A 52,585-nucleotide genomic window follows, 5' to 3' on the forward strand; every position below is an offset into this window, starting at 1 on the left:
GGTGTGCGCGCGCGCGAAGCGCAGCGCCTCGGGGCTGCGGTACTCGGCGGTGCACGGCGGCAGTGTGCCATGCGTGAGCGGGGGCTCTTCCGCCAGCCAGCCGATTCCGAAGTCCACCAGCACCGGCGCCCCGTCCGAGGTGCGCAGCAGGATGTTCTCCAGCTTGAGGTCACGGTGCAGCACGCCCCGGGTGTGGATGTGCGCCAGCGCCCGCGCCAGCTCCAGAAGCACGCGCGCCACGCAGCGCGCGCACGGGTTGTCCTCCAGCGCCCACTGCTCCAGCGTCCGGCCCTCGACGAAGTCCATGACGAAGTAGAGCGGACCGTGCACCGGGTGCGGCCACCTGCCACATGCGTGGAAGCCCACCACGTTGGGGTGCTGGATGCGCCGCAGGATGCTGATTTCCCGCTGCCCCCGGGCCTCCAGGCTCCGGCCGCGCAGCAGCTTGAGGGCGAAGGGCAGCCCCGCGCGCCGCACCTTGAAGACGAGGCCGTGGCCCCCGGCGCCCAGCGGGGCCTCCACCTCGTACTCCCCCACCTTGTCTCCACGGGCGAGAGGCTGGAAGCACACCGTCTCCGTGAGTCGTGCCGGCTTCATGACCTCGGAGGTTAGCACAGCCGCTCATGGCCGCGGCCCTGACAGCCCCCGTCCCGCTCACGCGTCCTCGGGCGCGTTCTCAATGGCCCTCAGGATGCGGTTGAGCCACTTCACCCTCGCGGGGGACCAGCCGCGCAGCATGCGCACCGTCCGCCGCAGCTCCGGGGACAGGTTGTCCTCGGGAGGAGGCGCCTCCAACGAGGGCGCCACGTCCGCGCGGCCCAGGGCCAGCAGCACGTCGGCGGACAGGCCGAGCACCAGGGCCAGCCTGCGCAGCGTGGGGACGGCGGGCATCATGTGGCCCCGCTCGATGCGGCCGTACACATTGGGGACGATTCCCAGCTGCCGCGCGACCTGGGCCTGGGTGAGTCCCAGCCTCTCGCGGGCAGCCCGGGCCACGTCTCCCAGGGACTTGGAGAGCTGTCCGGTTTCCACCGAGCCCTCAACCCGTGGGGTGTCCGGGGTCGCGTCCCTGCCCTTCCTCCAGAGAGGGCAACATGGCGTTGGCCACGGTGCCCAGCGCGCGGAGCTGCCTCGGCTGCAGTTGCCGTGCCGTGCGGACCAGACGCCGGATCGCGGGCGGCTCGCTCTCCAGGACAACGGGCTTCACCAGCCATTCGGGGGCCCGCTTGCCGGAAAGGCCCAGCAACCCGTTGGCATCCACCATGAGCACACCGCAGAGCCGCAGCAGCATCGGCAGGCTCGGAAGCAACAGGCCCCGCTCCATGCGGCCGTATACCTCGGTCGCAATCCCCATGCGCTCGGCGACCTCCCACTGGGTCAGCCCCGCCTCGCCGCGTGCCTCCCGCACCTGCTTCGAGAACTCGCGGGCGATTGCATCCCGTGTCTTGTGTCGCTCCCTCATGGCGGGTCTCACTCCTCGAGGTTCATGTCCGGAGGCGCGGGCAGGGCGCCCATCTCGACGACGGAATAGGCCGGAAGCTCGGAGGGGGCCGGGGCCTGCGCGAAGAGCTGCTTCACTTCCGCCCGCGCCTGCTTCGCACCGTAGGGGGCTTGTCCGTCTGCCTGGAGGAAATCGCGCAGCTCGTCGCGCATCTGGCCCGCCGTCCGATAGCGCTCGGCGGGCTCGGGACGCAGGGCCCTGGTGACGATGCGCCGCAGCGGCTCGGGCAACTCCCGGGCCGCCTGTCGCACCTCCTCCGGACCGAAGTGCAGGAGGCGGTTGGCCAATGTCTCCAGGGGCAGGAGGGAGGAAGACCGCTCACAGCGCACCTCGGGCGGGAAGCGCTGCTCGAGGCCGAGCCACAGGGTGTCGGGCGGGTCGAGCGGATAGCGGGCCAGCAGCATCTCCAGCAGCACCAGCCCCAGGGAGAAGATGTCGGCCCGTCCGTCCAGGGCCAGGGGGGTGAGCGGGTCGCGCTGGCCCGTCTCGGGTTTTTCGAAACCCCGTAGGATTTCCGGAGCGGTATAGGCCGGGTCTCCCCGGAGCACCCCGGGCGGCGTGCGGATGCGGCCCATCAACTCCGACCAGGCCGCGCCGAAGTTGGTGAGCTGGACCCGGCCGGTGTCGCCCAGGCGGATGCGCATGGGCCCCACGGCGCGGTGGACGAGGTGGAGCGGTCTGCCCTCGTCATCCACGGCGCGGTGGGCATGGTCGAGCGCATCCGCCACCTCGGCGGCCACGTAGGCCGCGAAGCCGTGGGACAGCTTGCGCCGCACGCAAATGGCCGTGTCCATGATGGAAAGCAGGAAACGGCCGGGGTCCATGTCCATGACCACATAGGCCCGCTCGTCGTCGAGCGCGGGGCCGAGCACGCGGGCGATGTTGGGGTGGCGCAGGCAACGGGAGAGGTGCACCTCTTCCATGGCCCGGGTGCGCCACGCACGCTCATCCCCCAGCACGATGGGCTTGAGGATGACCCGCTCGAGCGCGCCGCCCTCAAGGGACTGGCGGGAGGCGATCAGCAGGGTGTCGTAATCCGGATGGGAGACCAGGGGGCGTTGAATCGAGTAGCGGTACTCGTTTGCCTCGAAGTCGAGTGGGGACAAGGGCCTGTCGGAATCCGTCGGCTCGGACATTCGTGACTCCAGGGAGGAGATGGCAGTGGAAAAGACGGGCCCTCTTCCGAAGCGAATGGCTTTCGCTCGGCATGACGGCACCCCGGTGACTCCATGGGTTTCCCACGGAGAACGGCCAGACGGGTAGCACGGCGCGCAATTCATGGCAAGCCCTGTCCAACCGCGCAGGTCATGGAGACAAAATGACCTACGAGAATGGAGTGTCACCCCTGGACCCTACGACCCCGAGCGCCGCGCCCTCCCCTCCCGCCGTCCCGTCCTCGACGCCCTCGGCCAGCCCCTCCACTGAGTCGACATCGCTCGACGCCAGGGCCGTCCCGCGAGGGGGACCAGCGCAAGACGCGGCTCGCGGCCTGGCGCGCGCTGCTGGTGGCGCAGCTGGCCGTGGTGGCGCGGCTGGGCTTCTCGCTGGCCACCACGGCCTTCACCGTGGACGTCTACCGCGCCATGGCTCCGGTGCCCGTCCGCGCCCCGGTGTCCGACCTCCGCGGGCGAGCTCACCTCATCCGCGGGGCAGGCTTTGACAGCCATTGCGTTCCTCCTGTCGAAACCGAATCAGTGAGCAGGCGCCGGTTCGCTCGCACCTGGGAGGACCTGGCGCAACCCATCGACCTCCACCGACAGGACGACCGCGTCACCCACGGAGTGGATCATCCGGATCGGAATCTCCAGTGCTCCCGCGTGGAACACGCTGCGCTCCGCGCCAAGCCGGTCGGCTATCTCCTTGCGCAACCTGACCTGGAGCGATTCCACGCGCCAGGCTTCGCTGTCAAGAAACAGTGTGGAGATCTCCCCGATCGCCAGCCCGTCCGATGAAATGACGGTTCGCCCGCGCAGATTGTCGTCAGAAAGCCGCATCACCCATCCTCCATCACAAAGCCAGGCAGGACCTGGCTTCCTGCAACGGTTGAGCCGCGCGGCCGACCTCGCAAGGGCAGACCCGGCGCCTGGCAGGAAGGAGTCAGTCCAGGAGCTGGCGCCGGACCGCTCGGCTGCTCCCCACCCGGTGAGGCACTGGGGCGGTGTGGGCATTACCGGCCACAATCGCCATCTTCCTTCGAGGCATGGTGTCCATGGGAGCGCGAGGAATGGCCTCACTCGGAGAGCTGCTCTGCAGTCATACCGACGAGCTCGTGCACCGGTGGTACGAGCGGTGGCAGCAGGAGGGGCCCGCGATCCCCGGAATGACGGAGGCCGCGATCAAGGACCACCTGGCCGTCCAACTCCGGGTCATCGGCGAATCCCTGCGAGAGAGAGGAACCTCTGAATCTCCCCGGAAGCTGTGGGAGCAGCCCGGACGGTTGGACCCCGAGCAGCGTGTGCGCGATGAGGAGCCCATCGAGGAAGTGGTGCGCGAGTACGCCTACGTCATCGAGGCCGTCCGGCTCTGGCTCGACGAGCGGGACGAGCAGGTGTCCGTCCAGGATTACTCGTTCTTCTCCATCGCCATCTTCGAGCTCGCAGCCGAGTCGGCGCGCCGGTTCGCAAGGTGCCAGGCGGAACAGGTGGCCCGTGAGCGCGCGGAGTACGTGGCGGGCATCGCGCACCAATTGCGCACGCCTGTCTCCACGCTGGGCTTGTATGTCCAGCAGCTGGAAGGTGGGAAGGCCGCGCCGGACCCCCAGGCCGTGGAGCGGCTACGCCGCACGGTGGACCGGCTGAGCCGGCTGGTCGACGGCATCCTCCGGCTGGAGCGATTCAAACCCGACGAGCTGCCTGTCCATCCGGAGACCCTCGCCCCAGCCCAGGTCATCGACCAGCTCGTCGCGGACTACGAGCACGATGCCAGCCGCAAGGGCTTGCGGCTCGACATCTCCGCCAACCGGTCCGCGCGCATGCAGGTGGACCGGGACCTGTTGGTGGACGCGCTCGGAAACCTCATCCAGAACGCCATCAAGTATACCGAAAAGGGTTTCGTGCGCGTCACGCTGGAGGAGCGGGAGAACGAGGTGGTCTTCAAGGTGGAGGACTCCGGCCCCGGCATCAGCCCCGAGCGCCAGCGGCAGCTTTTCCGGCCCGTGCGGCCAGAACAACCCGGTGGCGCTGGGTTGGGCTTGAGCATTGCCTTCCGTTCCGCGGTGGCACAGGGCGGGACGCTGGAACTCGAGAGCGAGCCGGGCCGGGGCAGCACCTTCCGTCTGTGCCTGCCCCGGGCCGTGCGTGCGCGGGAGGGGCACACCGAGGGACGCGTGGAGCGCTCCCTCGAGAATGACGCCTCACGTACGGTGCATTAGCCGACATCGCTCGACGCCAGGGCCCTCTCGCGGGCAAGCTGCCCCTCCGCCCGAACCCCTGGAGAGAAGCTCATGGCCATCGATGATGTGCAGGGCCCATCCGCGCAGGAGTTGCTGTCCCTCCCCCGCCTCGCCCCCCTCGTCCCCATGCTCTACGTCGCATGGACCGACGGCGAGCTGACCCCCGAGGAGATTCGCACCCTGGGCGCCGCGGCCCGCTCGCAGCACTGGTTGGACTTGCGCTCCACCGCCGTGCTGGCGAACTGGTTGGATCCCCTCAACCCGCCCAGCCCCAGCGCACTCGCCCAGGTGGGCGAGCACATCCGCCGCACCGCCGAGCGCCTCTCCCGCAGTGACCAGAAGAGCCTCGTGGAGCTCGGGGCCCAGCTCGCCGAGGCCATGGGCGGCCAGGACGCCCTGCCCGCGCCCATGCCCGAGCTGGCCCGAAGCCTCGCCCCCGTGGAGACGGCGCTCGGCGTGTCCGGTGCCGAGGCCGTGCGCACGCTCGTCGCCGTCCCCAGGCTCCACGCCGTCCAGCCGCCCGAGCCCCACTCCTTCAGCGTGGACGCGCTGCGCGCCGTGCTGGAGCGCACCTACTCCGCCGAGCGCGCCAGCGTCCGCGAGTGGCTCGCCGACCCGGGCTTCCGCTACGTGGACGAGCGCGACACCGCCGGCTACCGCGCCCGGGTGCTCGCCTGGCTCAAGCAGCTGGCCGCACGCGGGCTGGGCCAGCTCGCGTACCCGGACAACCTCGAGAAGGTGGACCTCGGCCGCTTCATCGCCGCCTTCGAGACGCTCGCCTTCTTCGACCTGAGCCTCGTGGTGAAGGCGGGCGTGCACTTCGGGCTGTTCGGCGGAAGCATCTACTTCCTCGGCACCGAGCGGCACCACCGCGAGTACCTGCATCGCGTGGCCTCGGTGGAGCTGCCCGGCTGCTTCGCCATGAGCGAGCTGGGCCACGGCTCCAACGTCCGCGACGTGGAGACACTGGCCCGCTACGACGCGGAGCGCGGCGAGTTCGTGGTGCACACGCCCTCGGAGTCGGCGCGCAAGGAGTGGATCGGCAACGCGGCCCTGCACGCGCGCATGGCCACGGTGTTCGCGCAGCTCGAGGTGAAGGGCGAGCGCCACGGCGTCCACGCGCTGCTCGTCCCCCTCCGGGACGAGGAGGGCCAGCTGCTGCCCGGGGTGCGCGTGGAGGACTGCGGCCTGAAGATGGGGCTGAACGGCGTGGACAACGGGCGGCTGTGGTTCGACGGCGTGCGCGTGCCCCGCGAGAACCTGTTGGATCGCTTCTCCCAGGTGAGCCCCGAGGGCGAGTACAGCAGCGCCATCACCGGTGTCTCCAAGCGCTTCTTCACCATGCTGGGCACGCTGGTGGCGGGCCGGGTGAGCGTGGCGTGCGCGGCGCTGAGCGCGGCCAAGAGCGGGCTGAGCATCGCCATCTCCTACGGGGACGAGCGCCGGCAGTTCGGCCCGGCCGGTGCGCAGGAGGTGCGGCTGCTGGACTACCAGGCGCACCAGCTCCGGCTGCTGCGTCCGCTGGCCACCACGTACGCCCTGGACTTCGCGCTCAAGTACCTGGTGAAGCGCTACGTGGGACGCACCGAGGAGGACGCGCTGGAGGTAGAGGCGCTGGCGGCGGGCCTCAAGGCGTATGCCTCGCGGCACACCACGCGCACGCTCCAGGTGGCGCGCGAGGCATGCGGAGGCCAGGGCTACCTCGTGGCCAACCGGCTGCCCTCGCTCAAGGCGGACACGGACGTCTTCGCCACCTTCGAGGGCGACAACACGGTGCTGCTGCAACTGGTGGCCAAGAGCCTGCTCACCGGCTACCGGCAGCAGTTCGAGGATGACCGCGTCTTCACGGTGATGCGGCTCATCGTGGATCGGGCGGCGGGGGCGCTCGGGGACCGCAACCCCTTCTCGGTGCGGCGCACGGGCAGCGAGCACCTGCGCGACGGCGACTTCCAACTGCGCGCGCTGCGCTTCCGGGAGTCGGACCTGCTGGCCTCGGCGGCGCGGCGGCTGCGCGAGCGACTGAGCTCCGGAGTGGACTCGTTCGAGGCCTTCAACCAATGCCAGGACCACCTGCTGGCGCTCGCGCACGCGCACGTGGAGCGCGTGGTGCTGGAGCAGTTCCTCCTGGGCGTCGCCGAGGTGGAAGATCCAGCGCTCAAGGCGGTGCTCGGCCGGCTGTGTGACGTGTACGGCCTGGGCTGCCTGCAGGACGCGAGCGGCTGGTTCCTGGAGAACGATCACCTCGAGGGCGCCAAGGCCAAGGCCATCCGCAAGGAGGTGACGCGGCTGTGCGCCGAGCTCCGCCCCGACGCGGTGGCGCTCACGAAGGCCTTCGGCATCCCCGACACGTGCCTGGCGGCCCCCATCGCCCTGGGCAAGCCGTCGCCCTGAGCCCGAGAGCGCGGGCCGCTCCGGGCCTCACGGTCCCAGGGCGGCCGGCGGCTTGCGAGGCAGCCGCACGCCGAACAGGGTGCCATCCGTGTCCGTGGAGCGCACGTGGATGCTGCCCCCGTGTGCCCGGACGATGTGGTCCACGATGAAGAGCCCCAGGCCGATGCTGCGCGCCGACCGGTCGGCCCGGGTCTGGGCCACGCCGCGCCGCATGGGCTCGAAGAGGTGGGCGAGCACGGCGGGCGGAATCGGCGGCCCCTGGTTGTGGACCTCCAGCTGCACACTCCCGGGCCCGCCGAACGTCCGCACCAGCACGGGCGTCTCCGCCGGGCTGTACTTCAAGGCGTTGGTGATGAGGTTGGTGAGCACCTGCGCCATCCTGTCCCCGTCCCATTCGCCCTCGCCGTTTCCGTCCGAGACGACCTGGACCTCGCGCTCGGGGAACGACATCTGGACCTCGTCCACGACGAGCCGGGTGAGGTGGTGCAGGTCCATGGGCATCCGTAGCAAGTCGATTCCTCCACCCAGGCGGGCCTTCGTGAAGTCCAGCAGGTCGCGGATCATCCGCGTCACCCGCTCCGCCGAGGACTGTATTCGCACCAGCGTCTTGAGGGCACGCTCATCCAGGTCCTCGCGGCGCAGCAGGCTCGCCGCCCCCAGGGAGATGGCGGTGATGGGGTTGCGCAGATCGTGGCTGACGATGCCGATGAGTTGCTGCTCGAACTCGGCGCGCCGCCGCTCCTCCGCCCGGACCAGCTCCTCGGCCCGCTTCTTGTCGGAGATGTCCCGGTAGAGGATGGCGATGCCCCCATCCTGCGTGGGGTAGACGCCCACGTCCGTCCACCGGTTCAGGGGCGGGTAGTACTCCTCGAAGTGCACCGCTACCCGCTCGCGCATGACGCGGTGGTATTCGATCCAATACTTGCGGCTCGGGTCCGCGGCGTCGGGCCAGAGCTCCCAGAAGTTGCGGTCCAGGGTCTCGCGGATCGGCTTGCCCGCGAGGCGCTCCTGGCTCTTGTTGGCGAAGACGACGCGGAAGTCCTTGTCGAGCACGAGCATCGCATCGCCGTGCTCCAGCACCTCCAGGGCGAGCCGGAGCCGATCCTCCGCGCGCCCCGCCCGCGTGCGCTGCTCGGTGAAGCGCCGGCGGATGTCCTCCTTCTCCACCGCGTTGCGCAAGGCCCGGTAGAGGCTGCCGGGCGTCACCTCCGCCTTCACCAGGTAGTCGGACGCTCCGCTCTTGAGCGCCTGGACGGCGATGCGCTCGTTCCCCCGGCCGGTCACCATCACCACGGGGGGCCTGAGGTACCCCTCCTCGTCCTCCAGCCGGCGGAGGAACTGCAGGCCGTTCATGCCGGGGAGGTCGTAATCCAGCAGGACGCAGTCCACGTGCTCGCTCGCACACACTTGGAGCGCCACCTCCGCGTCCTCCTCCTCCAGGAAGCGGAAGTCGTACTCCCCCGTCTCGCGCAGGTACGTCTGGAAGACATCGCGGTCCTCCGGACTGTCCTCGACGAGGAGCACCGTCAGGGCCCGCCGGCTCATCTCCGGGCACCCTCGCGGGCCTCACCCGCCGGGAGCACGATGTGCTCCAGCCAGAAATCCTTGAAGAGCTGAATCATTCTCTCGAACCTGGGCAGGTCCACCGGCTTGAGGAGGTAGCCACTCGCTCCATGCGCGTAGGCGCTCTGCACGTCCTTCGGGTTGTCAGAGGTAGAGAACACGAGGACGGGGATGCTTTTGAGCTGGGGCTCGTTCTTCAAGTGCTCGAGCACCTGCCTGCCGTCCAGGCCGGCGAGGTTCAAGTCCAGCAGGATGAGGCCCGGCCGCGGGGCCTGCTCCGGGTCCGCGTAGCGGCCGGTCTGGTGGAGGAACTCCAGGGCCTCCTCCCCCTCGGTGCAGCGGTACAGGGGGTTGGGAATGGACACGCCCTGGAAGGTCATCTGGAGCATGTCGAAGTCCTCGTCGTTGTCCTCCACGACGAGGATGGGCAGGCCGCGGTTCACTTCGCCTCCACCTCGGTGACGGGCTCCGCCTTCTCGCTGCCCAGGGTGAAGAAGAAGGTGGTGCCCGCGCCCGGCTGGGACTCCAGCCACAGGCGCCCGTTGTGCCGCTCGATGAGCCGCTTCACGATGGTCAGCCCCGTCCCGGTGCCACCGCCGTACTTGTCGCGTCCGTGCAGGCGCTTGAAGATGCGGAAGATGGTGTCGTGGTACTCGGGCTTGATGCCAATCCCATTGTCGCGCACGTAGTACGTGGTACCGCCGTCAGGCGTGCCCATGGCGCCAATCTCCACCCACTTCTTCTCCTTGTCGTTGTACTTGATGGCGTTGGTGAGGAGGTTGGTGAAGACCTCGGCCATGCGCACCCGGTCACATAGCGCGGGAGGCAGGGGCCGGGGGACGCGGACCTCCACCAGGAACTCGTCCATGCGCGGCTTGAGCACCTCCAGCACCGAGGAGAGCACCTCGTTGAGGTCCGTCTCCCGCAGGGACAGCTCGGTGCGGCCCACCTGCGCGTAGTGCAGCAGCGAGTTGATGAGGCTCTCCATCCGCTGGGTGAGCCGCACCACCGTGTCCATGCGCTTGAGGTTGGTGGGCGAGAGGCTGTCGGCCTGCTCGCGCACCACCAGGCTGGTGTAGTTGTGGATGCCGCGCAGCGGCTCCTTGAGATCATGGCTGGCGGCGTAGGCGAAGGAGTCCAGCTCCACGTTGCTGCGCTCCAGCTCCATGTTGAGCTTGAGCAGCTCCTCGCTGCGCTGCAGGACGATGTCGATGACACTGCGCCGCAGCTCCCGTGCCGCCTCCACCTCGTAGTCCTTCCAGGGCAGGGACTTGCCGCGCACCGTCTCCCTCCAGAGCGCGAAGGACTTGCGCGGGTGCAGCCGCGGCTGGTCACCGTCGATGTCCACCGGCTTGTTCGGATTGCCGCCCCACGCCACCGTCTGCACCACCTCGGGGCGGAACCACAGCACGTAGTTGTGGCGGCCGCGCGACATGGAGGCCGCGATGAGGCCCGCCGCGACGTCCTTGAACTCCGCCGCCTCGGGGTAGTGGTTGGACAGGCACGCGGTGCAGAACAGCTCCCGCGGATCCGGCTTGGCGGCGAGCCAGTCGATGAGGCCCTGGAGCTGCTCGTCGCTGGGGGCCTGGCCGATGATGGTGGTCCTGCCGTTGAAGTAGACGGCCGCGCCCGTGGCCCCGGTCAGCTCCAGCAGCTCCGGCGGAGGCTGGGTGAGCCCCACGGCGAAGTCGGGGTGGCGCGTCATCCGCTCCAGCAGCCGCACCTGGATGGACTGGGCCCGGATGCGCTGATCATAGTGCTCGTGGCCCTCCTTGGTGACGAGGAGCGAGGACATGAACTCGCCGACGAACTCGCACGCCTTGCGCACCTCGTAGGGGACGTACCTGGCGCCCGACACGTGGGTGCAGGAGATGAGGCCCCAGAGACGGCCCTCCTTGAGGAGCGAGATGCTCATGGACGCGGGCGCGCCCATGTTGCGCAGGTACTCCAGGTGGATGGGCGAGACGCTGCGCAGCACGCAGAAGGACATGTCGAGCGGGCCCTGCCCGGCGTCCTCCGGCAGCGAGAGGATGCGCGCGGGCACGTAGTCGACGGCCGGGATGATGCGCAGCCAGTTGAGGGTGTAGAGCTCGCGCGCCTGGCGGGGGATGTCCGAGGCGGGGAACCACAGGCCCAGGTACGAGTCGATCGTCTCCAGCCGATCCTCGGCGAGCACCGCGCCATTCCACTCCTCGTCGAAGCGGTAGGCGATGACGCGGTCGAAGCCGGTGAGCCGCCGCACCTCACGCACGGCCTCCAGGCACAGGGCGCTCAGGTCCTTCGCGTTGCGCAGGCGGGACATGGAGCGGCGCGCCTGGTGGTAGAAGCCGAAGAAGGGCAGCGCCTCCTGCCCGGACGTGGGCTCCAGCTCGAGGATGAGCCGCCCCTGGTGCCGGTGCGCGATGCCATTGAAGAAGCGCTCCCGGCCGCCCGCGCGCGTGGTGAGCTCGAGGGGATTGTTCTCCTCGAGCCGCTCCGAGAGGAGACATGCGCGGATGCTCGCGGACTGGGGCTCCGTCAGCAGGGACTCGAGCGGCGTCCCCAGCAGGGAGGGCGCGGACACGCCCAGCAGGGCCTCGGCGTTCTCACTGACCTGGCGGATCGTCAGGGCCGGCTCCTGGAGCACCAGCAGCACGCCATGCGGCTGGATGCCCCCGGGGATGTGGATGGGCTCCTTGTCACAGTTGGTCAGGTCCACCACCTGCCCGGGCCTGGCCCCGTCGGTCTGCATTTCACGTCCTCCACCACGGCCCACAGCCGGTAGCCACAGGCCTTCCAACCGGCCACGGCGGCGCAACGTATCGATCCGCCGTCCAAGCTGCCCACCCGCCTTTCGCTCCGGCACCCGCTCGCCAGCGGAGTGTTCATCTCCCGTCACCTGTCTGCTCACCTGCCAGGAGACCTGCCCCTGGAGGAATCTCGCGCCTGAAATCCCCCCGTCAGGAACCTCGGGAAGCGTCGTCCTTCGGGGCAGAACGAGAACATCGCGCCCGGCCGACCCGGCCCCACACGCCCCATTGACCTGAAACGTCAATTTGACCATCCAAGTCAAATCCATGGCCGGGTCACTCGGGCGCGACCTTTCCTGGAGGGGCAGCACATGACGACGCACAACCCGGCCAACCCCACGCTTCCCGAGGCCCAGCGCGGCCCGGCGGAGAAGCTCCTGGACCTGGTCCTCGGGGGCTCCGCCCACCTGTGGCACAACCGCCCGGGACTGGACGTGAACGGCGTCTGGCATGCGGCCCAGGGCGCCAGCGCGGAGCTCGCGCGCCGCTCCACCCCGGTGAAGCCCGGCCTCTTCGTGCCCGCCGCGGTGAAGCTCTACCGCCAGCTGCTCGACATCTACCGGCTCAACACGGACCTGATGGCGCACTTCGCGTCCTACGCGCTCACGCAGACGGACTGGCGTGACCTGAAGGTGGCCACGTGCGCGCTGATGCTCGTGCAGAGCCACTCCGGCCAGCCCGTGCGCGAGGACGACGGCTCCATCGCGTTCCTCGACGACGACTTCCGCTCCATCGGTGAGGCGATGATCCTCCACTACGAGCGCAAGTCCACGCGCATGCTCACGCCCAAGGCGGTGCTGCGGGTGGCCGAGCTGCTCGAGACGCCGGAGATCGCCCGCCTCAACCGCGAGGCCGGTTTCGGGGACCCCGCGTCCCGCAAGGCGCCCATGGGCCGGTGGAAGACCGTCGCCACGAAGTGGCTGCGGCTGCGTGAGCAGAACGTGCCCATGCTCCAGGGCCTGGTGAAGGCCGGCTACAAGGAGACGCTGAAGAAGATCGCCCGCAAGGCCGGTTACAAGCCGGTGACGCAGGCCTTCTTCGAGGTGCTCGGCTGGAAGCAGAAGCAGGCGGCCGCGGGCCACCGCTCGGTGGGCCTGGAGGGTCTCCACCTCGTGAAGCGGGAGCGCTTCGATGGGCTCTCGGAGGCGGAGATCTGCGAGTGGATCGAGCTGGAGCGCCTCTCCTACAAGGAGGTGGTGGGCCGGCTGCCCAAGGACCTGGGCCTGACGCCGGCCATCATGGCGGCGCTGCTGCCCTCGCTGTCCGACCGGGACCTGCGCATCCTGACGCCCACGCTCGAGGAGCTGGGGTTGATGTCCGACGCGGCCATCCGCGCGCGGTGGGAGAAGGCGGTGCGGACGGCGACGGACCAGCGGGCGCTCCACATCGTGAAGAACGTGCGCAGCCAGGAGCTGAAGACGAAGCTGGAGGAGGCGAGCGACAACGCGGCGAAGGCGGCGGTGGCGGAGGCGACGGCGGAGACGGACGTGCGGGTGATGTTCCTCATCGACAAGTCCGGTTCCATGGAGGGTGCCATCGAGCAGTCCAAGGAGGCGCTGTCGCGCATCCTCGCGGGCTTCCCGCTGGAGAAGCTGCACATCGCGACGTTCGACACGATGGGGACGGTGCTCAAGCCGAAGGCGGCGAGCCGTGCGGCGGTGCAGCACATGCTGCAGGGCATCAAGGCGTCGGGCGGCACGGCGCACGCGGCCGGTGTGCATGCGCTGCACCGGGCGGGGATGCGGGTGCCGGAGGAGGCGAAGCTCATCTGCATCGTCGTGGGTGACGAGGCGGGTGAGGCGGGTGACCAGTTCGCCCGGGCCTTCCGCGAGTGCGGCTACACCGTGGCCGCCATGGCGATGCTGGTGAGTGTGGCCAGCGCCGCCAACCGGGGCAACACCGTGCGCACGTGCGCGGGGCAGATGAAGGTGCCGTTCAGTGAGGTGTCGGTGGATCAGTTCGATGACCCGTACCAGGTCCCCCGCGTGCTGAAGGCGCTGATGGACGCGCCGACGGCGGCCGGGGCCAGCCAGTCCGGCTGGGTCGAGCGGGTGATGCGTACGCCGCTGCTGAAGGTGGCGTGAGAAAGGAGTGGGTGTCGTGGACTACCGGAAGTTCCTCGGGAAGGTGGAGTCGGCGGTGTTGCCCTACTTCGGTGGGGCGTCCGTCGATGCGCCCTCGCGGCGGCTCCGCGTGTCCACGCCGCCCGCTCCGGGCTGGTGGCGCTTCGAGGTGCAGGGGCGCACCGCCACCGCGCGGGAGCCGGCCGGGCCGGAAGGGCTCGACGGGCTCCCGCTCGTTCGTGGACATCTGTGGGGCACGCGCCTGGTGCGCGAGGGCGCGGTGGCCGAGCCGGTGCACCTCCTCCCCGAGGAGGAGCCGCCGCGCTTCTCGCCGGTGCGCGCCCGGCGCTGGCATGACGGCTCGCTCGTTTTCGAGGAGGTTGAATTCGAGGGCGAGGCCGAGGGCACGGCGCGGCTCATGCTGGAAGAGGGCCGGACGCTCGCGGAGGTGAAGGCCGTGCCGGCCTCGCTGCGGGCGGCCTTTGGCTATGCGGTGCTGGAGGGTGCCTCGCGCGCGCTCGGCATCCGCTTCTCTCCCGTTGAGGTACGTGGGCAGGTGCTCTCCGTGTCCGAGGGAGGCCGTCCCGCGGCCGAGGCCCGGTTGCGGGCGCTGGCGTCCGAGCGCGAGGTACACGTGCGGGCGGTGGAGACGCGGCTGCTGGCGCTGGAGGCACAGCGGCGGCGGGTGGAGGAGGCCGCGCGGCTGGACGCGAGGCATTCGCGGCAGGCGCACGGGGCGACGCGGGTGGAACGGGTGCTGGAGTCGGCGGGAGCGCGGCTGCTCGACACGCGGCGGCTGGGGAGCGAGCGGCTCGAGGTGACGTTCGGCTTCATGGGCGAGCGCTTCATCAGCATCGTGGAGGCGGACACCTTGCAGGTGGTGGACGCGGGCATCTGCCTCGCGGGGTCGGACCGGCAGGTGAACCTGGAGAGCCTGCCATCGGTCATCCGCGAGGCCATTGAGGACGACGTGCTGGTCATCACCCGGCACGCTTGAGACGAGACGCCCCTCTCCCCCCTGGGAGAGGGGCGGGGGTGAGGGTCTTCCCATGAAGCCGCGTGAGGTCTGCCTGCTCATTGGCCGGGACGGGACGGTGCTGTGGAGCGATGCCTCGGACAGCCCGGTGTGGCTGCCGGACTCGCGAGCGCGCTGGGAGGCCATCTGGCGGCTGCGCGGGGAGCTGGAGGAGATCTCGCACAGCCACCCCGTGGGTCCGCTGGGCTTCAGCGCCGAGGACGAGACGACGATGGCCGCGCTCACCGAGGCGCTCGGGCGGCCGGTGCGCTTCTCGGTGGTGGCGCCGGACGGCATGGTCGTGCGCGAGGGCGGCCGGGACGTGCGCGTCACCGAGGAGCCCACGTGGACCAGGAGCCTCCGCGCGGACTCCGGCATGCGCCGACGGTCAGACAACCTTGTGCTGTGACGCGAACTCAGCGGCGAGCTCGAGGAACTTCTGGATGGCACGGAGGTGGTCTCCGCCACAATCCTCAAGGCATTTCCTGGCCCATCCGCCTTCCTGCGGAAACTCCTGCTTCACGTCGCGAAGCCAAGCGAGAAACTCCTGGTAGGAGTCATTGGGTACACGGTTGTAATACAGGGTGAGCTCGCTACCTTGGACGAAGGCGTTGAAGCGATGGATGTCCACGGCCCCGATGAACATCTCGAGCATGGTGCCATCGCGAAGCTCATCCCGAATGAACAGCAGGATGTCGAGAGTGCTGACATGACGGCCTCTCCAATCCATGGGTGGACGCATGTGACTCAAGGAGACACCACCGTCTTGATGATGGGCTCACCAGCCATGATGATGCTTTGGAGGTAATCCTTTTCGAGCATTCCTCCGGACCCCGTGAATGCATCGTAAATCCTCCCCCCATACCGGACTGCAATATGAAAATTGTTGTCGGACATGATGGCGCGATTCTGCCACGAGAGATATTGGCCTTGGCTGCTCGAGATGCGGACATACTCAGGCATTCCACCAAAGTTTTTGAAGCGAATCGAATCTGGCAGAGCCGCGGCCAGAACCATCGTGGCCGGCGAGAGGGAGGGTTGTCCCGCACTCCCTGCATGACCAAGGCGTGCCACCAAGAGGAGTCCACAAATGAGCAACCTGCAGAGCACGCGCATGCCCGCAGTGTATCCAATCGAGATAGCACCTTGAAAGCGGTGGGGCTCAGAGCCGCACTTCCAGCCGCTGCCACCTGGCGTCCACCGTGAGCTCGAGCACCCCGTCCCGCATGCGGTGCTCCCGCGCGCCCACCACCTCACGCGGCACTGGCACCCCGTAGAGCCGCAGCGTCTCCGTGTCACGCGCCAGCGGCAGCGAGCCCTCCGTCCTCCGCTCCAGTACGAAGCGCTCCCCTCCCCGCTCTCCACTCAACCGCGTGAGCCGCGACTCGCCGTAGCCCTCGCCCGCGTCCTCGTACAACCGCGCCTCCACCCGCTCCGCCACGTGCACATGCCACGTCAGCTGAGACCAGTTGGCCGAGGTGGTGTGCAGCGCGGGCTCGGTGAGGGCCAGCGCGCCTCCCGCCCGCAGCCACATCGGCACCGTGCCCAGCGGCGCCTCGGCGATGACGTGCTGATTCCCCTCCATGGCCTCCTCTGGAACCCCCAGGTTGAAGAGCGGAATCCACCGGCCCTCGGGCAGATACACGAGCCTCCGTCTCTGGCCCTGGCGCACCACCGGAGCCACGAGCAGGTCCTTCCCGAAGAGAAACGCGTCATCCGTGCGCAGTGCCTCCTCGTCTCCCGGCGCGTACATGACGAGCGGGCGCATCACCGGCAGCCCTTCCACGGAGGCCTCGTGTGACAACGTGTAGAGCGTGGGCAGCAGCCGGTAGCGCCGCTCCAGGCACTCGCGCGCGAGGGACAGGTACGGCTCGCCGAAGCGCCAGGGCTCCTGCGGAGGCGTCCCCTTCCCGGAGTGGTTGCGCATCAACGGGTAGAACGTCCCCATCTGCATCCAGCGCACGAGCAACTCCCCATTCGCGCGGCCAAGGAACCCAGGCACGTCCACGCCCACGAAGGACACACCGGACAGGCCCAGCCCCAGCAGCATGGTGAGCGAGAGCTCCAGGTGTGCCCAATAGCTGGAGTTGTCCCCCGTCCACACCGCCGCGTAACGCTGAATCCCGGCCGAGCCCGCGCGCGTCAGGATGAAGGGCCTCCGCTCGGGAGCCAGCTCGCGCATGCCCTCGTACGCCGCCCGGGCCATGCCGAGCGCATAGACGTTGTGCACCTCCAGGTGGCGCCTGTGGCCATGCCGTGCGTCGTGCGGCAGCGTGGGTCCCTCCACCTTGCCCAGATGCACCGCCGGGGCCGTCTTGATGTCGAAGGTCTCCCGGCCATTCAGCAGCGAGAAGCACGCCGGCTCGTTCATGTCGTTCCAGACGCCGGCGATGCCCGCCTCCAGGAGGCCCTGGTGCCACCGGCCCCACCACGTGCGCACCTCCTCGCGGGTGAAGTCCGGGAAGGTGGCGGGCTTGGGCCACACCTCGCCGAGCAGCACGCTGCCCCGGTCGTTGCGCACGAGGAAGTCCCGAGCGAGCGCCTCGTCATAGACGCGGTAGCCCGGCTCGGCCTTCACCGCCGGATCGATGATGGGGACCAGCTTCACACCCTGCGCGGCCGCCTCGCGCGCCAGGCCCGCGGGGTCCGGGTAGCGCGTCCGGTCCCACGTCCAGACCTTGTAGCCCTCCATGTAGTCGATATCGAGGGACACGCAGTCCAGCGGAAGCGGTCCACGGGATAGTCCGGCATGACCTCGCCGGAGACGTCCTCGCACCGGGCGAGCTCCCGGCCGGCGGCGTCGAGCAGGCGCCAGGTGCCCCGGGCCAGCGTCACCTCCAACGAGAGCGCCTCCGTCACCACCACCGCCACCCCGCCCTGCTCCTCGCGGCGGACCGAGAGCGGCAGCTCCCGCTGCTCCACCACGGCCCAGGACTGTTTGACCGGCAGCTCGCGAGGCCCCAGCGCGGTGTGCTTGAACACCGGGAGGTGTCGTAACCGCAACACTCCGGGCAGGGGACAACTCACCTGCAGTGCGGCACGCGGGCCCCAGAAGGTGACACGGGTGGGCTCTACGGACAGGTCTTCGAGGCGCATGGTCTAAGATGGGGCCCGTGAGCACGGACAACCCTGAAGACAGAGGACGGACGGATCGCTGGCAGAGCCTCGTGGCGGGCGCCTTCCATCTCGACGAGACCCTGGACTCCAAGGAGGTCCCCGTCGATGGCCCGGGAGCGGCCGCGCACGCCCTGCGCTACCTGGAGAGCCTGCTCGAGACCTTCCCCTCGAGCGTGGATCCCGTGGAGGACTTCGAGGGCTACGCCGTGCGGCGCATGCTCCTCTCCCTGCGGCGCGCCCTGGTGCACCAGGGCGGCCGCTGAGCGCCCCGGGCAGCGGCACTACACCGGACGGAACTCGGGACGGGACTCCCCGGACTCCACCGCGGGCTGCTGCTCCAGCTTCTGTTCGACGGCCGTCACGCCGAACGCGCTGGGGTCGAGCTGCTCGCGGCCGGAGAAGACCTGGCGGGCGCGGCCCAGCAGCCACCCGAGGCCCTTCACCGCATCCCGCAGCAACCGGGCGGGCGCCTGGCGCGAGGCCAGCGAGGGGCTGAGCAGATCCAGGTCCTCGCCCTTCATGGTCAGCTCCTTCACGCCCACGCCGTGCGTGTATACCATCTCGCCGCCCAGCCAGCCGGTGTAGGCCGCCATGGCGAACGCGCCCAGCCCCACGAGGCTGGAGAACAGCGACGAGCGGTGCCCGGTGCGCCACGCGGCCACGCCGAACGCCCCGAGCACGAGGCCCACGTTGCCCAGGCCGTGCAGGAACATCATGTCGCGCGAGTGCCGGTCCGCCTTCACCTCCTGCGACGCGGCCATCCCGGCGAACCCGGCCAGCAGCCCACTCGCCGCCGTGGTCCACCACAGCGTCCGTGCCGCGCTGTCCAGCTTCTCGTTCCCGGTGAGCGCCGCCGTCAGGTCCACCACCACCGTGGACGGCAACAACGCCAACGGCGCGTGGATCAACGTCGGGTGCAGCTCGTGTACGCGCATGTCCATGACAGTCCTCCTCGTCCTGGAAAGCTTGGGGCGCACCGCCCGGCGGACAACCCGCCCCACCGGACTCCACGAGGCCCTCCGGGGAGGGACGGACGAGGTGGCGAGCCTCTTGCCAACCCGTCTGGCCATGGGCAGACCACCGGCCGCCGCCAACCCCGCGAGCACTCCCCGCGCGCCTCCTCGCTTCCCCGCCTCGCGGGTGGTGGACGGGCCCCGAAGGTCTTGTCATGGTCGGGCCATGCGCATTGCACGTCTGCTCACCTTGTCGACGCTGGCGTTCGCGACCCCCTCGGTCGCCGCGCCCCCGTCCCGACCCGCCATGAAGAAGCCCGCCACCACGAAGCCCGCCGAAGCCAGGCCCACCGAAGAGAAGCCGTTCGACCTCGAGGCCGAGACGCGCGCCTGGCACCAGAAGCGCATCGCCAACCTCACGTCCGAGGACGGCTGGCTCAGCCTCGTGGGCCTGCACTGGCTGAAGGAGGGAGACAACCGCGTGGGCTCCGCCGAGGACAACGAGGTCGTCTTCCCCCAGGGGACGCCCGCGCACCTGGGCACCCTCACGCGCAAGGGTGGCACGGTGACGATGACCGTGCAGCCCGGGGTCTCCCTCACCCGCGCGGGCCAGCCCTTCAAGGGCGGGGAGCTGGGCGCCACCGAGTCCGACGCGGACGTGCTCGCGTTGGGCTCGCTGCGCTTCTACGTCATCCGCCGGGGAGAGAAGCTGGGCCTCCGGGTGAAGGACGCGGAGGCCCCCGCTCGCAAGCAGTTCCACGGCATTCCCACCTGGCCGGTGAGCGCCACCTGGCGCGTGGAGGGCCGCTTCGAGCCGGCGGCCAACCCGCGCAAGGTGCCGGTGCCCAACGTGCTCGGCACGGTGGAGGAGATGACGTCGCCGGGCACCCTCTTCTTCAAGGTGAATGGCGAGGAGTACCGGTTGGATCCGGTCCAGGAGAGCCCCACGGAGCCGCTCTTCATCATCTTCGGGGACCTGACCAACCGGACGGACTCCTACGGCGCGGGGCGCTTCCTCTACGCGGACCCGCCCAAGGACGGGAGGGTGGTGCTGGATTTCAACCGGGCCTACAACCCCCCGTGCGCCTTCTCGCCCTATGCCACGTGCCCGCTGCCTCCGCCGCAGAACCGGCTGAAGCTGCGCGTGGAGGCCGGCGAGAAGCGCTACGGCGACCATTGAGGGTCAGGAAGAGCGTCAGGAAGAGCGTCAGGAAGACCCGCCCTCCCGCGTCCCCAGGGCCATGAGCCCGGTCCGCGAGCCTCCCCACGAGGCCCGGACCGGGCCGCCCCCAAAGGAGGCGTGACATGGCGACGCTGAACATCACCTACAACGGCCTGTCCTCGGACCTGCCCCTGGAGCTGGACGGCCACGTGTCCGACGTGGACGTGCGGCGCATCGCCGTGGAGGTGGTGCGCTCGGGTGGAGCGCCGGGGCTGCACATCGCCCACCTGCGCGAGGACGCCTTCGTCCACTACGTGGTGGACCGGTTCCGCGGCCCCCGCGGGGACGAGCGCATCTACCTGCGTCCCAAGGTGCCCTTCGGGGCCTGAGGAGGGCCGGCCATGCGCATCCTCTTCTGTGGTGTGGGGGCCATCGGCTCCACGGCGGCGGTGCTGTGCCGCAACCTGGAGGCCTCGCTCGTCTTCGTCGACTTCGACCGGGTGGAGTCCAAGAACCTGCTCGCGCAGGCCTTCGTGAAGCCCTCGGTGGGGAAGAACAAGGCCGAGGCGCTGAAGCTCCAGCTGCTCAACCTGCACGGGGTGAAGGCGGAGGCCTTCGGCGTGCGGGTGACGCGCGACAACGTGGCGGCGCTGTGCACAAGCGCGGACCTGCTCGTCGACTGCTTCGACAACCAGGCGAGCCGGGTGCTGCTGAGCGACTTCGCGCGCACGGCGGGCAAGCCGCTGGTGCACGGGGCGCTGGCGGCGGACGGCACCTTCGGGCTGGTGCGCTGGGACGAGCGCTTCGTCCCGGACGCCGAGGACACCGCGGGTCAGGCCACCTGCGAGGGCGGGGCCCACCTGCCCCTCATCGGCCAGCTCGGCGCCACGCTCGCGCGGGTGGTGCAGGACTTCGTGAAGCACGGCACCCGCCGCGACGCGATGGTGAGCCTCGTGGCGGTGACGCCCACGGCGTCGTGAGTCACTCCCGGGCGGCTTCCTTCGAGCCCACCACCGTCATGTTCATGCCGATCTGCACCGACACCGGCTTGCCATCGACGGTGATGGTCATCTTGCCGTTGATGTTCCAGCCGAACGAGCCCGTCGAGAAGGCCTTCACCTCGGCGAGCATCTCCTGGCCGTTGATGACCACCTTCAACGGCTCGGCCTTCTCCTGGAACTGCTTCAGCGTCACGGGGCACGGGGACTTTGCCATGGGGCCGGCACCGTACCACCGGGGGCTCGGGCCGGACCACTGGATCCTCACCGGCGGGCCGCGCGTCCGGAGAGCACGTCCGCCAGCGCCTCGTCGATGGGCAACCCCGGGTGGCGCATCAACCACATGAACTCGCCCGCCGGATTCACCTCGAGGAAGACGTGCCGGCCCTCGGGCGTGACGATGAAGTCGAACGCGCCGTAGTTGAGCCCCAGCGCATCCATCAGCCGCACCACCTGCTTCTCCAACCGCTCGGGCAGCGTATAGGCCTTCCACGCGTCGATGAGCGCCACGCCCTCCCGGCGCCAGTCCTCCCGGGCCTTCGGCAGCGCCTGCGAGTCGATGGCCGCCGCCATCACCCGCTCCCCCACCACCGTCACCCGCAGCTCCACCTGCTTCGCCAGCCGCTCCTGGAAGGTCATCGGACACAGGTCCAGCCCCTCCAGGTCCTCCAGCTCGCGCGCCTCCAGCGGCGTGGTGAAGACCACCTGCTCCCGCCCCCGCTCGTCGTAGACGGCGAAGGAGGACATCATCTTCGTCACCACCCCGCCGGGGCAGCTCGCGGCGAAGGCACGCACCGCCTCGGGATCATTGGTCATCAGCGTGCGCGGCACCTCCATGCCCAGCGCCCGCGCCAGCTTGAGCTGCAGCGGCTTGTGCTCCGCGCGCCGGACCACGTCGAGCGCATCCAGCTGGAACACCTCGAGCGCCGTCATCATCCCGAACACCAGGCGCCGGCTCTCCTCCACCGAGGGCTTGCGCAGCTGCTCATCCATGTCCTTGGGAATGCCCGCGCCCGTGGCGTTGCGGCGGTACCAGATGGCGGAGATGTCCGAGAGCGAGATCTCCCCATCGGGCCCCGACAGCCGCCCCGCCCCCGCCTCGTCGAGCGAGAGCTGGAGCCGGGTGGGGAACAGATCCGAGTCGAAGCGGTAGACGCGCTCGCCGCGCGCCTCGAGGGCCCGCCGCACGGCGTGAGGCGCCTCGTTGTCCTGGGAGTGGGTGACGATGAGGATGGCCATGACGTTCCCGCGTGTGCCGTCAGGGGGGAGGGCCCGCGGACGCGAGCGCGTCGGCCAGGGCCGCGGCGATGGGCAGGCCGAGCTCCTTCTCGAGCATGCCCCACTCGCCCCCGGGGTTGACCTCGAGGAAGACGTGACGTCCCTCGGGTGTGACGATGAAGTCCGCGGCGCCGTACACCAGCCCCAGCTCCGCGACCAGACGCACCAGGCGCCCGGCCACCTCGGGGGGCAGCTCGCCCTTCTCCCAGTGGACCTCGCCCGGCCGCGCGCGCCGCCAGTCCACCTGCCCCTCCACCGAGCGCGACGCGTCGATGGCTCCCACGAAGCACCGCTCGCCCACCACGGCCACCCGCAGCTCGTGCGCCTTGTCGAGCCGCTCCTGGAACATCATGGGACTGTGACGCAGCGCCTCCAGCTCCGCGAGGTGCTCGGGGCCGATCGCGCACGTGTAGACGAAGGGTTGCCCGCCCGCCATGGACTGCGTCAGGGGCGTCTGCATCTTGGCCACCATGCGGCCCCGCACGCGCGCGAAGAAGGACCGGACGCGCTCGGCGTCATTGGTCACCAGCGTGAGCGGCACCTCCAGCCCCTGGGCCATGGCCAGCCGCAACTGGCGCAGCTTGTTGCCCGCCTGCTCCACGCCGAGCGGGTTGATGAAGGGGCAGCCCGCGGCACGCAGCCCGTCGAGGAACCCCTCGAGCGCGGCCCTCGACTCGCGCACGCAGCTCTCCCGCCAGCCGGGGTCCAGCGACTCATCGAGCCAGGGGGACACCAGCCGGCGCAGCCACACCGACCGCACGTCCTCGCCGCGCAGCTCGCCCGCCGCCGTCCGCAGCACCACCTCGTCCGCACCGGGCCCCAGGCTCGACGTCAGCTCCAGCCGCGCCGGAAAGCCGTCCGTGTCGATCCGCACGGAACGAACCCCCCGCCGCGACAGTTCCTCCGCCACCCGGTCGACTGTGTAGAAGTCGGCACTGTGGGTGAAGAGCAGGACGATGTCGCGGGCGGGGGGCATGGCGGAACCAGACGCTCAACAGGCCGCCAGGGGCCTCCTACAGGTCACGCTCGTCGGTGTCCGAGGGGTACTTCAACGTCCCCTCGCTGTTGGACTCCTGGAGGGTGGCGGAGCCGTCCGAGGGGTACTGCAGGGTGTTGTCCGTGCCACCGGACACCAGCTCCAGCTCTTGCTCCTCGAGCAGACGTGCGAAGAACGGCTTCCGGGTCATGTCCTTCTTCATTTGCCGCCTCCTTGTGGGGGGGAGATCTGGCCTGACGACGAGGGGGGGACCCGAGCGGTCAGGCGCATGACACGACCCTGGGTTACCACGTTCGAGACTACCTGGCGAATTTCATTCTGCCTTCACCGGAGCGGGAGCCCGGCCGTACTTGCGCAGCGCCTGGACGAGCCTGTCGTGAGGGAGGGAGAAGAGGCGGATGCCATCGGCGCCCGTCATGGTGTCGGCGGCGAGCAGGGCGTTGAGGATGGCCTCCTGGGTGGCCTGCACCGTGGCCTCGAAGAGCGGGGTGATGTGCTCGTTGTCCAGCGAGGAGACCCGGGCCACCGGGCTGTCGGCCGGCGGCTTCGTGGGCTGGGTGGAGAAGGCCAGGAAGATGTCCCCCGAGGAGTCCTCGCCCAGTCCGCCCATCTTGCCGATGGCGAGCGGGACGCGCCGGGCGATGCGATCCAACTGGTGGGGCAGCAGCGGCGCGTCGGTGGCCACCAGCACGATGATGGAGCCCATGCCCTCGGAGAGGGGGGGCGCGGCCAGGCTGGCGCTCTGGGCGCACGGACGGATGTTGCGGGCGAACGGTGACGCGGGGGCCTCGCTGCCCACGTAGCAGCCCTTGAGGTCGCGGATCTCCTCGCCCACCGGGACGCCCTCCACCGTGAAGAGGCGCCGGCTGCCGTAGTTGCACTGCACCAGCACCCCCAGGGTGTAGCCACCCTGGTCCTCGGGCAGCTTGCGCGACGCCGTGCCGATGCCGCCCTTGAAACCGTGGCACATCATCCCCGTCCCGCCGCCCACGTTCCCCTCGGCCACCGGACCCGTGCGCGCACCGTCGATGGTCCGCAGGGCGTGCTCCGGCTTGACGTGGAAGCCGTAGATGTCGTTGAGGAAGCCGTCATAGGTCTCCGCGACCACCGGCAGGCCGAGCTCCCACCCGAGGCCATGCCGGGCGCCCCAGTCCACCACCGCGTCACGCACCACGCCCACGCTGGAGGTGTTGGTCAGCATGACGGGACCGTTGAGCAGGCCCGACTCCTTCACCCAGGTGGTGCCGGTCATCTCCCCGTTGCCATTGAGGGCGAAGGAGGCCGCGAAGACGGGCTCGGCCATGCGCTCGCGCCCGCGAGGCAGCACCGCGGTGACGCCCGTGCGCACCGGCCCCTTGCCCACCACGAGCTTGCCCTCTCCGGAGATGAGCGTCGTGTGGCCCACCTCCACCCCGGGCACGTCGGTGATGGCGTTGAGGGAGCCGGCCGTCCCTCCAAAGGTGATGCCCAGGTCGCGGGCACGGGGCTTCGCCGGACCCGGCGACACCGGAGTGGACGCCACTGGAGCGGACGCCGCGGGGGCGGGCTTCGCGGGAGCGGGGGCGCGGGTGGCGGCGGCCTGGGAGGACGCGGCGCAGCCCATCCCGGGAACACAGAGGAGAAGCGCGGAGAGGAAGCGGGCAGGAAGGAAGGGGCTCATGGAGGGCGGAAGTACACGGGTCCGGCGGGGGAAAGGAAATCCACCGGAAAATACCCCGTCAGGAAACCCGGGGCGTGGCGTCTCTTCATCATGAAAGGAGCGGTGACGATGCGGACCACGACGATGAAGCCGGGAACGATGAATCCGAAGCAGCACAACAGCCATGCCGGTTTCCGCGACGTGCGCGTCAGCAACTTGCCGGCCTCCTTCTCGCAGCCGCGGTATCGCCAGTACCCCGTGCCATACCCGAGCCTCTTCTGATGCTCCGCCTCCAGACGTGAGGCGGTGCGACGGAGGCCGGGCTCCCGAAAGGGTTCCCGGCCTCTCGCATTTCCAGCCTCACCCACCTGGGGACGTAGAGCGTTACGGAGACGCGCCGGCCTGTAGAGCCGGAGCCTTGGCCCGCTGGGTTCGACTCCCAGCGTCCCCACTCGCAGTTCGCAGCTCTCTGACAACTGAATCGCAGTGGTGAAGCGCCGCCTGCCCTCACGCGAGGCGGCACACGCCTCCGTAGCTCATCGGTAGAGCACCCGCCTCTTAAGCGGGTGGCGAGGGTTCGAATCCCTCCGGAGGTACTCACGCGGGTGTCGTCCAGTGGCAGGACGCCGGTCTCCCATACCGGAAACACGGGTTCGAATCCCGTCACCCGCTCCACTTCACTCCGGGATCGTCCAATCGGCAGGACGGCGGGCTCTGACCCCGCAAATGCAGGTTCGAACCCTGCTCCCGGAAACACATTCCACAGTAGCTCAAGGGAAGAGCGGGCGCCTGTTAAGCGTCAGGTTGGGGGTTCGAATCCCTCCTGTGGAGCATCATCGGGATGTAGCTCAGCCTGGACGAGAGCGCGTGCTTGGGGTGCACGAGGCCGTCGGTTCGAATCCGGCCATCCCGACTCTCTTATCGCAGTCGTTTTTCCTGGGTGTGGCTCAATTTGGTAGAGCGCGCGGTTCGGGTCCGCGAGGTTGCAGGTTCAAATCCTGTCACCCAGATGTCTTTGGCTCCATAGCTCGGAGCCGCCATTTTCGCCCCCGTAGCTCAGTTGGAGCAGAGCGCTCGGTTCCGAACCGGGAGGCCGCAGGTTCGAGTCCTGCCGGGGGCATCTGTCTCGATGCGGAGTGGGACCGGACGTCCCACCGGGCCTCATAAGCCTGGGCCGCAGGGTTCGACTCCCTGCTCCGCAACTGTCTCAAGCCGTCCTGGCGTAGGTGGTCCGCGCGCCCGTCTGAAGAACGGGAGGACTGGGTTCGATTCCCGGGGTCGGCACTCGCAGCACCGTTTTGCCCCTGTAGCTCAGCTGGCAGCAGCACCGGTTTCGTAAACCGGGGGTCGTCGGTTCGATCCCGACCGGGGGCACTCCTCACCTTCTTCCCACTTCTCCTGCACGCCGAGCCAGCTGGAGACGGCACTGGTCCCACACACCAGGTCTGCTGGGTTCGATCCCCAGGGCGTGTACTGCAACAGGCTCCCCAACCCGTCCGCGTGGCCCAAACGGGAGAGGCGGCTGGCTCAAACCCAGCTCAGGTGCGAGTTCGACTCTCGCCGCGGACATATCCCCCAAGAAGGACACCCGAGTCATGGAGACGCTGGTCCTCAACCAGTCGTATGAGCCCGTGGCACGGATCTCCTGGCAGCGCGCGATGATGCTGCTGTGGCAGGGGAAGGTCGAGGTGGTCGAGGAGTACGATGACCGCCTCGTCCGCTCCGTCACCCTGGAGATCCGCATGCCCTCCGTCATCCGCTTCCTGCGCGGCGAGCGGCGCAAGGGGCGTGGCATCAAGTTCAGCCGCGACAACGTGTACATGCGCGATGGCTGCAAGTGCCAGTACTGCGGCCGGAAGGTGTCGCGCCCCGAGGCCACGTACGACCACGTGGTGCCCCGGGCCCAGGGTGGCCGCACGACCTGGGAGAACATCGTGATCGCGTGTGTCCCCTGCAACCAGAAGAAGGGGGGCCGCACGCCGGTGCAGGCGGGGCTCAAGCTGCTCTCCACGCCGGAGAAGCCGCGCAAGCTCCCCGGCTCGGTGCAGCTGACGTTCGCCTACGAGAAGGGCATGCCCATCTCCTGGCGCAAGTTCCTCCGTGACGTCGCGTACTGGCACACGGAGCTCGAGGAGTGAGCGGCGGGTAGACGGGGGCCTCCAGAGGGGGCTCCCGGGCCCCGCTCCGTGACGGGAGCGGGAAGATCGACTGACCGCTTCCCAACGGTGCCGCGGGACCGTGGGACGGGAGAGGACTTCCCGCTCCGCCCCTAGTGTCCCGCGCCCCGGTGTTCCCTTGCCGGGAGAGGAGTGGACACGCATGCGTGACTCGAAGCCCGGACGTTGGGTGGTGCTCGGCCTCAGCCTGCTCGCCTCGCCCTTGGGGGGCTGCGGGAATGACGATGACGGCAACGACACGGAGAAGGAGCGTATCGAGAAGGGGCTGACGCTCTCTCCCGTGCCCCTCAACCTGAACGGCAAGGACCGGGACCTGGTGGGCCTGGGCAGCTACATCGTCAACGCGCAGGCCGCCTGCAACGACTGCCACACCCACCCGCCCTTCTCCCCGGGCGGCGACCCGTTCAAGGGAGAGCCGGAGCGGATCAACTCGGAGCACTTCCTGGCGGGCGGCATGGCCTTCGGGCCCATCGTCTCGCCCAACATCACCCCGGATGCCTCGGGCAGGCCGGCGGGAGCGGACTTCGAGGAGTTCGAGCGCTACATGCGCACCGGCCGCGAGGAGAACGGTGGCCTCCTCCAGGTGATGCCCTGGCCCATCTACCGGAACATGAGCGACCGCGAGCTGCGCGCCATCTACGAGTACCTGCGCGCCATCCCCTCCGCCCAGCCCGGGCCCTGAGGGCAGGAAAGCGTCGGGTAAAGGGGCCGTAAACCGGGAAAAGTTGGGAACCCGTCATTGCGGCCCTCCGCTGACGCGGGGCGTAGTGAACCCACACGGGCGGAGGGCGCATGGATGCGCGCTCACACCATCCCCACAGGGAGGAAACCCATGGAGTGGCTCGAGTTCGATCGTTTGTCTCCGGAGGTGGAGCAGCTCCTGGCGGACCAGGCCGCGCGCCTGAGCGCCACGGTGCGGCCGCCCCCCTCCCCGAAGCAGGAGAGCGCCAGCGCCCGGGCCCGGCGGCTCGAGGCCCTGCTGCGTCAGTGCCCAGCCTCCAACCCCTGGGGGCACCCGGTCGCGGAGTGCTGAAACCCGCACGGGCGGCCAGGAACGGAAGGCCGGGGTCCACCACTGCGGTTCAGCACGTTAGAGTGCGGCCGCGCCCCCCGAGGCGTTCCAGACCATGGCCACCAGGAAGAGCGAGGACAACGAGAGGCTCATCGACCGGGACCTGACCGCGCTGGCGCGGGAGGGGAAGCTCCCTGCCGCGCACGGCGTGGACGGTCCGGTGATGGAGGTGCTGGGCCTCCTGTCGCGAGGGGGCAAGCACCCGTTGCTCTCCGGCGAACCGGGCGTGGGCAAGTCCGCCCTGGTGCAGGAGGTGGCTCGACGCATCATCGAGGGCCGCGTGGACGCGGAGCTCGCCAACGCGCGGATGGTGGAGGTGTCCGTCGCCAACATCCTGGCGCGCAGCACCCAGCGTCAGGCGGCGGAGACGTTCGAGGAGCTGCTGGCCTGGCTCAGCCGTCACCCCTGCCCCATCGTCTACATCCGGGATCTGCCCGCGGTCATCGGCGGGCCACTGGCGCCGGTGGCCTTCCGCGCCCTGCGCACGGGAGGCATCCGCTTCATCTTCGAGACCGAGCCCAAGCGCGTGCAGGAGCTGCTGCGCGCGGACGAGGCCTTCTCCGAGCGGCTCCACCTGGTGCCCCTCAACGAGCCGCCCGCCGAGCGGGCCCGGTGGATACTGGGCCGTGTGGCCGAGGAGCTGGAGCGCGAGCTGCACCTGCCCATTGATCCAGCGGCGTGCGACCTGACGCTGCGGCTGGCCTCCAAGTTCCTGCTGGCCCAGCGGCTGCCGCGCAAGGCGATTGAATTGCTCAAGGAGACGGCCGCGGAGGCCTCCGGAGGCGCCAAGGACCGCGTGGGTCCCGAGGACGTCCTCACCCGCTTCTGCGCCACCACCCGGCTGCCGCGCTTCGTCGTGGACGACGCGATGCCGCTGGACCTGGAGGAGACGGAGCGCTTCTTCGGCGAGCGGCTGCTCGGGCAGACGGACGCGGTGCAGGCGGTGCTGCGCTCGGTGGCGCTGCTCAAGGCGGGGTTGAACGATCCGCGCCGGCCGCTGGGCGTGTTCCTCTTCGCCGGCCCCACGGGCGTGGGCAAGACGCAGCTCGCGAAGCTGCTGGCCGAGTACCTCTTCGGCTCGCAGGACAGGCTCGTCCGGCTCAACATGGCGGACTTCCCCAACGACGGCGACGAGAGCGTGCCCTTTGGCGCCTCGTGGGCCCCGGCGGTGGAGACGAAGCGCGGCGAGCTGACGGCGCTGCTGGAGGGGAAGGTGTTCACCGTGCTGCTGCTCGACGAGTTCGAGAAGGCCGCGCGCAGTGTGCACGACCGCTTCCTGCAGCTCTTCGACGAGGGCACCTTCGTGAACGGGGCGGGGGAGACCATCTCCTGCAACAACACCGTCATCGTGGCCACGTCCAACGTGGGCGCCGAGGTGTACCGGGAGCCGTCCATCGGCTTCATGGGCTCGCGGCGTCCGGAGGAGCTCATCACCGAGGTGGACCGGCGCATCGCCGAGGCCTTCCGCCCCGAGTTCCTCAACCGTTTCGACGCCATCTGCCACTTCCAGCCGCTGTCGAAGGTGGAGATCCGCAAGATTGCCCAGCGCGAGGTGGGCCGGGTGCTGGAGCGCGAGGGTATCCGCGCGCGCGGGCTGGATGTGGAGGTGACACCGGCGGTGGTGGACCTGCTGGTGGACCGGGGCTACTCGCCGCAGTTCGGCGCGCGCTACCTGCAGCGGGAGATCGAGAAGACGCTGACGGCGGCGCTGGCGGTGGAGATCGCCCGCCGGCCGCTGCCGCCGGGAGCACCGGTGCGGGTGGAGACGCGGCCGGGTGGCAAGGTGGTGGCGGTGGCCGAGCTCTCGCCGCGTCCGCGGGAGGAGACGGCGCAGCTCGCGCTGCCCACGGAGAAGTCGGTGTCGGCGGTGAAGCGGCGGCTGGACAAGAAGTCGCTGCTCAACGAGATGGACCGGCTGGTGGGACGGGCGCGGGCGCTGGCGGTGTCGGCGAACCGGCCGAGGCTGGAGGAGCGGCGCGCGGAGCTGCTGGCGGAGACCCAGGCGCCCAACCTGTGGGACGACCCGCAGCGCGCGGCGTCGACGCTGAGGGCGTTCCGCTCGGTGGAGGCGCAGCTGAACGAGCTGGACCGGATGGAGGAGCGGACCACGTTCGCGCGGCGGCTGGTGCGCGAGGCGAAGGGCGAGGCGCAGCTGGCGTCGGCGGCGAAGCAGGTGGAGGAGGTCGCGCGCGAGGTGCAGATGGCCGAGGTGCTCGGGACGGCGGGGACGTCGGACCACGGCGACGAGGCGCTGATTGACATCTGCGCGAGCGAGACGGGCGAGGGACAGGACGCCTGGGTGCAGGAGCTGGCGACCATGTACCTGGGCTGGGCGGAGCGCCGCGGCTACGAGGCGATGGCGGTGGCGGAGGCGGAAGAGCCCTTCCGGGTGGTGGTGCGGATCGCCGGGCCCGGGGCGTACGGCTACCTGGCGGGCGAGGCGGGACTGCACCGGCGCATCGACGAGGAGAAGCGCCAGCGCGCGTACGTGCGGGTGCACCGGGGCGGACCGGTGGAGGAAGAGGAGAGCCTGGACGTGGAGGGCCGCGAGGTGAGGCGGCACGAGGGCACGTACCTGGCGCGGGTGAAGACGGAAGTGACGGTGAAGGACGAGACCACGGGCCGGATGATGACGCTGGCGGGCGCGGGCGAGCTGGGCGAGATGAAGGACATCGCCTCGCGGGTGGTGAAGGGCCAGGGCGGCAGCAACACGGCGGACGAGGCCCGGCGCTACCACCTGGGCCGTGGCGCCCGGGTGGAGGACCCGCGCACGGGTGCGGGCACGCCGCGCGTGAAGGACGTGCTGCGCGGCGAGCTGGACGTCTTCATCGCCGCGTGGATTTCCCGTCCGCCCACCTCGGGCCCCACGAGCGCCGCGAGCTGATTCAGGCTCGACGGATATCGACCTAGCGCTTCTTCACGCGTGGCGCCCATACCGGAACGAATAGCGCCGACACCTCGAGAACGGGAATGACACGCTTCTTGTCATCATCCTCGTACTCGATTTCGTAGGTATCAAGTGCTGGAGCGAGAACAGGCTGCTTGCGCTTCTGCAGCAGCCCCGTCGTTTCACCCGCGGTCTGCTCGAACAGCTTTCCGGGCTTACCAACCTTCCAGCAGACGACGGCATCGATGGCTTTGAAGAAGTGGTCGAGCGAGTTGCCTGCCGACACCTCGAACTTGAACTCGACTCGCGCGAGCGCTGTTTTCGGAACGAACAAACGCTGGGCATCGTGTGCCACGCTCGCGATCGCATCCACGCCGAGCCGTGCATTGTACTCGAGTACGTGCAGGGGCATCCGGTAACGCCCCGACAACAGTCCATACAAATAGAAGAGTTCCTGCTCGGAGCGGGGCGCCTTCATGGGGATTGACTCATCCGGGTCGAGCGCTGTCAGCCCCGCGACATCGGATGGGTCGAGCACGTCCCCCTTCTTCGGCTTGTCAAGCCAACTCCGTACATCTTCGCGGCGACGGTCCATCTGTTGGACCTCCCGGTCACGAAGCCCCGCATGGCGGGCAGAGCGCAACCGATCAATCCAATCCCCGAATGACTCCTCCTTCAATTTTTCGCGCAGCCACTCTGACAGATGCATGAGCAACTTCGGCTCATGCTCGGCGAAATTCGAGATGTCACCACGGTTGGCTGTCGGCAAGAATCGCTGATGATTCACGAAAACCTGCCAGTTCCGAAGGTTTCCGAGGTCATATCCAAGCCCATCTGGAGAGGCTTGCATCAATGCCTTTTCAAGAAGCTCGTTCTTCCGGACCACCGGAATGTAATCGCGGCACAACCAGAGCCCGAATCGCTCCTCGAAACCATACAGGCCCTGGTGGTTCTGCCAGCGCGCTTCGATGTAGACTTCGCGCTGGCGACGATTTCCTTCGACTCGCGCGATGATGCCGTAACCATCCTCGAGCATCCAATTGTTCGGGGTGGTCAGACGCAAGGCGGTCAGGTCATCCCTCGCACCGCGCTTGTTTGCGCCGGAGCTCTCATTGACATCGGCGAACCGATGTCCGAACACCCGGAGTTCCGGTCGCTGAGCAAACTGCTGCACGTCCTTTCCCCAAGCGGCGAGCAGTTCCTTATCGCGCTCGTACAGGTGCGAGTAGCTCGTTTCACCATTCACTCGCAGATCAACCCGAAGCGGCCGCAGGCTCACCTCTTGAGTACCAAGTCCTTCAACATGGCCCTGAGCAACGGCTTCGTGGAAGGAGAGGCGCGTTTCGAACAACCCGCTCCGCAGATCCCCAATGACAGTGAACCAATCAATGTACGACTCGAGACGACGGCGACGCAGGAGCATCTCCGCATCACCGAAAAGCACCTGCTCCACCCAGATCGCGGTTCCACTCTCCAGCTTCAAAAGGCCAAGCTCTCCAAGCTCTTTTGATTTCGGATCCGTCTGCTCCAGTGGGTGGACAGGAATTTCCGCGTCCGCTTCCAATTCTGAAGGGCGAGGAACAGAGCAGATGCGCCAGGCCGGCTCACCTTTACACCTCGTCACCACGGTCAGCCGCTCGCTCGCGAAAAAGAGCTTCGTGCCATGGCCTTTGTAGCCAATGGCCTGATTGGCCGTCGCCTTCCTGGACGCCCCGACGCCCCAGAAGGCGCCGAGCCGCTCATCGTTCATGCCCTCGCCATCGTCGATGAAGAGGATGCTCGGCTTCTCAGGGGTTGACTGGCGCCACGTCCGGATCCAAACCCGCCGCGCGCCGTGGTCCTTCGCATTCGAGAGTGCTTCACGGACGATCTCGAGCGCGTCGACTTTATTCTCGCGAAGCTCGCGAACGAGATTCCGATGGTCATGAATGCGCTTCACTTTCATAATCGACCCCTGAACGATGGGCTCCTTTCACCACATTCGGGACAGCGCGTCACGCATCCCCTACATCCCGAGGAAGGGTGCTTGCTTGGAGGGCTTACGGACCGGAAGAACACCTTCTCTACCCGGCCAATGAGCACGCCCTGGAGTCTGGTGGGCGTGGTGGTTGCCCTGGCCGTCCTCAGTGGCTGCCGCACCGTTCCCGTCCAGGTGTCTCCCCAGGCCCCCGAGCTGCGCTTCGGTGGCCGTGTGGACCATGGAGACCCGGGTGGCCCCCGTCTCTCCTGGGGTGGCACGTCCCTGACCGTGCGTTTCACCGGCACCTCCCTCGGGCTGCGCCTGCTCGATCTGCCCAAGGTCGAGGAGCTCGCCCCCAACCGCTTCCGCTTCAGCGTGGACGGTGCGCCCTTCCGTGACCTCTACGTCGGCGAGGGCCGCATGCTCTACCGCGTCGCCGAGGGTCTCCCCGCGGGCGAGCACCTGCTGCGCCTGGAGAAGGAGACCGAGCCCGTCGTCGGAGAGACCCAGCTCCTCGGGCTCGAGCTCGACCCGGGTGCCCGGCTGCTGCCCGCGCCTCCCGCCCCCACGCGCCGCATCGAGTTCGTCGGCGACTCGGGGCTCACCGGCTTCGGCATCGAGGGCAAGAACGAGTCGTGCAGCTTCAACGTGGAGACCCAGCGCAGCTCCCTCACCTGGCCCGCCCTCACCGCGCAGGCCCTCGGCGCCGAGGCCTCCATCGTCGCATTCTCCGGCAAGGGCGTGGCCGTCAACTACGCCAACGACCCCACTCCCACCCTGCCCCAGCTCTACCCGCGCACCCTCCCCCATCGCGAGGACAGCCGCTGGGACTTCTCCTCCTGGGTGCCCGACGCCGTGGTCATCCAGCTCGGCGCCAATGACTTCTGGAAGGAGCACCCCGGTGAGGAGCTCTTCCGCGATGCCTACCGTGCCCTCGTGGACGGCATCCGCGCCCGCTACCCCGGCGCCCACATCGTCTGCGTCCTGGGCTCCGGCATCACCGACACCCATCCCAAGGACGTCAAGGCGCGCAGACACGCCCGCGCCCTCATCTCCGGCGTCGTGGAGACCCTCCGTCAGTCCGGAGACTCCCGCGTCCACTTCGTCGAGGTGCCTCCCAATCCCGGGGACGAGGGGCTCGGCTGTCTCTGGCACCCCAGCCGGAAGACCCACCAGCGCACCGCCGAGCAGATGACGCCCTTCCTGCGCGATCTGCTTGGCTGGAAGTAGCCCCGGCCCTCACGGAGCCGGCGGCGCGGGCGGCACGGCCGGCGAGGAGCCCGGAGTCATCAGCGAGTCACACGTGGCGCCCGCCATCCACTGGCGCCTGCAGGCCTCGCGAATGAGCGGCTCGCGGAACTGCCAGAGCACCACGAAGACGATGACGAGACCGATGAGCAGCCACGTGCCCATCGAGCGAGGCTCCTCCTCGTCGTCCTCGCGCGCCGTCGCCAGGACCGATTGCAGCACGTCCGTCCGGTCCACCTTCGCGTTCTTCGGCAGCCTCGGCCGGCGGGTGATGAGCACCGCCAGGTCCCTCGTGAGCTTCAACCGGTCGTTCAGCGCCCAGCCCGAGCCCTCCAGCAGCAACGCCAGGTTGCGCTTGCGCAGCTTGAGCCACCCCAGCAACCCCGAGGGCAGCATCACCACGGCCGCCACGATCATCGCCGCCGAGAGGACATCGAACACCGTGAGCGACCGCACCTGCGTCACGATGAACGCCAGGGACGAGCCCACCGCCGCGAAGGCAATGCCCGTCGCCGCGATGAAGCCCCCCGGTCCCGCCGTGGGCGTCCCAGCGGCTGGAGCCGGTGCTCCCGGCGCCGCCAGCGTCCCCTGCGCGTAGCTCTTCTCCAACGACTCATCGAGCGACTTCTCCCCGGCCGCCGCCATCCCCTCGATCTTCTTGGAGATGAACTGGCCGATCCGCCCGAAGGGCATCGTCATCGCCTCCCACAGCGACACGGGCTGACGGATGACCTGTGTCACCACGGCGTCGAACTCGCGGCCCTCCACGTCGTAGAACACGCCGCGCTTGCCCACCGGCAGGCCATCGCTCCGCCCCCGCGTGACGGGCACCGCCACCTCGTAGCTCTCCCCGCCCTCCTTCGCCACCACCTGCACGTAGAGCGTACACGTGGTGCCCTGGCTCGTCAGCGCCGCGTGCGCCGCCCGGTTCGTCACCAGCACCGACAGCCTGTACCTCCGCCCTCCGAGGATGAGCGTCCCCCTCTCCATCAGCGCCCGCCGCTTCGTCTGGTACAGGTCCGGCATGCTGATGAAGTTGTTGGCGAACGTCAGCAGCCAGCGCTGGTAGAGGATCAACCGCTCCAGCTCGTCCACCGCGTCCAGCTTGTCCTTCAGCGCCAGGTCCGCCCGGCACGCCGCCTCCAGCGCCTCGAGCTGGGACTCGGCAATGGCCGCCAACCCGTCCACCAGTCCGCGCAACGGGCTCGTCTCCAGCCGGGCCTGCCACGCCAGGATGGCATCGGCTTTCGCGCACATGTCCCGCCACGCCACGTCCCCCAGCGTCGCCAGGTCCCCCGTGATCGGCACCGACACGTCCTTGCGGAACGCCTCGAGCCGCTCGAATGCCTGGCCCCGGTACAGCCGAGACCACCGCAGCGCCCCTCCAGGCTCCGGAGGCGCCACCGGCAGCTCCGACACCACCCGCGCCAGGGCCTGCGTGTCCCCCAGCGCGCCCTGCACCCGCCCGGGCTCCAGCTTGAGGCCCGCGACGGCCTCCGGCTGCGCCGCCACCAGCCGGCACTGCAGGTAGTACGTGTCCAGCAGCGGCCGGATCTCCTGGATGCGCCGCGCGTGCTCCACGCTCCGCTCGCCCCACGCCAGCACCGGCCCCTTCTGCGCCAGGTGCACCAGCAGCGCGCTCCGCTCCTCGCGGAAGCGCTGGAGCATGGCCGGGTCCACCCCCGCCTGCCCCGCCCGGTTCTTCACCTCCGGGAAGCAGGCCATGAGCTTCACCGCCAGCGAGCGCAACGGCTCGGGCAGGAAGGCCGGGGCGACGATCCCATCCCCGTTCTGCCCCGCCTCCCGCAGCGCCTTCTCGCTGGTGCGCACCTGCTCCAACGTGATGCGCGTCCGGTCCCCCGCCTTCAGCGTCTCCAGCAGGATGCCCGCCACGTCCCGCAGCTTCGTGCCCGCCTCGGAGAGCGCGTCCAGCGCGAGCACGTCACTCGCCGCGTCCGCCCCCTGGTAGGACTCGAGCATCTTCGCCGCGTACTCCACGGCGGCGCGCAGCTCGTACACGCGGATGCGCTTGTTCCCATCCGTGTCGACGAAGGTGAGGAAGCGCGGATCGCAGTGGAGTCCCTCGAGGGGGCAGGCCGTGGCCAGCCACTGGGTCTCCGGAATCTTCACGGCATCCACCAGCACTTCGAAGGACGGGATGGAGACCTGCAGCGAGCCGCCATACCGGCGGTACACGAGGGGGCGCGTCATGGCTGTCCACCAGAGCACAGCTGCCCGCCTGGTGGGGAAGCGGTTTCACTCCGGGGAGTGACTGTTCGCTCCCCTGCCTCCTCGCCCTCCCACCATGCCTCGACCTTCTTGCATCTCTCCCCCGCACGGGGCATGTCTCGGGGTGTGAGCCAAGAGCACCAGCAGACCGGGGCGGAAGGGGCGGGCGCGGCCCAGGGCGAGGGCTTCTTCAGCGCCTATTCGAACCAACAGCCTCGCCGCTCCAAGCGCATGCTGTTGCTGTACCCCGCCGCGGCGCTGTTCCTCTTCCTCGTCGGCAAGTGGTTCGTGGCCCTGCAGCCCGAGGCCACTCCCTACCGCGTGGAGACGGCCTGGGGCCTGCGGCAGGTGAACAAGGGCATGTCGCCGCAGGAGGTCTCCGGCATCCTCGGCCAGCCCACCAGCAAGGAGCGCCGCGGCACCCAGGAGTGCTACCAGTACGGGCGCCCCACCATCAAGGAGCCCTCCTTCGTCCTGCACGTCGTCTGCTACGAGGACGGCAAGCTCATGGAGGTCTCCCAGAAGCGCTACAACTCCTGGGTCGTCACGCAGGACATGGCCATCTCCCCCGCCCCGCTCGAGTACGAGCTCCAGGCCGAGGAGGAGACGCCCGCCACGCCGTCCCTCCCCAGCACGCCCGCCGTCGCCGGCCAGAAGCCGATGTAGCCGCTCGCGCGGCCCGCGTGCGGAGAGTCCTCCATTCTTCACCGGCCGTGCGATGATGGGGGGACATGCGCTGGCTCCCCTCGCTGCTCTTCTGGTCGTTCTTCGTGGCGAGCTCCGCCGTCCTCTTCTGCGTGGCGCTCGTCCTCTTCCTGGTGACGTGGCCCTTCGACCGCGACGGCCGCGTCCTGCACCTGTTCTCCTGCGGCTGGGCGCAGCTCTACTTCTGGGTGAACCCCGGCTGGCGGCTGCGCATCCAGGGCCGCGAGCGCCTGCCGTGGCACGGGCCCGCGGTGCTGGTGTCCAACCACCAGTCCGTGGGCGACATCCTCGTGCTCTTCGGCCTCTACCGGCCCTTCAAGTGGGTCTCCAAGGCCAGCAACTTCAAGCTGCCGTTCCTCGGCTGGAACATGTACCTCAACCGCTACGTGGGGCTGGTGCGCGGGGACAAGGACAGCATCGCGAGGATGATGGCCGCGTGCGAGCGCTGGCTGGAGCGGGGCGTGCCGGTGCTCATCTTCCCCGAGGGCACGCGCTCACCGGACAACCAGATGAAGCCCTTCAAGGACGGCGCCTTCCGGCTGGCCCACGCCAAGGGCTGCCCGCTCATCCCCATGGTGCTCACCGGCACGGGCGACACCCTGCCCAAGCACGGCTGGCTCATCCGCTTCCGCGCGGACTGCAAGGTGCGCGTCCTCGAGCCCGTGGACCCGCGCGCCTTCCCGGATGCCGCCGCGCTGCGCGACCACGTGTTCGGCCTCATGCAACAGGAGAAGGCCCGCCTCGAGTCCGGGGCCGCCGCACCGTGAAGGGCTAGAGCTCCCTGGGGAGCCGGCGCGCCACCTCGAGCAGCAGCACGCGCTGGCGCTCGTGGTCCACGTCGTAGACCGCGATCGCGTCATCCACCACCACCGAGGGCGCGGAGACCGGGTGCCCGGCCACCTTCACCGCCTCGGAGCGGCCTGGGTGCAGCCCCTCGGCGAGCGCCACGGCGACAGCATCCAGCTCCTCCCGGATGCGCCGGTACGTCTCCAGCGACAGGTGGGCGAGCTGATTCCACGCGGGTGGACTGATTTCGACGGTGTACACGGTGCGAGCGCCTGTGGATTTGCTCCTTCTATATTATTTGAGCACAAACAAGGCCAGTCCACTTCCCCAGAAGTCCAGCCCCCTGAAGGGCGGGTTCAGTGGTGAACGGTTCTCGCACCAGACGGTGGACAGAAGAAATTTCCACTCTCCTCCACGTGCGCGAGCACCCACACCCGGGGTGCCTCCCCCCCGGAGACGCCGTGACACCCACCGCCCCGAAGAGGGGGGGACCTGCCGGGTGAAGCGCACTCGCCTCCCGCATCATCTGGCAGCGGACGGACGAGGAACCGCTGCCCCCGTGTCCTGCTGAGCAGAAGGGAAGTAGCCGCCACAGCTTCGCGCCGCACTTCAAGGGAGGCGACGGACCTCCCGGACTGGAGCGTGCGCCATGCGTCTCGAGGCTCTTCGGGCACTCGCCTGCCTTCTCCTGCTGTGGGGCTGTACGGAGGTGGAGCAGCCCCCCACGAGCCCACCGCCGCGGCAAACGGAGGCAGCCGCGGTGCCCACCCGCTTCACGGACACGCTCGTCACCGACGGGCTCGACGCGGCGACCTCCATGGCCATCGCACCGGATGGGCGCCTCTTCGTCTGCGAGCAGGAGGGCCGGCTGCGGCTCATCCAGGACGGAAGGCTGCTGAGCGCGCCCTTCCTCACGGTGGACACGGACGACAGCGGGGAGCGGGGCCTGCTCGGCGTGGCGTTGGATCCAGACTTCCCCCGCCAGCCGTACGTGTATGTCTATTACACGGCCCTCACGCCCCAGGTGCACAACCGCGTCAGCCGCTTCACCGCGAATGGCAACCAGGCCGTGCCCGGCAGTGAGGCCATCCTGTTCGAGCTCCCGCCGCTGGGGGCCAACAACCACAACGGAGGCGCCCTCCACTTCGGGCCGGGCGGCAAGCTCTACGTGGCCGTGGGCGACAACACGCGCTCGGAGCAGGCGCCGAGGCTCGACTCGCTGCTGGGCAAGGTGCTGCGGCTGGAGAAGGACGGCACCCTCCCCACGGACAACCCCTTCTATTCGCGCACCCCGGGCAGCTTCCGGGCCATCTGGGCGCTCGGCCTGCGCAACCCCTACAGCCTCGCCGTGCAGCCGGGCACCGGCCGCATCTTCATCAACGACGTGGGGGCCACCCGGTGGGAGGAGCTCAACGAGGGCATCGCCGGCGCGAACTACGGCTGGCCGGACACCGAGGGCCCCACGACGGACGCGCGCTACCGCGCCCCGCTGTTCGCCTACCCGCACGGCTCGGGCACCGGCGCCGGCTGCGCCATCACCGCGGGCGTCTTCTACAACCCGGCCCAGCGCCAGTTCCCCCCGGAGTACACGGGGCGCTACTTCTTCTCCGACTACTGCAACGGGTGGATCCGCACGTATGACCCGGGGAGTGGCGCCGTCGCCGTCTTCGCCACGGGCCTGAGCGCGCCCGTGGACCTCGACGTGGGGCCGGACGGCAGCCTCTACTACCTGGACCGCGCGGAGGACGCGGTGCGCCGCATCCGCTACTCGGCGTCCAACGAGGCGCCCACCCTCACGAGCCCACCCGCGAGCCAGACGGTCCCCCCCGGCCAACCCGCCACCTTCACGGTGTCCGCCTCCGGCACGCAGCCGCTGCGCTACCAGTGGCTGCGCGAGGACACCGAGCTCGCGGGGCAGACCTCCCCGAGCCTCACGCTGCCCTCGGTGAGGCCGTCGGACTCGGGGGCCCACTTCCGGGTGCGGGTGTCCAACGACTTCGGCTCGGTGCTGAGCAACCCGGTCACCCTCACCGTGCGGAGCAACACCGCGCCCGTCGCCGCCTTCCTCCTGCCCGTGGACGGGACGCTCTACGGCGCGGGGAACACCCTCGCCTACGAGGGCCGGGGCACGGACGCCGAGGACGGAACACTGCCGGACAGCGCCTTCACCTGGCGCGTGGACTTCCACCATGACGGCCACCTGCACCCCTTCGTGCCGGCCACGCGCGGAGCGAGGAGTGGAAGGTTCACCGTGCCGGAGCGGGGCGAGACGGCCGCCAACGTGTGGTACCGCATCCACCTGCGGGTGGAGGACTCCGCCGGGGCCGTCCACGAGCTCTTCCGGGACGTGCGGCCGCGCAAGGTGAAGCTGCGGATGAACACCGAGCCCGCGGGGCTGCGGGTGACGCTCGACGGGCAACCCCAGCCGGCGCCGCTGGAGGTGGAGACGGTGGCGGGCGTGGTGCGCACCCTCGGGGCCGTCTCGCCCCAGGAGAAGGATGGGAAGACGTACGTCTTCGAGCGCTGGAGCCACGGGGGCGGGGCGAACCAGGAGGTCCGGCCCACGGTGGATTCGCGGTACACGGCGGTGTTCCGCGAGGAGCGCACCCCGGTCCACGGCCTGCGGGCGCAGTACTTCGACACGGCCGGCTTCCAGGACCTGAAGCTGGAGCGGGTGGACCCCACCGTGGACTTCCGCTGGGAGACCGGCTCACCGGACCCGGCCATGGACAGCAACACCTTCTCGGTGCGCTGGACGGGCAGCGTGGTGCCCCTGTACTCGGAGACGTACACCTTCCACACCCAGTCCAATGACGGCGTCCGCCTCTGGGTGGACGGCCAGCTGCTCATCGACGACTGGACGGTCCACTCCACCACGGAGAACCGCGGCACCGTCACGCTGCAGGCGGGCCGGGCCTACTCCCTCCAGCTGGAGTTCTTCGAGCAGACGGGCCTGGCCGTCATGCGGCTGCACTGGTCGAGCCCCAGCCAGCGCAAGCAGCTCATCCCCCCGGAGCAGTTGCGGCCAGCGGCTCCCTAGCCGCCTGTCGGCGAATCGGCCAGAGGTGCGGTAGCGCGTAGCAGGCGTCATATGGCATTGCAGCTCCTCAATCACAGACACCGGGCGACAAGCAGAGCCAGATTGAATTGGAGTGCAGGCGCCCAGAAACAAGGAGCATCCCGGCGGCGTGAACTGTCTGGATTGCATGGAGCACCCGGAATGCGTTAAATCCGTGAATCGTACAAATCCAGCGCTGCGGGTGGTGAAAACCTCTGCTATGGTGGGACATCAATACCGCGCACATGAGCCGCCTCGCCCTGCACCTCTTCGGAAGTCCGCTCCTGACGCTCGATGAGAAGCCGCAGGAGGTGGTGCGACGAAAGCTCATGGCCCTGCTCGCCTACATGGCGCTGTCGAACCGGCCGCATGGCCGCGGCGAGCTGGCCGCTTTGCTCTGGCCGGATCTGGATGGGCAGAAGGGTCTGGCCGTGCTGCGCAGCACGCTCTGGGAGGGCTGCCAGTTATTGGGCAAGGACTGGCTGGAGGCGGACCGGAAGACGGTGCGGCTCCGCCCCGGCGCCAGCCTCTGGGTGGATGTCGTCCGCTTCGAGCAACTCGTAGAGGAGGCCCGCTCCTCTTCCTCCCAGCAGGTGCCTCGCGCCACGGTGAGTGCCCTCCTCACCGAGGCGGCCGCCCTGTACCGCGGGCCCTTCCTCCAGGGCTTCTCCCTGCGGGACACCGAGACGTTCGACGAGTGGCGCGAGCTCCAGGCCGAGCGCCTGCGCACCCGGATGACGGAGATTCTGGAGCAGCTCATCCAACTTCAAATCGAGCAGGGGCAGCCCGCCCAGGCCATCGCCTGCGCGCAGCGGCTGCTGGCCCTCGAGCCCACCAACGAGTCGGCCCACCGGCACCTGATGAACCTCTACGCCCAGGGCGGCCAGCGCACCAAGGCCCTCGAGCAGTATGAGAGCTGTGCGCGTATTCTCTCCGAGCAGCTCGCGGTCAAGCCCCAGGAGGACACACGGCGGCTCCAGGAGGCCATCAGGGCAGGCTCCGTCCCCCTCAATGCACCGAGCGCAGCACCAGCACCCACGCCGTTGACCGTGCCCGCGGAACTCCCCTCCCCCACCACGGTCTTCATCGGGCGCGGCAGCGAGCTGGAGCTCATCTCGCAACGGCTGCAGTCCGCGGAGTGTCGGTTGCTGACCCTGGTGGGGCCCGGCGGCGTGGGCAAGACGAGCCTGGCGATCGAAGCCGCCCGCGCCTACGCCAGGCGCCATGGCGGTGGTGCCTGTCTGGTTTCCCTGGCCGGGGTGGACGCCCCCGGGCTGCTCGGCTCCGCCATCGCGGATGCCCTCGCGCTGCCCGCTTCGCCCTCCGATGCGCCCGAGGCCCTGGAGGCCCGCCTCTTCGAGTTCCTGTGCTCCCGCTCCTTGCTGCTCGTCCTGGATAACTTCGAGCACCTCCTCGAGGCGTCCCCGTGGGTGGCCCGCCTGCTGGCGCGCGCGCCCGCGCTCCGGCTGCTCGTCACCTCCCGGGAGCGGTTGAACCTGCGGGGTGAGTGGGAGCTGGCCTTGGAGGGCCTCTCCATCGATGGCACCGAGGCCGTGGAGCTCTTCGTCCGCTCCGCGACTCAGGCAGATGCCTCCTTCTCGCTGACACCTGCCGGCGCGGCCTGTGTCAAGCGGATCTGCCAGCGGCTCGGCGGCATGCCACTGGGCATCGAGCTGGCCGCCGCCTGGGTGCGGCTCATGCCGCTCGAGGAAATCGCCTCGCGCATCGAGGAGGATCTCGACTTTCTCTCCGGGCCGCGCGATGCCCCGGAGCGGCAGCGCGGCATGCGCGCCACCTTCGTGTACTCCTGGAAGCTGCTGTCCGATGGCGAGCAGGGGGCTCTTCGCCGGCTGAGCGTCTTCCGGAGTGGCTTCACCCAGACCGCTGCCCGCGAGGTGGCGGGCGCCTCCCTGGAGCTGCTCGCCGCGCTGATGCGCAAGTTCCTCGTGCGGCGCACCGAGTCCGGGCGCTATGTGCTGCACGAGCTCATCCGCCAGTATGCCGCCGAGCAACTCCATGCCGTGCCCGAAGAAGAGCTGCGCGCCCGCGATCTCCATGCCACCTGGTATGCCGTGCTCCTGCTGGAGTGTCAGCCGGCACTCCAGGGTCCATCCCCCCGGGCGACGCTCGGAAGGTTGGAGCCGGAGCTGGACAACTTTCGCGCCGCCTGGGCTCACGCCGTGGAGCATGGCCGCCTCGATGTAATCCAGCGGGCGCTCGACGGCTTCTGCCTCATCCACGCGCTGAGGGGCCACCGAGCGGAGGTCTCGGCGGCGCTGCGGCGGGCCATTGTCCGAGTGCGTGAGGAGACCGGATTCAGCGCTCCAGATGCCCGGGAGCCGCGCCTGCTGCTGGGCCGGCTGCTGGCACGGCTGGGGCGTTTGTGCCTCGAAGGCGAGACCCAGGGCGAGGCGGCGGGGCTGCTCGCGGAGAGCCAGGGCCTCTTGAGCGAGCTCGAGGTCCCGGAGGAACTGCGCTTCACCCTGGATGCCGCTGGAAGGCTCGCCGTCCTGCAGGGCAACCAGGCAGCGGCGCGCTGGTGCTTCCGCGGCAGCCTGGCCATCAGCAAGACGCTCGAGGACCGGCGCGGTGTAGCCCACGCGCTCAGCGAGTTGGCTGTGGTGGCCATGAGCGACGGAGACGCCGGGGCGGCCCGGCAGCTCCTGGAGAAGAGCCTGGACACCTTCCGTTCCCTGGAAGACGGGCGCGACGTGGCCACGGGCCTGGGCCGCCTGGGGTACCTGCTCGCGCAGGAGGGGGACCTGGAGGGCGCCAACCGCGCCTACCTGGACGGGCTGCGGCTCCTGGAGGAGTTGGATGAACCCCTGCGCACCGCGGAACTGCTCGGGAGCCGGGCCCGCGTGCTCTGCCTGCGCGATGACCTCGAGGAAGCGCGGCGTTGCTGTGAGCAGCAACTCGCCATGGGCCGCGCACTGGAGCACCCAGAGCTCCAGGCGCGTGCGCTCCACGGGCTGGGGCTCGTGGCCCACCGGCGCCAGGACGGCGCGGAGGCCCGGCGCCTCTTCGAGGAGAGCCTGGCGCTCTACCGCAAGCTCAATGCCCGCCAGGGCATCACCGAGTCGCTCATCTGCCTGGGACGCCTCGCCTCGGAGGCGGGTGCGCCCCAGCGTGCCCGCGGCCACCTCCACGCCGCGCTCGAGATGGGGATGGAGGTGGGCGCCACGTCCCAGGTGCTCGACGCCCTGGTGGGCTTGGCCGAGCTCCTCGCTCCGGTGGCTCAGCCTCCCCGGACACAGCGGGCCCTGCGGCTCATCGCCACTCATCCGGCCGCGGAGCGTTCCACCCGGGAGCGCGTGGCTCGTCTGCTCACCCCTGACCTGGCGTCCGGGTCCGCGCCGCGCCCTGGAGTCCCAGCTCCCGAATTGTCTACCCTCGTCGCCGACGTGCTGGCGACCGCGCCATGAGCCACTCCCTCCTGGCTTGAAGTCCTGCCCGGGTCCCCTCCATGATTGCCTTCCACGAACAGGTCCGGCTCTCCCTGGGTCTCTCGCGCCGGACCTCTCTTCGTTGCCAAGAAAGAGCCGATGTCTTTCAACGAGCTCGATGAACTCCTCGCGGACGATGCGCCCTCCGGCCTCAGCGCCGAGCAGCGCCCGCTCATCGTGGTGGTCGACGACGACGCCACCATGCGCAAGTCCCTCCAGGCCGTGCTGTCTCCCAACTACCGGGTCATCCTCGGCGCGTCCGCCCGGGAAGGGGTGGCCGCCGTGACCGAGGAGGTATGCGCCGTCATCCTCGACGTGAAGATGAAGGGCTACGACGGCTTCTGGGCCTGCAATGAGATCCGCAAGAGCCATCCGGAGCTCCCCATCATCTTCTACTCGGCCTACCAGGATCTGAAGGATCCCTACGACATCATCAATGAGCACCGGCCCTTCGGTTACATCACCAAGGACGGCTCCACCAGCCGGCTGCTGGAGGCGCTGGACATCGCCGTGCGGCTCCACAAGATGACCCTGGACAACAAGAAGCTGGTCGCCCGGCTGGAGCAGGAACTGAAGCGGCGGCGGGACCCCGCGCCCTCGCCAGCGCAGGAGCAGCCACCGCGGAAGAAGGGCCGCCCCACGAGCCGATGAGCGGGGCGCTGGCGAGGCTGCTGCTCCTGGTCCTGCTGGCCACCCTTTGCGCCGTGAGCCCCGCCCGGGCCCAGACGCCCCCCGGAGCGCTGCCCTTCGTGACGTATGGAGCGGAGGTGGGCTTCGGCCAGTGGCCGGTTCGCGACATCGCCCAGGACTCGCACGGCGTCCTCTGGGTGGGCACCGACGATGGCATCTACCTGTACGACGGCTACCGCTTCCGGCGCGCGGAGCATCAGGGGTTGCCGTCGACCCACATCTCCCGGTTGGTGGCCGGCACCAACGGCGACATGTGGTGCGGCACCCTGGATGGGTGGGCGCGGTGGCACGCGGGGAGGTGGACCCGGTATGGCGCCGCCCAGGGCGCGCCCGGCGCCTGGGGCGACCTGCGAGTGGACCCCACCGGGCTCGCCTGGGTGGCCTCGGACCAGGGGCTCTTCCAGGAACAGGAGGATGGGCGCTTCGCCCGCGTCCCCGGGTGGCCGGGCGGGGGGACCCGGTGGCTTTGGCTCGAGTCCAGCGGGGACGTGTACGCGGTCTCTCCGGGCGCGCTCCACCACCGCGATCCCGCGGGCCGCTGGCGTACCTGGGGCGAGGCGCAAGGGGTCCCGCGCGAGGGCCTCCTCCATGTGGCGCGCGACGGCTCGGGCCGGGTGTGGATCTGGGGCAGCTACGCCCTGTGGCGGTTGCTGCCGGGCGCCAGCGCGTTCGAGGCGGTCCCCGGTTTGGAGGCAAACCGCGCGCTGTGGGGCGCCATGCGAGATCGCCATGGCACGCTCTGGCTGACCTCGGACAAGGGATTGGTGGAGGTAGGCGAGGACGGCCGGCCGCGCGGCGTCACGGGCCCGCCGACGCAGCGGGTGTGGGCGGCCTTCGAGGATCGCCAGGGCTCGCTCTGGGTAGGCGGACTCGGGCTCTTCCGCCTGACGGGCGTCGGCCTGTGGCGCACGCACTCCGTACGGCAGGGGCTGCCCGCCCAGGAGGTGTGGGCCGTCCATCGGGATGCGAGTGGGCGGTTGTGGGCCGGCACGGGCAATGGGCTGGCCAGGGCCACGAACGAGGGCTGGGTGACGGTGGAGACGGTGCCGCCCAAGGCCGTGCGTGGCATCTTCCAGGAGCCCGGAGGTGGTGCCTTGTGGCTGAGCGGTGGCTGGTCCGAGCTCTTGCGCTACGAGCCACGCACGGGCCAGCTCGAGCGCTTCGGGCCGGAGCGGGGCCTGGGCGCAACCGTCACCCTGAAGGTGGTCCTGGATGGAGAAGGGACACTGTGGGTGGCGACGAACGCGGGGGCGTTCCGCGGCAAGCGGCACGGTGACGGGTGGCGCTTCGCCTCCGTCCTCCTGCCCGGCGGTCCCCCGAGCGAGGCCGTCTTCGACGTGCTGGTGGACGCACGCGGGCGGGTGTGGCTCGCGGGTCAGGCCGGGCTCGTCGTCGTCGAGCGCGACGTGATGCGGCGCTTCAAGGTGGCGGATGGCTTCCGCCGTGACTCCGCGAGCTATCTCCTGGCGCGTCGGGATGGACAACTCTGCGTCACCTATTTCCGGGTTGCGGGAGGCGTGAGTTGCTTCCGCTACGACGGAGACGGCCCGAGGGACTTCCTCCACCTGGATTCCACGACGGGGCTGGCGAGCGATCGCATCTACCAGCTCGGCGAGGACTCGGCGGGGAGGCTCTGGGTGGGGACGGGCAAGGGGGTGGACGTGTTCGGTCCGGAGGGCCGGGACCACTTCAACGTGGCCAACGGCATGCCAGGGGACGACACCAACGCGCGCGCCTTCTGGGTGGATGCCAACGGCGACGTCTGGGTGGGCACGAGCACCGGGCTGGGCCAGTTCCTGGCGCGACACTACACCGGGCCCCCACGGCCTCCCGATTCCGTGGTGGCCGCCGTCCGCGCGGGGGGGCTGGCGCAGGAGCGGGGGCCGCACGAAGTCCCCTACGCGCGCAACACGCTGGAAATGGAGGTGCGGGCGCACACCTTCCTCAACGAGCGGCAGGTCCAACACCAGGTGCGGCTGATGGGGCTCGAGCCGGAGTGGCGGGAGCTGGAGGGGCACCAGGCGCGCTACACCGCGCTCGCTCCCGGTGCGTACGTGTTCCAGGCCCGCTCCCGCCACGCGTCCGGGGAGTGGGGTCCCTCCGCGAGCTTCTCCTTCGTGGTGCTGCGCCCCTGGTGGCGCACCTGGTGGTTCTATGCCGGGTGTCTGCTGGGGCTGGGTGGACTCTTCTCCCTGGCCATCCATATCCGCGAGCGCGCCACGCGCCGCCAGCGCGCGCGACTGGAAGCGCTCGTCGCCCAGCGCACGCGCGAGCTGGAGCAGGCCCAGGCGCAGCTGGTGCAGATGGAGCGGGAGACCACCGAGCAGCAGATGGCGGGGGGCTTCGCGCACGAGATTCGCAATGCGCTGACGGGCGCGAAGATGCTGCTGGGCACGGTACTGAGCGTCGGCGGCGAGCCCGGCCGAAGCCTGTGCATGCGCAATGGCGCCCTGCTCAAGGACTTGTACGTGGGGCTGCGCGAGCACCTGCCGCCCGAGGCGCGGCCCCGCGTGGCCACCGTGCTCAAGGAGCTCAACGGGAACGAAGCCCGGATGGACCAGGTGATGCAGGACACGGACGAGGCGCTCAGCCGGGCGCTCTCGGTCACCCAGCTCATCCTGGAGTATGCGCGGCTCGGGCGGGAGCGGCCCAGCCCGGAGCCCACCCGGGTGGTGGACGTGCTCACGCCTCTGCTGGAGGAGTCTCGCGAGGACTTCGCGGCCCAGGCCATCACGCCGCACCAGGAGGGGAGCGGCGACTGCACGGTGGCCATCAAGCCCATCCACCTGTACTCGGTGCTGAAGAACCTCGTCCTCAACGCGCGCGACGCGCTGGTGGAGAAGAGCGGCCCGGGGGCGCGGGAGATTCGCATCACGTGGCGGGAGGAGCCGGAGTGGGCCGTGCTGCGCGTGGAGGACACGGGCACGGGCATGCCGGCCGAGGTGTGCGAGCGCATCTTCGAGCCCTTCTTCACCACCAAGCCGGATGAGGGCACGGGGCTGGGCCTGAGCGTCGTGCGCAAGCTGGTGAAGCTCTATGGCGGCACCATCCGCGTGGAGAGCGCGCCGGGCCGGGGGACGTGCTTCACCCTCACGCTGCCCCGGCCCGCCCCTCCCTCGCGGGTGCGCTCGGCGTAGAGCGTCACAAGAAAAAAGCGCAGGGGCGTTTCTTGTGACGGTACGCGTGACGATGGCGTGATGCAGTCCCGGTATATCCTGTTCAATAGGCGAGGCGTGTGGACGGCACACGTCCCTCCCGTGTTTGCCCAAGAAAGGCCTCTATATGTCGATGAAGTGGATGCGGCGGGCTGTTGGAATCTCCATGGCACTTTCGCTCGCGGGCGGCGGCACCGCCGCCGCGGAGCCGGAGCCGCCAGCCGTGGCTTCGGGTGCGCGCGGGCCCCAGGTCCGCAGGACCCTGGACGAATCGCTGCTCGAGGTGTCCGCCACCGTTCCCGGCTTCGGGGGCCTGTACCATGACGAGCAGGGCCGGCTGGTCATCCGCCTGATGCGGGACTTCGAGGGTCCCGCGGCCCAGCGCGCCATCGCCGCCGTGTTCGGCCCGGAGATGCTCCCCGCGGCCGGCGTCGTCTACGCCCCGGCCCGGTTCTCCTTCGCCAGCCTCAAGGCGCTCCAGGAGCGGGTCACTCCGGACGTCCTCTCCCATGTGGGCGTGGTGATGACCGACGTGGACGAGAAGGGCAACCGGGTGGTGGTCGGCGTCGAGAACCCGGAGGTGCGCCAGCGGATCCTCAAGCGGCTGGAGGCGCTGGGCGTACCGCAGGACATGGTGGAGGTGGTGGAGATGAGTCCCCTCCTGCCCACCAGCACCGTGCAGGCCGGCTGGCGCCCCATCACGGGCGGGCTGCAGATCGAGACCCCTGGCAAGTACTGCACCCTGGGGTTCCCGGCCCTGCGCGGCACCACGCTCGGTTTCGTCACCAACTCCCACTGCACCCAGACGCAGGGCGGAGTCGAGAACACCCAGGCCTACCAGCCCACCATGGCCACCTCGAACCTGGCGGGTACGGAGTTGGTGGATCCGCTCTACAGCTCCGGCGGCAGTTGCCCCGCGGGCCGCATCTGCCGCCGCAGCGACAGCGCCTTCTTCCGCGCCGACACCACCATCAACCCGCTCATCGCCGCGACTCCCGGCGCCTTCAATCTCAGCGTCTCGAGCTGGCTGTCGGTGCCCTCGAAGACCCTCTCCCTCGCCCAGGGGCAGACCGTCTTCAAGACGGGCCGCACCAGCGGCACCACCAGCGGCACCATCCAGTGGGCCTGCGCCACCATCAACTCCGGTGGCACCCCGCACACCTATTACTGCAACTACATCGCCACCAACTCCACGCAGAACGGCCAGGGCGGTGATAGCGGCTCCCCGGTGTATTTCCTCTCGGGCAGCAACGCCATCCTGGCGGGACTCATGTGGGGCGCGGGCTCCAACCCGTGGAACTTCGCGTTCAGCCCGCTCGCCGCCGTCCAGGACGAGCTCGGCATCATCCCGTACTGCCAGGGCAACACCGGCTGCTGAGTCCCGGTACGCATAAAACTGCACGGGGCGGCCATTGCCTCACCGCCCCGTACTGTGTCCGCGGAATGACGGAGGCGGTGGTGGCGCGGGTGGTGGACGCCCCCACTCCAATGTTCGCCAGCGCTTGCCTTCCAATCACGGGGTGATGGTGGATGGCACTCCCATGACGGCCGACGTGCGCCCGTGCAACGCCGAGGCCGAGGTGCGCTTCGCCCACAAGACGGGTCTCTCCTCGGGCTTGGGCGGCGGCGCCGGCATCGTCCGCGGCCTGCGGGGGAACGAGCGCCACTCCCTCATCGCCCTCACCTCCAACCTGGGCTACCGCTACACGGCTCGCTCGCTGTCCGAGCGCTCCCCCTCACCCTGCCTTGGCGCGGGCCTGTGCTACACCCAGCGCATTGCCACCCTGGGCCGCACGTGGGACGCCTGGCTGCGCGAGCGCCTCCAGCCGCCCCGCTGAGGGCCCATGACGAACGGCTGCAAGCACGGCTGGCATGAGGACGGCAGGCCGTGCTCCACGTCCCGCCCCGTGACCGCCGGGCTGGCCCCGCCGCTGACGGACGGAAGCCGGGAGGGAGCCGCGCGGGCCTCAATCACTGGCGCGGCTCCCCCTGTTTGAATGGGCGTGAGGCGGGTTGTCAGCCACCGCTCATTTGCCTGAGTTGTAGACCTGGTCGAAGATGCTCTTGATGGTCCCCAGGTTGCCGACCGCCAGGTGCGGCTCGCGGCCCACGGAGGCATACGGGCCGAGCGTCCCCAGCGTCTGGTCCACCACGGAGAGGTTGTTGGTGCCCTGGGCGCTGAAGCGCTGCGCGACGAAGTTCGTGGCCTGGCCCAGGGTGGCGCGCGAATACAGGCCCACGCCCCAGCCCAGGTCCTGCCTCATCCACGCCATGGCGAAGTAGCGGTACTTCGACGGCGTGTAGGCGCCATTGGAGGAATTGACGGCCACTTCCTCCCATACCCCGTCGAAGCGCAAGCCGAACAGCCGGTTCAGCACCGAGGCCTTGAAGTAGATGGCGGGCACGAAGGGCACGGGCGTCGGCTGACCCGCGCTGTCGTACACGCTCGTCATGAAGGGCTGGGACGCGCCGCTCCCGTTGATGAACAGGTAGCCGAGCTTCACCACCTCGTTGACGGGGGCGTAGGGGAGCGGGCCCACCTTGTGGTGTCCTTCCATGCGCAGCCCCGCGGCCCGCCCAGTCATACGGATAGACGCCAACATGGATTTCCCCCGTGCTGACGGGGTCCGCGTTGTTGAGGGCGTACAGCGGGGAGGCACGGCCGCAGATGTCGCCAGCCTCCTGGGGATTGAACCAGGTGGGCGCGGCGGCACCGTTGCAGCCACTCTGGCCCGCGGGCGCCGGGAAGAAGAGGGATGCCTGGATTTCTCGTCCGAGGTCCGTGGTATCGATCGTTTCCACGCCCAGCACGCGCAGCGAGTCGATGCTACCGCCGCGCCCGCCGCTGACGCTGACGCTGATGACAGGGTTGGAGACGGTACGCGCCGAGGCCAGGGCCGGTGCGAGCAGGAGCATCGCGAGCGCCAGGGGGTGACGGCCACGGGGGAAACGGAAATGCGGTGACATGCGGGGGCTCCTTCCGGGAGCACAGTGTGTTTGAAATCTTGTACATGCCCGCCATCACGGCTGCATCACACACGCCTGTGACGCCGCTGTGATGGTGCACCTCCAGCTTCCCCAGGAGTTTCACGGCGCACCCGAGCGACGAGCTTCAAGCCTCCGGTGCACCAGACAGCCGGGGGCTGGCGGATTCACCGTAGGAAGGGGTACCCGCCCGAGCCCTGCTGGCATCCGGCGTGACGCTGTGACAGGAACCGTCACGGCACAATCACAGACATCATCACAGCGCGATAACAGACATCGTCACAAGAAAAATCCAACCATTTGACATTGATTCAATGACCATCAGCCACTAGTTTTCGTCCTGCAGCCAACGCGCTGCGCTTCAATCCCATCCCATCGCCAGTACCATTTCAGGAGAGCTGAACATGAAGAAGACGCCTTTGTTTGTGTTTTTGATGGGCTTCGCCATGCTGACGAATGCCGGTTGTGGTCCGGGCTCCGAGCAGGAGGGTGTGGAGGGGGCGTCCGCTGCTCCCGTGGCGGCCGCTGCTCCCTCGGAGATTGGCCAGACCGATCAGGCCTTGTGCTCGGGCAGCGGCGGAATCGCGAGGACCGTTACGTTCGTCAACAGGCGGAGCCAGTCGATCGACCTCTACTACTACGGCACCAACTGCTGGCAGTACCTCGTCACGCAGTCCATTCCGCCGGGCGGTTCGTACACCGTCAACACCGCGGGTTACGTGTGGTGGAATTTCACCCAGGCGTACACGGACCTGTCCGTTGGCACCCACCAGGTTCCCAATGCGTACGGGCCCTACACCTGGTACGTCTTCTAGTAGAGCCTTGTTGCTGCGGAGGCCGCCTTGCGGTCTTCGCGGTGCAGGATGAGACGGTGGCGGTGGAGTCCGTCCGCACCGCCACCGCTCCGTCGTGAGTTGATTGCGTGCAAGCCCCCTTCGAGCCCTCATCCGTCGCGCCTATGGCTTCCGCAATCCCAAGGCACTCAGGGCGATGATACTGCTGTGCTGCGGGGGCATGGAGTTCACTCCGCCCCTGCCAGTAGCGGCGTAGTCCCTCGCGGTAGAAGCAGGCGACTGGGGACGAGCCCCGGAGCGCCGACAGATTCGACTGCCACCCGGCCAGCAGGGCAGCGGAGCCAGGCGCTCTGTCATGCAAAGCCGCGGCTTTCTGGCACCCCAGCTCGTGCCCCTGTCTCATTCATGCCTCGAGCTCTCGCGGGGACTTGCGTCCCATGACCATCGCTCGGCTCCGCACACCCGTGAACCCCAAATCCTCCCCATACGCACGGCCTCTGGTCCTCGGCCCTGCCCACTCGACGTACCGAAGACCC

At 69.3% G+C, this 52,585-nt stretch carries 46 protein-coding genes and 12 tRNA genes; 36 read left to right on the forward strand and 22 right to left on the reverse strand.

What is annotated here, in order from left to right; genetic code table 11:
* The 5 genes from AC16DP_RS14200 to AC16DP_RS14220 all read right to left on the reverse strand — a co-directional run.
* Positions 1–597: serine/threonine-protein kinase (locus AC16DP_RS14200; RefSeq protein WP_483956723.1), on the reverse strand; the 597-nt coding region annotated here is incomplete at its 3' end.
* Positions 598–654: 57 nt separating this feature from the next.
* Positions 655–1,032, reverse strand: a complete 378-nt coding sequence (locus AC16DP_RS14205; RefSeq protein WP_329729860.1) for a helix-turn-helix domain-containing protein — start codon at positions 1,030–1,032, stop codon at positions 655–657.
* A gap of 7 nt (positions 1,033–1,039) precedes the next feature.
* Positions 1,040–1,462, reverse strand: coding sequence for a helix-turn-helix transcriptional regulator (locus AC16DP_RS14210; RefSeq protein ID WP_329729859.1), 423 nt, complete (start codon positions 1,460–1,462; stop codon positions 1,040–1,042).
* 8 nt (positions 1,463–1,470) lie between these two features.
* Positions 1,471–2,637, reverse strand: a complete 1,167-nt coding sequence (locus AC16DP_RS14215) for a serine/threonine protein kinase (RefSeq protein WP_329729858.1) — start codon at positions 2,635–2,637, stop codon at positions 1,471–1,473.
* 555 nt (positions 2,638–3,192) lie between these two features.
* A complete protein-coding gene (locus AC16DP_RS14220) occupies positions 3,193–3,495 on the reverse strand; it encodes a PRC-barrel domain-containing protein (protein ID WP_329729857.1) in 303 nt (100 codons plus the stop codon).
* Positions 3,496–3,725: 230 nt separating this feature from the next.
* On the opposite strand from AC16DP_RS14220, the gene AC16DP_RS14225 reads away from it, so the two are divergent.
* Together AC16DP_RS14225 and AC16DP_RS14230 are read left to right on the forward strand one after the other, a co-directional pair.
* Positions 3,726–4,871, forward strand: a complete 1,146-nt coding sequence (locus AC16DP_RS14225; RefSeq protein ID WP_329729856.1) for a sensor histidine kinase — start codon at positions 3,726–3,728, stop codon at positions 4,869–4,871.
* A 72-nt stretch (positions 4,872–4,943) separates the two neighbouring features.
* Complete coding sequence (locus AC16DP_RS14230) at positions 4,944–7,283, forward strand: acyl-CoA dehydrogenase family protein (protein WP_329729855.1); 2,340 nt, start codon at positions 4,944–4,946, stop codon at positions 7,281–7,283.
* A 27-nt stretch (positions 7,284–7,310) separates the two neighbouring features.
* Here the strand turns inward: AC16DP_RS14230 and AC16DP_RS14235 are convergent, their stop codons facing one another.
* Genes AC16DP_RS14235 through AC16DP_RS14245 form a run of 3 tightly spaced genes read right to left on the reverse strand, consistent with a single transcriptional unit; the run spans position 7,311 to position 11,577 of the window.
* The gene (locus AC16DP_RS14235; RefSeq protein WP_329729854.1) at positions 7,311–8,828 is read right to left on the reverse strand and encodes a sensor histidine kinase; all 1,518 of its coding nucleotides are present in this window, start codon (positions 8,826–8,828) and stop codon (positions 7,311–7,313) included.
* Positions 8,825–9,289, reverse strand: coding sequence for a response regulator (locus AC16DP_RS14240; RefSeq protein WP_329729853.1), 465 nt, complete (start codon positions 9,287–9,289; stop codon positions 8,825–8,827). Before AC16DP_RS14240 ends, AC16DP_RS14235 begins: the two co-directional genes overlap by 4 nt.
* Complete coding sequence (locus AC16DP_RS14245; protein WP_329729852.1) at positions 9,286–11,577, reverse strand: ATP-binding protein; 2,292 nt, start codon at positions 11,575–11,577, stop codon at positions 9,286–9,288. Before AC16DP_RS14245 ends, AC16DP_RS14240 begins: the two co-directional genes overlap by 4 nt.
* A 369-nt stretch (positions 11,578–11,946) precedes the next feature.
* On the opposite strand from AC16DP_RS14245, the gene AC16DP_RS14250 reads away from it, so the two are divergent.
* Genes AC16DP_RS14250 through AC16DP_RS14260 form a run of 3 tightly spaced genes read left to right on the forward strand, consistent with a single transcriptional unit; the run spans position 11,947 to position 15,122 of the window.
* Positions 11,947–13,719 (forward strand): vWA domain-containing protein, encoded by a 1,773-nt coding sequence (locus AC16DP_RS14250; RefSeq protein WP_329729851.1) that lies wholly within the window; start codon positions 11,947–11,949, stop codon positions 13,717–13,719.
* Positions 13,720–13,735: 16 nt separating this feature from the next.
* Positions 13,736–14,695, forward strand: coding sequence for a hypothetical protein (locus AC16DP_RS14255; protein WP_329729850.1), 960 nt, complete (start codon positions 13,736–13,738; stop codon positions 14,693–14,695).
* A gap of 52 nt (positions 14,696–14,747) precedes the next feature.
* On the forward strand, positions 14,748–15,122 hold the full coding sequence (locus AC16DP_RS14260) for a hypothetical protein (protein ID WP_329729849.1): 375 nt from the start codon (positions 14,748–14,750) through the stop codon (positions 15,120–15,122).
* Here AC16DP_RS14260 and AC16DP_RS14265 read toward each other — a convergent pair.
* Genes AC16DP_RS14265 through AC16DP_RS14280 form a run of 4 tightly spaced genes read right to left on the reverse strand, consistent with a single transcriptional unit; the run spans position 15,102 to position 17,809 of the window.
* On the reverse strand, positions 15,102–15,455 hold the full coding sequence (locus AC16DP_RS14265; RefSeq protein WP_483956724.1) for a hypothetical protein: 354 nt from the start codon (positions 15,453–15,455) through the stop codon (positions 15,102–15,104). The two genes, AC16DP_RS14260 and AC16DP_RS14265, sit on opposite strands and share 21 nt — an antisense overlap.
* Positions 15,456–15,460: 5 nt before the next feature.
* Complete coding sequence (locus AC16DP_RS14270; protein ID WP_329729847.1) at positions 15,461–15,829, reverse strand: hypothetical protein; 369 nt, start codon at positions 15,827–15,829, stop codon at positions 15,461–15,463.
* A gap of 46 nt (positions 15,830–15,875) precedes the next feature.
* Positions 15,876–17,426, reverse strand: a complete 1,551-nt coding sequence (locus AC16DP_RS14275) for a TIM-barrel domain-containing protein (protein WP_329729846.1) — start codon at positions 17,424–17,426, stop codon at positions 15,876–15,878.
* Entirely contained in the window at positions 17,318–17,809 is a 492-nt protein-coding gene (locus tag AC16DP_RS14280) for a hypothetical protein (RefSeq protein ID WP_483956725.1), read from the reverse strand. The genes AC16DP_RS14275 and AC16DP_RS14280 overlap by 109 nt, the downstream gene beginning before the upstream one ends.
* A gap of 17 nt (positions 17,810–17,826) precedes the next feature.
* Here AC16DP_RS14280 and AC16DP_RS14285 point away from each other — a divergent pair, with 17 nt between their 5' ends.
* A complete protein-coding gene (locus AC16DP_RS14285) occupies positions 17,827–18,093 on the forward strand; it encodes a hypothetical protein (RefSeq protein WP_329729844.1) in 267 nt (88 codons plus the stop codon).
* Between the two features lie 18 nt (positions 18,094–18,111).
* Here the strand turns inward: AC16DP_RS14285 and AC16DP_RS14290 are convergent, their stop codons facing one another.
* On the reverse strand, positions 18,112–18,771 hold the full coding sequence (locus AC16DP_RS14290) for a DUF2231 domain-containing protein (RefSeq protein ID WP_329729843.1): 660 nt from the start codon (positions 18,769–18,771) through the stop codon (positions 18,112–18,114).
* A gap of 238 nt (positions 18,772–19,009) precedes the next feature.
* Between AC16DP_RS14290 and AC16DP_RS14295 the strand changes: the two genes are divergently transcribed.
* The 3 genes from AC16DP_RS14295 to AC16DP_RS14305 all read left to right on the forward strand — a co-directional run bounded on the left by AC16DP_RS14295 (position 19,010) and on the right by AC16DP_RS14305 (position 20,925).
* Positions 19,010–19,963 (forward strand): DUF1684 domain-containing protein, encoded by a 954-nt coding sequence (locus AC16DP_RS14295; RefSeq protein WP_329729842.1) that lies wholly within the window; start codon positions 19,010–19,012, stop codon positions 19,961–19,963.
* Positions 19,964–20,088: 125 nt separating this feature from the next.
* A complete protein-coding gene (locus AC16DP_RS14300) occupies positions 20,089–20,334 on the forward strand; it encodes a hypothetical protein (protein WP_329729841.1) in 246 nt (81 codons plus the stop codon).
* 12 nt (positions 20,335–20,346) lie between these two features.
* Positions 20,347–20,925 carry a HesA/MoeB/ThiF family protein gene (locus tag AC16DP_RS14305; RefSeq protein WP_329729840.1) on the forward strand — a complete coding sequence of 193 codons (579 nt, stop codon included), beginning with the start codon at positions 20,347–20,349 and terminating at the stop codon, positions 20,923–20,925.
* Position 20,926: 1 nt separating this feature from the next.
* Here AC16DP_RS14305 and AC16DP_RS14310 read toward each other — a convergent pair whose 3' ends face one another.
* The 5 genes from AC16DP_RS14310 to AC16DP_RS14330 all read right to left on the reverse strand — a co-directional run bounded on the left by AC16DP_RS14310 (position 20,927) and on the right by AC16DP_RS14330 (position 24,878).
* On the reverse strand, positions 20,927–21,160 hold the full coding sequence (locus AC16DP_RS14310) for a hypothetical protein (RefSeq protein WP_043394185.1): 234 nt from the start codon (positions 21,158–21,160) through the stop codon (positions 20,927–20,929).
* Positions 21,161–21,207: 47 nt separating this feature from the next.
* Positions 21,208–22,182 carry an MvdC/MvdD family ATP grasp protein gene (locus AC16DP_RS14315; RefSeq protein WP_329729839.1) on the reverse strand — a complete coding sequence of 325 codons (975 nt, stop codon included), beginning with the start codon at positions 22,180–22,182 and terminating at the stop codon, positions 21,208–21,210.
* 19 nt (positions 22,183–22,201) lie between these two features.
* Positions 22,202–23,197 carry an MvdC/MvdD family ATP grasp protein gene (locus tag AC16DP_RS14320; protein ID WP_329729838.1) on the reverse strand — a complete coding sequence of 332 codons (996 nt, stop codon included), beginning with the start codon at positions 23,195–23,197 and terminating at the stop codon, positions 22,202–22,204.
* A gap of 37 nt (positions 23,198–23,234) precedes the next feature.
* Complete coding sequence (locus tag AC16DP_RS14325; RefSeq protein WP_329729837.1) at positions 23,235–23,420, reverse strand: microviridin/marinostatin family tricyclic proteinase inhibitor; 186 nt, start codon at positions 23,418–23,420, stop codon at positions 23,235–23,237.
* A gap of 111 nt (positions 23,421–23,531) precedes the next feature.
* Positions 23,532–24,878, reverse strand: coding sequence for a DmpA family aminopeptidase (locus tag AC16DP_RS14330; RefSeq protein WP_329729836.1), 1,347 nt, complete (start codon positions 24,876–24,878; stop codon positions 23,532–23,534).
* A gap of 108 nt (positions 24,879–24,986) precedes the next feature.
* Between AC16DP_RS14330 and AC16DP_RS14335 the strand changes: the two genes are divergently transcribed.
* From AC16DP_RS14335 to AC16DP_RS14415, 17 genes are all read left to right on the forward strand, one after another.
* Complete coding sequence (locus tag AC16DP_RS14335) at positions 24,987–25,139, forward strand: hypothetical protein (RefSeq protein ID WP_329729835.1); 153 nt, start codon at positions 24,987–24,989, stop codon at positions 25,137–25,139.
* Between the two features lie 88 nt (positions 25,140–25,227).
* Positions 25,228–25,308, forward strand: a tRNA-Tyr gene (locus AC16DP_RS14340).
* A 74-nt stretch (positions 25,309–25,382) separates the two neighbouring features.
* Positions 25,383–25,453, forward strand: a tRNA-Lys gene (locus AC16DP_RS14345).
* A gap of 5 nt (positions 25,454–25,458) precedes the next feature.
* Positions 25,459–25,532: transfer RNA gene (locus AC16DP_RS14350), tRNA-Gly, on the forward strand.
* Positions 25,533–25,538: 6 nt separating this feature from the next.
* Positions 25,539–25,610 (forward strand) — tRNA-Gln (locus tag AC16DP_RS14355).
* Positions 25,611–25,616: 6 nt separating this feature from the next.
* Positions 25,617–25,688 (forward strand) — tRNA-Asn (locus AC16DP_RS14360).
* A gap of 6 nt (positions 25,689–25,694) precedes the next feature.
* A tRNA-Pro gene (locus tag AC16DP_RS14365) sits at positions 25,695–25,770 on the forward strand.
* Positions 25,771–25,793: 23 nt separating this feature from the next.
* Positions 25,794–25,867: transfer RNA gene (locus AC16DP_RS14370), tRNA-Pro, on the forward strand.
* 35 nt (positions 25,868–25,902) lie between these two features.
* Positions 25,903–25,977, forward strand: a tRNA-Arg gene (locus tag AC16DP_RS14375).
* Between the two features lie 10 nt (positions 25,978–25,987).
* A tRNA-Met gene (locus AC16DP_RS14380) sits at positions 25,988–26,059 on the forward strand.
* A gap of 9 nt (positions 26,060–26,068) precedes the next feature.
* A tRNA-Phe gene (locus tag AC16DP_RS14385) sits at positions 26,069–26,141 on the forward strand.
* Positions 26,142–26,157: 16 nt separating this feature from the next.
* Positions 26,158–26,231, forward strand: a tRNA-Thr gene (locus AC16DP_RS14390).
* Between the two features lie 120 nt (positions 26,232–26,351).
* Positions 26,352–26,426: transfer RNA gene (locus AC16DP_RS14395), tRNA-Leu, on the forward strand.
* A 26-nt stretch (positions 26,427–26,452) separates the two neighbouring features.
* Positions 26,453–26,995: an HNH endonuclease gene (locus tag AC16DP_RS14400; protein ID WP_043394176.1), complete on the forward strand. Its 543-nt coding sequence runs from the start codon at positions 26,453–26,455 to the stop codon at positions 26,993–26,995.
* A 181-nt stretch (positions 26,996–27,176) separates the two neighbouring features.
* Positions 27,177–27,716: a c-type cytochrome gene (locus AC16DP_RS14405; protein ID WP_329729834.1), complete on the forward strand. Its 540-nt coding sequence runs from the start codon at positions 27,177–27,179 to the stop codon at positions 27,714–27,716.
* A gap of 150 nt (positions 27,717–27,866) precedes the next feature.
* On the forward strand, positions 27,867–28,067 hold the full coding sequence (locus AC16DP_RS14410) for a hypothetical protein (RefSeq protein ID WP_329729833.1): 201 nt from the start codon (positions 27,867–27,869) through the stop codon (positions 28,065–28,067).
* A gap of 94 nt (positions 28,068–28,161) precedes the next feature.
* Positions 28,162–30,990: an AAA family ATPase gene (locus AC16DP_RS14415; RefSeq protein ID WP_329729832.1), complete on the forward strand. Its 2,829-nt coding sequence runs from the start codon at positions 28,162–28,164 to the stop codon at positions 30,988–30,990.
* 22 nt (positions 30,991–31,012) lie between these two features.
* On the opposite strand, the gene AC16DP_RS14420 is transcribed toward AC16DP_RS14415, so the two are convergent.
* Complete coding sequence (locus AC16DP_RS14420; protein WP_329729831.1) at positions 31,013–32,938, reverse strand: ATP-binding protein; 1,926 nt, start codon at positions 32,936–32,938, stop codon at positions 31,013–31,015.
* An 81-nt stretch (positions 32,939–33,019) separates the two neighbouring features.
* Here AC16DP_RS14420 and AC16DP_RS14425 point away from each other — a divergent pair, with 81 nt between their 5' ends.
* Positions 33,020–34,183, forward strand: a complete 1,164-nt coding sequence (locus AC16DP_RS14425; RefSeq protein ID WP_329729830.1) for an SGNH/GDSL hydrolase family protein — start codon at positions 33,020–33,022, stop codon at positions 34,181–34,183.
* Positions 34,184–34,192: 9 nt separating this feature from the next.
* Here AC16DP_RS14425 and AC16DP_RS14430 read toward each other — a convergent pair whose 3' ends face one another.
* Positions 34,193–36,412, reverse strand: coding sequence for a kinesin (locus tag AC16DP_RS14430; RefSeq protein ID WP_329729829.1), 2,220 nt, complete (start codon positions 36,410–36,412; stop codon positions 34,193–34,195).
* 144 nt (positions 36,413–36,556) lie between these two features.
* Between AC16DP_RS14430 and AC16DP_RS14435 the strand changes: the two genes are divergently transcribed.
* Entirely contained in the window at positions 36,557–37,096 is a 540-nt protein-coding gene (locus tag AC16DP_RS14435; RefSeq protein ID WP_329729828.1) for a hypothetical protein, read from the forward strand.
* A gap of 65 nt (positions 37,097–37,161) precedes the next feature.
* Positions 37,162–37,902, forward strand: a complete 741-nt coding sequence (locus AC16DP_RS14440; protein ID WP_329729827.1) for a lysophospholipid acyltransferase family protein — start codon at positions 37,162–37,164, stop codon at positions 37,900–37,902.
* Positions 37,903–37,906: 4 nt separating this feature from the next.
* On the opposite strand, the gene AC16DP_RS14445 is transcribed toward AC16DP_RS14440, so the two are convergent.
* Positions 37,907–38,182, reverse strand: a complete 276-nt coding sequence (locus AC16DP_RS14445; RefSeq protein WP_329729826.1) for a type II toxin-antitoxin system RelE family toxin — start codon at positions 38,180–38,182, stop codon at positions 37,907–37,909.
* A 388-nt stretch (positions 38,183–38,570) separates the two neighbouring features.
* Between AC16DP_RS14445 and AC16DP_RS14450 the strand changes: the two genes are divergently transcribed.
* From AC16DP_RS14450 to AC16DP_RS14475, 6 genes are all read left to right on the forward strand, one after another.
* On the forward strand, positions 38,571–40,961 hold the full coding sequence (locus tag AC16DP_RS14450) for a PQQ-dependent sugar dehydrogenase (RefSeq protein ID WP_329729825.1): 2,391 nt from the start codon (positions 38,571–38,573) through the stop codon (positions 40,959–40,961).
* A gap of 263 nt (positions 40,962–41,224) precedes the next feature.
* The gene (locus AC16DP_RS14455; RefSeq protein ID WP_329729824.1) at positions 41,225–44,404 is read left to right on the forward strand and encodes an ATP-binding protein; all 3,180 of its coding nucleotides are present in this window, start codon (positions 41,225–41,227) and stop codon (positions 44,402–44,404) included.
* A 120-nt stretch (positions 44,405–44,524) separates the two neighbouring features.
* A complete protein-coding gene (locus tag AC16DP_RS14460; protein ID WP_329729823.1) occupies positions 44,525–45,076 on the forward strand; it encodes a response regulator in 552 nt (183 codons plus the stop codon).
* A complete protein-coding gene (locus AC16DP_RS14465) occupies positions 45,073–48,252 on the forward strand; it encodes a sensor histidine kinase (protein WP_329729822.1) in 3,180 nt (1,059 codons plus the stop codon). The genes AC16DP_RS14460 and AC16DP_RS14465 overlap by 4 nt, the downstream gene beginning before the upstream one ends.
* 184 nt (positions 48,253–48,436) lie before the next feature.
* A complete protein-coding gene (locus AC16DP_RS14470) occupies positions 48,437–49,648 on the forward strand; it encodes a chymotrypsin family serine protease (protein WP_329729821.1) in 1,212 nt (403 codons plus the stop codon).
* A gap of 163 nt (positions 49,649–49,811) precedes the next feature.
* Positions 49,812–50,108 (forward strand): hypothetical protein, encoded by a 297-nt coding sequence (locus AC16DP_RS14475; RefSeq protein ID WP_329729820.1) that lies wholly within the window; start codon positions 49,812–49,814, stop codon positions 50,106–50,108.
* A gap of 189 nt (positions 50,109–50,297) precedes the next feature.
* Here the strand turns inward: AC16DP_RS14475 and AC16DP_RS14480 are convergent, their stop codons facing one another.
* Positions 50,298–50,855, reverse strand: coding sequence for a hypothetical protein (locus AC16DP_RS14480; protein ID WP_329729819.1), 558 nt, complete (start codon positions 50,853–50,855; stop codon positions 50,298–50,300).
* Between the two features lie 804 nt (positions 50,856–51,659).
* Here AC16DP_RS14480 and AC16DP_RS14485 point away from each other — a divergent pair.
* Complete coding sequence (locus tag AC16DP_RS14485) at positions 51,660–52,070, forward strand: hypothetical protein (protein WP_329729818.1); 411 nt, start codon at positions 51,660–51,662, stop codon at positions 52,068–52,070.
* Positions 52,071–52,585 lie beyond the last annotated feature (515 nt).

Source organism: Archangium sp., from assembly GCF_057119385.1.

Coding starts and splice junctions, on each gene's coding strand:
- AC16DP_RS14330 (WP_329729836.1), bottom strand. CDS start 24,878: ATGAGCCCCTTCCTTCCTGCCCGCTTCCTCTCCGCGCTTCTCCTCTGT.
- AC16DP_RS14230 (WP_329729855.1), top strand. CDS start 4,944: ATGGCCATCGATGATGTGCAGGGCCCATCCGCGCAGGAGTTGCTGTCC.
- AC16DP_RS14450 (WP_329729825.1), top strand. CDS start 38,571: ATGCGTCTCGAGGCTCTTCGGGCACTCGCCTGCCTTCTCCTGCTGTGG.
- AC16DP_RS14280 (WP_483956725.1), bottom strand. CDS start 17,809: ATGCGCCTCGAAGACCTGTCCGTAGAGCCCACCCGTGTCACCTTCTGG.
- AC16DP_RS14410 (WP_329729833.1), top strand. CDS start 27,867: ATGGAGTGGCTCGAGTTCGATCGTTTGTCTCCGGAGGTGGAGCAGCTC.
- AC16DP_RS14455 (WP_329729824.1), top strand. CDS start 41,225: ATGAGCCGCCTCGCCCTGCACCTCTTCGGAAGTCCGCTCCTGACGCTC.
- AC16DP_RS14225 (WP_329729856.1), top strand. CDS start 3,726: ATGGCCTCACTCGGAGAGCTGCTCTGCAGTCATACCGACGAGCTCGTG.
- AC16DP_RS14320 (WP_329729838.1), bottom strand. CDS start 23,197: ATGCCCCCCGCCCGCGACATCGTCCTGCTCTTCACCCACAGTGCCGAC.
- AC16DP_RS14420 (WP_329729831.1), bottom strand. CDS start 32,938: ATGAAAGTGAAGCGCATTCATGACCATCGGAATCTCGTTCGCGAGCTT.
- AC16DP_RS14485 (WP_329729818.1), top strand. CDS start 51,660: ATGAAGAAGACGCCTTTGTTTGTGTTTTTGATGGGCTTCGCCATGCTG.
- AC16DP_RS14470 (WP_329729821.1), top strand. CDS start 48,437: ATGGCACTTTCGCTCGCGGGCGGCGGCACCGCCGCCGCGGAGCCGGAG.
- AC16DP_RS14265 (WP_483956724.1), bottom strand. CDS start 15,455: ATGCGTCCACCCATGGATTGGAGAGGCCGTCATGTCAGCACTCTCGAC.
- AC16DP_RS14210 (WP_329729859.1), bottom strand. CDS start 1,462: ATGAGGGAGCGACACAAGACACGGGATGCAATCGCCCGCGAGTTCTCG.
- AC16DP_RS14405 (WP_329729834.1), top strand. CDS start 27,177: ATGCGTGACTCGAAGCCCGGACGTTGGGTGGTGCTCGGCCTCAGCCTG.
- AC16DP_RS14300 (WP_329729841.1), top strand. CDS start 20,089: ATGGCGACGCTGAACATCACCTACAACGGCCTGTCCTCGGACCTGCCC.
- AC16DP_RS14480 (WP_329729819.1), bottom strand. CDS start 50,855: ATGACTGGGCGGGCCGCGGGGCTGCGCATGGAAGGACACCACAAGGTG.
- AC16DP_RS14430 (WP_329729829.1), bottom strand. CDS start 36,412: ATGACGCGCCCCCTCGTGTACCGCCGGTATGGCGGCTCGCTGCAGGTC.
- AC16DP_RS14235 (WP_329729854.1), bottom strand. CDS start 8,828: ATGAGCCGGCGGGCCCTGACGGTGCTCCTCGTCGAGGACAGTCCGGAG.
- AC16DP_RS14245 (WP_329729852.1), bottom strand. CDS start 11,577: ATGCAGACCGACGGGGCCAGGCCCGGGCAGGTGGTGGACCTGACCAAC.
- AC16DP_RS14220 (WP_329729857.1), bottom strand. CDS start 3,495: ATGCGGCTTTCTGACGACAATCTGCGCGGGCGAACCGTCATTTCATCG.
- AC16DP_RS14465 (WP_329729822.1), top strand. CDS start 45,073: ATGAGCGGGGCGCTGGCGAGGCTGCTGCTCCTGGTCCTGCTGGCCACC.
- AC16DP_RS14295 (WP_329729842.1), top strand. CDS start 19,010: ATGCGCATTGCACGTCTGCTCACCTTGTCGACGCTGGCGTTCGCGACC.
- AC16DP_RS14440 (WP_329729827.1), top strand. CDS start 37,162: ATGCGCTGGCTCCCCTCGCTGCTCTTCTGGTCGTTCTTCGTGGCGAGC.
- AC16DP_RS14325 (WP_329729837.1), bottom strand. CDS start 23,420: ATGAAGAAGGACATGACCCGGAAGCCGTTCTTCGCACGTCTGCTCGAG.
- AC16DP_RS14415 (WP_329729832.1), top strand. CDS start 28,162: ATGGCCACCAGGAAGAGCGAGGACAACGAGAGGCTCATCGACCGGGAC.
- AC16DP_RS14335 (WP_329729835.1), top strand. CDS start 24,987: ATGCGGACCACGACGATGAAGCCGGGAACGATGAATCCGAAGCAGCAC.
- AC16DP_RS14305 (WP_329729840.1), top strand. CDS start 20,347: ATGCGCATCCTCTTCTGTGGTGTGGGGGCCATCGGCTCCACGGCGGCG.
- AC16DP_RS14475 (WP_329729820.1), top strand. CDS start 49,812: ATGACGGCCGACGTGCGCCCGTGCAACGCCGAGGCCGAGGTGCGCTTC.
- AC16DP_RS14215 (WP_329729858.1), bottom strand. CDS start 2,637: ATGTCCGAGCCGACGGATTCCGACAGGCCCTTGTCCCCACTCGACTTC.
- AC16DP_RS14460 (WP_329729823.1), top strand. CDS start 44,525: ATGTCTTTCAACGAGCTCGATGAACTCCTCGCGGACGATGCGCCCTCC.
- AC16DP_RS14250 (WP_329729851.1), top strand. CDS start 11,947: ATGACGACGCACAACCCGGCCAACCCCACGCTTCCCGAGGCCCAGCGC.
- AC16DP_RS14270 (WP_329729847.1), bottom strand. CDS start 15,829: ATGCGCGTGCTCTGCAGGTTGCTCATTTGTGGACTCCTCTTGGTGGCA.
- AC16DP_RS14260 (WP_329729849.1), top strand. CDS start 14,748: ATGAAGCCGCGTGAGGTCTGCCTGCTCATTGGCCGGGACGGGACGGTG.
- AC16DP_RS14400 (WP_043394176.1), top strand. CDS start 26,453: ATGGAGACGCTGGTCCTCAACCAGTCGTATGAGCCCGTGGCACGGATC.
- AC16DP_RS14315 (WP_329729839.1), bottom strand. CDS start 22,182: ATGGCCATCCTCATCGTCACCCACTCCCAGGACAACGAGGCGCCTCAC.
- AC16DP_RS14310 (WP_043394185.1), bottom strand. CDS start 21,160: ATGGCAAAGTCCCCGTGCCCCGTGACGCTGAAGCAGTTCCAGGAGAAG.
- AC16DP_RS14290 (WP_329729843.1), bottom strand. CDS start 18,771: ATGGACATGCGCGTACACGAGCTGCACCCGACGTTGATCCACGCGCCG.